General features: G+C 36.6%; 58 protein-coding genes (2 of these 58 cut by a window edge). 40 read left to right on the forward strand and 18 right to left on the reverse strand.

Annotated features, from left to right (window positions below; genetic code table 11):
* From cgtA to HX005_RS08565, 4 genes are all read left to right on the forward strand, one after another.
* Nucleotides 1–522: the end of an Obg family GTPase CgtA gene (gene cgtA / locus HX005_RS08550; protein WP_286377028.1), read on the forward strand. Its footprint begins 693 nt before the window's first position; the window shows 522 of its 1,215 coding nt (coding positions 694–1,215); its start codon lies off the left edge, out of view; the stop codon is at nt 520–522.
* 57 nt (nt 523–579) lie between these two features.
* Nucleotides 580–1,713, forward strand: coding sequence for a glutamate 5-kinase (gene proB / locus HX005_RS08555; RefSeq protein ID WP_107007309.1), 1,134 nt, complete (start codon nt 580–582; stop codon nt 1,711–1,713).
* Nucleotides 1,714–2,287: 574 nt separating this feature from the next.
* Nucleotides 2,288–3,115 (forward strand): SDR family oxidoreductase, encoded by an 828-nt coding sequence (locus HX005_RS08560; RefSeq protein ID WP_286377029.1) that lies wholly within the window; start codon nt 2,288–2,290, stop codon nt 3,113–3,115.
* A 235-nt stretch (nt 3,116–3,350) separates the two neighbouring features.
* Nucleotides 3,351–4,295, forward strand: coding sequence for a LysR family transcriptional regulator (locus HX005_RS08565; protein WP_107007307.1), 945 nt, complete (start codon nt 3,351–3,353; stop codon nt 4,293–4,295).
* Between the two features lie 4 nt (nt 4,296–4,299).
* Here the strand turns inward: HX005_RS08565 and HX005_RS08570 are convergent, their stop codons facing one another.
* Nucleotides 4,300–4,920 (reverse strand): TetR/AcrR family transcriptional regulator, encoded by a 621-nt coding sequence (locus HX005_RS08570; RefSeq protein WP_286377030.1) that lies wholly within the window; start codon nt 4,918–4,920, stop codon nt 4,300–4,302.
* Between the two features lie 350 nt (nt 4,921–5,270).
* Between HX005_RS08570 and HX005_RS08575 the strand changes: the two genes are divergently transcribed.
* The 3 genes from HX005_RS08575 (at nt 5,271) to scpC (ending at nt 10,117) form a co-directional block, all read left to right on the forward strand.
* Entirely contained in the window at nt 5,271–7,052 is a 1,782-nt protein-coding gene (locus HX005_RS08575; RefSeq protein ID WP_286377031.1) for an acyl-CoA dehydrogenase C-terminal domain-containing protein, read from the forward strand.
* Between the two features lie 273 nt (nt 7,053–7,325).
* A complete protein-coding gene (locus HX005_RS08580) occupies nt 7,326–8,501 on the forward strand; it encodes a thiolase family protein (RefSeq protein ID WP_286377165.1) in 1,176 nt (391 codons plus the stop codon).
* A 113-nt stretch (nt 8,502–8,614) separates the two neighbouring features.
* Nucleotides 8,615–10,117, forward strand: coding sequence for a succinyl-CoA:acetate CoA-transferase ScpC (gene scpC / locus HX005_RS08585; protein ID WP_286377032.1), 1,503 nt, complete (start codon nt 8,615–8,617; stop codon nt 10,115–10,117).
* Nucleotides 10,118–10,199: 82 nt separating this feature from the next.
* Here scpC and HX005_RS08590 read toward each other — a convergent pair whose 3' ends face one another.
* Entirely contained in the window at nt 10,200–11,192 is a 993-nt protein-coding gene (locus HX005_RS08590) for a glycosyl transferase family protein (protein WP_286377033.1), read from the reverse strand.
* 421 nt (nt 11,193–11,613) lie between these two features.
* Here HX005_RS08590 and HX005_RS08595 point away from each other — a divergent pair, with 421 nt between their 5' ends.
* Nucleotides 11,614–12,960 carry a dicarboxylate/amino acid:cation symporter gene (locus HX005_RS08595; RefSeq protein WP_286377034.1) on the forward strand — a complete coding sequence of 449 codons (1,347 nt, stop codon included), beginning with the start codon at nt 11,614–11,616 and terminating at the stop codon, nt 12,958–12,960.
* 489 nt (nt 12,961–13,449) lie between these two features.
* Nucleotides 13,450–14,592 carry an acyl-CoA dehydrogenase family protein gene (locus HX005_RS08600; protein WP_286377035.1) on the forward strand — a complete coding sequence of 381 codons (1,143 nt, stop codon included), beginning with the start codon at nt 13,450–13,452 and terminating at the stop codon, nt 14,590–14,592.
* Nucleotides 14,593–14,964: 372 nt separating this feature from the next.
* Here HX005_RS08600 and HX005_RS08605 read toward each other — a convergent pair whose 3' ends face one another.
* Nucleotides 14,965–15,483, reverse strand: coding sequence for a DJ-1/PfpI/YhbO family deglycase/protease (locus tag HX005_RS08605; RefSeq protein WP_286377036.1), 519 nt, complete (start codon nt 15,481–15,483; stop codon nt 14,965–14,967).
* Nucleotides 15,484–15,725: 242 nt separating this feature from the next.
* On the opposite strand from HX005_RS08605, the gene pheA reads away from it, so the two are divergent.
* The 3 genes from pheA to HX005_RS08620 all read left to right on the forward strand — a co-directional run bounded on the left by pheA (nt 15,726) and on the right by HX005_RS08620 (nt 19,644).
* Nucleotides 15,726–16,832, forward strand: a complete 1,107-nt coding sequence (gene pheA / locus HX005_RS08610; protein WP_286377037.1) for a prephenate dehydratase — start codon at nt 15,726–15,728, stop codon at nt 16,830–16,832.
* Between the two features lie 27 nt (nt 16,833–16,859).
* On the forward strand, nt 16,860–19,106 hold the full coding sequence (locus tag HX005_RS08615; RefSeq protein WP_286377038.1) for a bifunctional prephenate dehydrogenase/3-phosphoshikimate 1-carboxyvinyltransferase: 2,247 nt from the start codon (nt 16,860–16,862) through the stop codon (nt 19,104–19,106).
* Nucleotides 19,107–19,263: 157 nt separating this feature from the next.
* Nucleotides 19,264–19,644 carry a hypothetical protein gene (locus HX005_RS08620; protein WP_286377039.1) on the forward strand — a complete coding sequence of 127 codons (381 nt, stop codon included), beginning with the start codon at nt 19,264–19,266 and terminating at the stop codon, nt 19,642–19,644.
* A gap of 79 nt (nt 19,645–19,723) precedes the next feature.
* Here the strand turns inward: HX005_RS08620 and rtcA are convergent, their stop codons facing one another.
* The 9 genes from rtcA to HX005_RS08665 all read right to left on the reverse strand — a co-directional run bounded on the left by rtcA (nt 19,724) and on the right by HX005_RS08665 (nt 26,919).
* Nucleotides 19,724–20,755, reverse strand: a complete 1,032-nt coding sequence (gene rtcA, locus HX005_RS08625) for an RNA 3'-terminal phosphate cyclase (protein WP_286377040.1) — start codon at nt 20,753–20,755, stop codon at nt 19,724–19,726.
* A 226-nt stretch (nt 20,756–20,981) separates the two neighbouring features.
* Nucleotides 20,982–21,488, reverse strand: coding sequence for a DIP1984 family protein (locus HX005_RS08630; protein WP_286377041.1), 507 nt, complete (start codon nt 21,486–21,488; stop codon nt 20,982–20,984).
* A gap of 784 nt (nt 21,489–22,272) precedes the next feature.
* Nucleotides 22,273–22,734, reverse strand: a complete 462-nt coding sequence (locus HX005_RS08635; protein WP_286377042.1) for a DIP1984 family protein — start codon at nt 22,732–22,734, stop codon at nt 22,273–22,275.
* Nucleotides 22,735–22,746: 12 nt separating this feature from the next.
* Complete coding sequence (locus HX005_RS08640) at nt 22,747–23,475, reverse strand: hypothetical protein (protein ID WP_286377043.1); 729 nt, start codon at nt 23,473–23,475, stop codon at nt 22,747–22,749.
* A gap of 13 nt (nt 23,476–23,488) precedes the next feature.
* Nucleotides 23,489–23,884: a DUF7684 family protein gene (locus HX005_RS08645; protein ID WP_286377044.1), complete on the reverse strand. Its 396-nt coding sequence runs from the start codon at nt 23,882–23,884 to the stop codon at nt 23,489–23,491.
* A gap of 14 nt (nt 23,885–23,898) precedes the next feature.
* Complete coding sequence (locus tag HX005_RS08650; RefSeq protein WP_286377045.1) at nt 23,899–24,399, reverse strand: hypothetical protein; 501 nt, start codon at nt 24,397–24,399, stop codon at nt 23,899–23,901.
* A 5-nt stretch (nt 24,400–24,404) separates the two neighbouring features.
* On the reverse strand, nt 24,405–25,664 hold the full coding sequence (locus tag HX005_RS08655) for an RtcB family protein (protein WP_286377166.1): 1,260 nt from the start codon (nt 25,662–25,664) through the stop codon (nt 24,405–24,407).
* Between the two features lie 640 nt (nt 25,665–26,304).
* Nucleotides 26,305–26,565, reverse strand: coding sequence for a hypothetical protein (locus tag HX005_RS08660; RefSeq protein ID WP_286377046.1), 261 nt, complete (start codon nt 26,563–26,565; stop codon nt 26,305–26,307).
* Nucleotides 26,566–26,628: 63 nt separating this feature from the next.
* Nucleotides 26,629–26,919, reverse strand: a complete 291-nt coding sequence (locus tag HX005_RS08665; RefSeq protein ID WP_286377047.1) for a hypothetical protein — start codon at nt 26,917–26,919, stop codon at nt 26,629–26,631.
* Between the two features lie 794 nt (nt 26,920–27,713).
* Here HX005_RS08665 and HX005_RS08670 point away from each other — a divergent pair.
* Nucleotides 27,714–27,872: a hypothetical protein gene (locus tag HX005_RS08670; RefSeq protein ID WP_286377048.1), complete on the forward strand. Its 159-nt coding sequence runs from the start codon at nt 27,714–27,716 to the stop codon at nt 27,870–27,872.
* Nucleotides 27,873–27,911: 39 nt separating this feature from the next.
* Here the strand turns inward: HX005_RS08670 and HX005_RS08675 are convergent, their stop codons facing one another.
* Nucleotides 27,912–29,540: a TROVE domain-containing protein gene (locus tag HX005_RS08675; RefSeq protein ID WP_286377049.1), complete on the reverse strand. Its 1,629-nt coding sequence runs from the start codon at nt 29,538–29,540 to the stop codon at nt 27,912–27,914.
* Nucleotides 29,541–29,795: 255 nt separating this feature from the next.
* Nucleotides 29,796–30,749 carry a ribonuclease Z gene (locus tag HX005_RS08680; RefSeq protein ID WP_286377050.1) on the reverse strand — a complete coding sequence of 318 codons (954 nt, stop codon included), beginning with the start codon at nt 30,747–30,749 and terminating at the stop codon, nt 29,796–29,798.
* A 318-nt stretch (nt 30,750–31,067) separates the two neighbouring features.
* Between HX005_RS08680 and HX005_RS08685 the strand changes: the two genes are divergently transcribed.
* The 4 genes from HX005_RS08685 (at nt 31,068) to HX005_RS08700 (ending at nt 35,069) form a co-directional block, all read left to right on the forward strand.
* Nucleotides 31,068–31,454 (forward strand): hypothetical protein, encoded by a 387-nt coding sequence (locus HX005_RS08685; protein ID WP_286377051.1) that lies wholly within the window; start codon nt 31,068–31,070, stop codon nt 31,452–31,454.
* Entirely contained in the window at nt 31,385–32,605 is a 1,221-nt protein-coding gene (locus HX005_RS08690; protein WP_286377052.1) for a hypothetical protein, read from the forward strand. Before HX005_RS08685 ends, HX005_RS08690 begins: the two co-directional genes overlap by 70 nt.
* A gap of 132 nt (nt 32,606–32,737) precedes the next feature.
* Nucleotides 32,738–34,339 carry an RNA repair transcriptional activator RtcR gene (gene rtcR, locus HX005_RS08695; RefSeq protein ID WP_286377053.1) on the forward strand — a complete coding sequence of 534 codons (1,602 nt, stop codon included), beginning with the start codon at nt 32,738–32,740 and terminating at the stop codon, nt 34,337–34,339.
* Nucleotides 34,340–34,523: 184 nt separating this feature from the next.
* A complete protein-coding gene (locus HX005_RS08700; protein WP_286377054.1) occupies nt 34,524–35,069 on the forward strand; it encodes a hemerythrin domain-containing protein in 546 nt (181 codons plus the stop codon).
* A 48-nt stretch (nt 35,070–35,117) separates the two neighbouring features.
* On the opposite strand, the gene HX005_RS08705 is transcribed toward HX005_RS08700, so the two are convergent.
* Together HX005_RS08705 and HX005_RS08710 are read right to left on the reverse strand one after the other, a co-directional pair.
* Nucleotides 35,118–36,359, reverse strand: coding sequence for a TerD family protein (locus HX005_RS08705; protein WP_286377055.1), 1,242 nt, complete (start codon nt 36,357–36,359; stop codon nt 35,118–35,120).
* Between the two features lie 206 nt (nt 36,360–36,565).
* A complete protein-coding gene (locus HX005_RS08710) occupies nt 36,566–37,198 on the reverse strand; it encodes an alpha/beta hydrolase (protein WP_286377056.1) in 633 nt (210 codons plus the stop codon).
* Nucleotides 37,199–37,317: 119 nt separating this feature from the next.
* On the opposite strand from HX005_RS08710, the gene yaaA reads away from it, so the two are divergent.
* Together yaaA and HX005_RS08720 are read left to right on the forward strand one after the other, a co-directional pair.
* Nucleotides 37,318–38,097, forward strand: coding sequence for a peroxide stress protein YaaA (yaaA, locus tag HX005_RS08715; protein ID WP_286377057.1), 780 nt, complete (start codon nt 37,318–37,320; stop codon nt 38,095–38,097).
* Nucleotides 38,098–38,135: 38 nt separating this feature from the next.
* Entirely contained in the window at nt 38,136–38,768 is a 633-nt protein-coding gene (locus HX005_RS08720) for an HD domain-containing protein (RefSeq protein ID WP_286377058.1), read from the forward strand.
* Nucleotides 38,769–38,919: 151 nt separating this feature from the next.
* Here the strand turns inward: HX005_RS08720 and HX005_RS08725 are convergent, their stop codons facing one another.
* A complete protein-coding gene (locus tag HX005_RS08725) occupies nt 38,920–39,162 on the reverse strand; it encodes a hypothetical protein (protein WP_286377059.1) in 243 nt (80 codons plus the stop codon).
* 456 nt (nt 39,163–39,618) lie between these two features.
* On the opposite strand from HX005_RS08725, the gene HX005_RS08730 reads away from it, so the two are divergent.
* Nucleotides 39,619–40,074, forward strand: a complete 456-nt coding sequence (locus tag HX005_RS08730; protein WP_286377060.1) for a hypothetical protein — start codon at nt 39,619–39,621, stop codon at nt 40,072–40,074.
* A gap of 22 nt (nt 40,075–40,096) precedes the next feature.
* Here HX005_RS08730 and rlmKL read toward each other — a convergent pair whose 3' ends face one another.
* Nucleotides 40,097–42,301, reverse strand: a complete 2,205-nt coding sequence (gene rlmKL / locus HX005_RS08735; protein WP_286377061.1) for a bifunctional 23S rRNA (guanine(2069)-N(7))-methyltransferase RlmK/23S rRNA (guanine(2445)-N(2))-methyltransferase RlmL — start codon at nt 42,299–42,301, stop codon at nt 40,097–40,099.
* Nucleotides 42,302–42,903: 602 nt separating this feature from the next.
* Here rlmKL and HX005_RS08740 point away from each other — a divergent pair.
* From HX005_RS08740 to rpsA, 20 genes are all read left to right on the forward strand, one after another.
* A complete protein-coding gene (locus HX005_RS08740; protein WP_107009687.1) occupies nt 42,904–43,551 on the forward strand; it encodes a MotA/TolQ/ExbB proton channel family protein in 648 nt (215 codons plus the stop codon).
* 13 nt (nt 43,552–43,564) lie between these two features.
* Complete coding sequence (locus HX005_RS08745; RefSeq protein ID WP_107009688.1) at nt 43,565–43,987, forward strand: ExbD/TolR family protein; 423 nt, start codon at nt 43,565–43,567, stop codon at nt 43,985–43,987.
* A gap of 3 nt (nt 43,988–43,990) precedes the next feature.
* Nucleotides 43,991–45,715, forward strand: coding sequence for a lipid A export permease/ATP-binding protein MsbA (msbA, locus tag HX005_RS08750; protein ID WP_286377062.1), 1,725 nt, complete (start codon nt 43,991–43,993; stop codon nt 45,713–45,715).
* Between the two features lie 6 nt (nt 45,716–45,721).
* A complete protein-coding gene (gene lpxK, locus HX005_RS08755; protein WP_107009690.1) occupies nt 45,722–46,732 on the forward strand; it encodes a tetraacyldisaccharide 4'-kinase in 1,011 nt (336 codons plus the stop codon).
* A gap of 10 nt (nt 46,733–46,742) precedes the next feature.
* A complete protein-coding gene (gene kdsB / locus HX005_RS08760; RefSeq protein WP_286377063.1) occupies nt 46,743–47,504 on the forward strand; it encodes a 3-deoxy-manno-octulosonate cytidylyltransferase in 762 nt (253 codons plus the stop codon).
* Between the two features lie 18 nt (nt 47,505–47,522).
* Entirely contained in the window at nt 47,523–48,503 is a 981-nt protein-coding gene (locus tag HX005_RS08765; protein WP_286377167.1) for a DNA polymerase III delta subunit-related protein, read from the forward strand.
* 15 nt (nt 48,504–48,518) lie between these two features.
* Nucleotides 48,519–48,860, forward strand: coding sequence for a PilZ domain-containing protein (locus HX005_RS08770; protein WP_286377168.1), 342 nt, complete (start codon nt 48,519–48,521; stop codon nt 48,858–48,860).
* A 30-nt stretch (nt 48,861–48,890) separates the two neighbouring features.
* Nucleotides 48,891–49,670, forward strand: coding sequence for a TatD family hydrolase (locus tag HX005_RS08775; RefSeq protein ID WP_286377064.1), 780 nt, complete (start codon nt 48,891–48,893; stop codon nt 49,668–49,670).
* 42 nt (nt 49,671–49,712) lie between these two features.
* Entirely contained in the window at nt 49,713–50,327 is a 615-nt protein-coding gene (locus tag HX005_RS08780) for a TetR/AcrR family transcriptional regulator (RefSeq protein WP_286377065.1), read from the forward strand.
* Between the two features lie 5 nt (nt 50,328–50,332).
* The gene (locus HX005_RS08785) at nt 50,333–50,899 is read left to right on the forward strand and encodes a prepilin-type N-terminal cleavage/methylation domain-containing protein (RefSeq protein WP_286377066.1); all 567 of its coding nucleotides are present in this window, start codon (nt 50,333–50,335) and stop codon (nt 50,897–50,899) included.
* On the forward strand, nt 50,889–51,275 hold the full coding sequence (gspI, locus tag HX005_RS08790; RefSeq protein ID WP_286377067.1) for a type II secretion system minor pseudopilin GspI: 387 nt from the start codon (nt 50,889–50,891) through the stop codon (nt 51,273–51,275). Before HX005_RS08785 ends, gspI begins: the two co-directional genes overlap by 11 nt.
* Before the next feature lie 12 nt (nt 51,276–51,287).
* Nucleotides 51,288–51,908, forward strand: coding sequence for a type II secretion system minor pseudopilin GspJ (gene gspJ / locus HX005_RS08795; protein ID WP_286377068.1), 621 nt, complete (start codon nt 51,288–51,290; stop codon nt 51,906–51,908).
* Between the two features lie 21 nt (nt 51,909–51,929).
* Nucleotides 51,930–52,880: a type II secretion system minor pseudopilin GspK gene (gspK, locus tag HX005_RS08800; protein WP_286377069.1), complete on the forward strand. Its 951-nt coding sequence runs from the start codon at nt 51,930–51,932 to the stop codon at nt 52,878–52,880.
* A 192-nt stretch (nt 52,881–53,072) separates the two neighbouring features.
* The gene (locus HX005_RS08805; protein ID WP_107009698.1) at nt 53,073–53,669 is read left to right on the forward strand and encodes a 6-pyruvoyl trahydropterin synthase family protein; all 597 of its coding nucleotides are present in this window, start codon (nt 53,073–53,075) and stop codon (nt 53,667–53,669) included.
* 75 nt (nt 53,670–53,744) lie between these two features.
* Nucleotides 53,745–54,458: a uracil-DNA glycosylase gene (ung, locus tag HX005_RS08810; protein WP_107009699.1), complete on the forward strand. Its 714-nt coding sequence runs from the start codon at nt 53,745–53,747 to the stop codon at nt 54,456–54,458.
* On the forward strand, nt 54,455–55,579 hold the full coding sequence (locus HX005_RS08815) for an enoyl-CoA hydratase/isomerase family protein (protein ID WP_107009700.1): 1,125 nt from the start codon (nt 54,455–54,457) through the stop codon (nt 55,577–55,579). Before ung ends, HX005_RS08815 begins: the two co-directional genes overlap by 4 nt.
* Nucleotides 55,580–55,588: 9 nt before the next feature.
* Complete coding sequence (gene tadA, locus HX005_RS08820) at nt 55,589–56,107, forward strand: tRNA adenosine(34) deaminase TadA (protein ID WP_286377169.1); 519 nt, start codon at nt 55,589–55,591, stop codon at nt 56,105–56,107.
* 117 nt (nt 56,108–56,224) lie between these two features.
* Complete coding sequence (locus tag HX005_RS08825; protein ID WP_286377070.1) at nt 56,225–56,656, forward strand: SRPBCC family protein; 432 nt, start codon at nt 56,225–56,227, stop codon at nt 56,654–56,656.
* A gap of 11 nt (nt 56,657–56,667) precedes the next feature.
* A complete protein-coding gene (gene cmk, locus HX005_RS08830) occupies nt 56,668–57,360 on the forward strand; it encodes a (d)CMP kinase (protein WP_286377071.1) in 693 nt (230 codons plus the stop codon).
* Between the two features lie 105 nt (nt 57,361–57,465).
* On the forward strand, nt 57,466–57,671 hold the beginning of the coding sequence (gene rpsA / locus HX005_RS08835; protein WP_107009704.1) for a 30S ribosomal protein S1. It continues 1,471 nt past the right edge of the window; 206 of the gene's 1,677 nt are visible here — the first part of the coding sequence; it begins with the start codon at nt 57,466–57,468; its stop codon lies off the right edge, out of view.

Genomic DNA, 57,671 nt, shown 5'->3' on the forward strand with positions numbered 1-57,671 from the left:
TTAAAACATTTAGCACGTACTCGTATTCTTTTACATATTGTTGATGTACAACCAATTGATGGGTCTGATCCTGCATATAATGCTAAAGCAATTTTGGAAGAATTAAAAAAATTCTCACCAACTTTAGCAAAATTACCAATCGTGTTAGTGCTCAATAAAATTGACCAACTTGCAGAAGAAACTCGTGAAGAATGGTGTCAACATATTCTGGATGAGCTCAAGTGGGATGGTCCTGTATTTAGAACTTCGGGCTTAATGTCTGAAGGCACAAAACCTGTTGTGTATTACCTCATGGATCAGATTGAGCAACAACGTGAGCGTGAACTTGAAGATCCAGAGTACGCAGCAGAAGTTAAAGCATTCCGTGATCAGCTTGAAGCTGAAACACGTGAACAAACCATCGCAGCAAAAGAAGCTTATCGTGAAATGCGTCGTCAACAACGCCTAGCGGGTATGTTGGAAGAGGATGACGAAGAAGACGATGGTGATGATGGGGAAATGGAAGTGTACTACGTACGCTAATTTCTAAAAAAGATATTGAGGGCAATATCTGCTTAGAACATCAAGACTGAGGACAAGATGATAGAAGTGGTAGATGGGCAACGTCAGCTCAAGGCTTTAAAACGGATCGTTGTTAAAATCGGATCATCATTACTCACAGCAAATGGGCAAGGTTTAGATTTGAATGCAATTTCGCATTGGGCGAAACAAATTGCAGATCTACACAATGCTGGACACGAAATTATTTTGGTGTCATCAGGTGCTGTGGCTGAAGGTATGGTTCGCATGAAGCTAGAGAACCGACCCACCGATCTACCCAGTCTGCAAGCTTGTGCTGCCATTGGTCAAATGGGCTTGATCCAAACATGGTCAAGTGTTTTGGAAAATCATTCCATTCAAACAGCACAAGTGTTATTGACTCATGATGACTTGGCGGATCGTCGTCGTTATCTAAACTCGTGTGATGCTTTGCAAAATTTGATTGATTGGCGTGTGATTCCAGTGATTAATGAAAATGATACGGTTTCTACCGATGAAATTCGTTTTGGTGATAATGACACGCTTGCGGCAATGGTTGCAGGGCAGGTACATGCTGACTTATTGATTATTTTGACTGATCAGCAAGGTATGTTTGACTCAGACCCTCGCTCAAATCCAAATGCAAAACTGTTCGATACTGTTCGTGCAATGGATGAGTCATTATTTGATATGGCAGGTGGTGGTGGTAAGTTTGGTCGCGGTGGTATGTTGACCAAAGTGCGTGCTGCTCGCTTAGCTGCGAAATCAGGTTGCCCAACACTCATTGCAAGCGGTGAAAGTGACAATGTTTTGGCTCGTTTAATGTCAGGTGAGCTTTTAGGTACATTGTTTATTACTGATGATGATCGTGTTACTGCACATCAGCAGTGGTTGGCAGCGCATTTACAAACAGCAGGGCGTTTAGTGATTGATGATGGGGCAGTAAAAGCCATCAAAGACAACCACCGTAGTTTGTTGCCTGTGGGTGTGAAAGCAGTTGAAGGGCATTTTGATCGTGGCGATGTGGTTGAATGTGTGGATACGCAAGGACATCGAATTGCAGTTGGACGCGTCAATTTCAGTTCGCGTTCTGCCGAAATTGTCAAAGGTCTAGCCTCTGATAAAGTACATCAAGTACTAGGTGAAGCTCGTTCTTTGGAAATGATTCACCGCAACCACATGGCAATTTATTAATTATCCAAGATCCAATAGATAACTGAAAACCTCGCTTTGGCGAGGTTTTTTTAACTGTAATATTCGTTTGTTGAATTTATTATGTGAAATAATACCATTTGATTAAAGTTAGATAATATAAATTATGGGTTTGCACAGACACAACATACTTTGAAAGGTTTAAATTGCTTTGCGTAGTCAATGCCTCACTTTTCAAGGATAAAAAGTGACAAAAATCCTTTGTTGAGCACAAGCTAAGTCCCTTTACCTGTGCTCAACGGCGACATCCATGTCGCCTCACGATAACATCACCACGTTTAAATCAATTTATGCAGAAAAGAAAAAGCGACTAAGTTATATATAAAGTTAATTTAACAGATTGGAATAAAAACAATGCTTTTGAGCTTGGCTGTATGAATAGAAAAATAAAAAGACATTTTTTTGTGAATTATACAATTTATTTAACTGACTCTTGAGTTTCATTAAATTGGTCATTTTGTTAAGGAAAAAATCACTTTGGCAGATTTGATCCTATGGATGATCATTTTTATACAGTACATTCAAGAGGTAAAAAAATAATGAATTGAGGAAAATTATGTCATTACAAGGAAAAACAGTATTTATTACAGGTGCAAGTCGTGGAATTGGGCGAGAAATTGCATTACGTGTTGCACAAGATGGTGCAAATGTTGTGATTGCTGCTAAATCAACAGAAGAACATCCAAAACTTGGTGGCTCAATTTACACAGTAGCAAAAGAAGTAGAGGCGATAGGCGGAAAAGCTTTAGCGATACAAGTTGATGTACGTGATCAAAACAATGTTGCACAAGCAATGAAACAAGCTGCTGAACATTTTGGTGGTATTGACATTGTGATTAATAATGCAGGTGCGATTAAGCTATCTGGCGTAGAAATGTTAGACCCTAATCGGTTTGATTTGATGTATCAAATTAATACACGTGCAGTATTGGTTTGTAGTCAAGCTGCTTTACCTTATTTGAAGAAAAGTGAAAATCCTCATATTTTAAATTTATCACCTCCTTTAAATTTAGATGAAAAATGGTTTGCGAGTTATGCGCCTTATACCATTACCAAATACGGCATGAGTATGTTAACTGTGGGAATGAATCAAGAATTTGCTCATTATGGTATTAGTGTAAATTCTTTATGGCCAAGAACGATAATCTCAACTGCGGCAGTTGAATTTTCTTTGGGTGGAAAGGCTTTATTTAGTCGAGCGCGTAAACCAAATATTATGGCAGATGCAGCTTATCAAATTTTAATTAGTCAACAACGTAGTATTACAGGGCGTTTAATGATTGATGAAGAAATTTTACGTGAGTCAGGTGTCTGTGATTTTTCAAATTATCGTTATGCAGACTCAGAAGATGAATTAATAGTGGATTTATTTGTTGCTGAATAAGCGAACTAAATGATCGTGGATATATAAATTAGCGTACAGATGAAGGGTACAGTGCTAGATGTACCCTTTTTATTTTGAAATAAAAATGAACAAATACACGCAAAAAAATATTTTAAAAGATGAAGAATACGTTTTAGCATTGGAAAGTGACGAAAAAAAGTAGATCATAGACTTGCCCATAAATGGTCGTGGCAGGTTTTTTCTTAAGTCAAAATAAAAGGTGAGATTGAAATTCGTGTTTGAACTGGATTGTAAGTTACTCAGTATTTTTTATTATATCTATAAATTTAAAAGCGTCTCTTTGGCTGCGGATCATTTAGAAATGAGTCAGCCAACGGTGAGTAACATCCTGAATAAAATACGTTTGCATTATAACGATCCTTTATTTTTGCGTATTGGTAATGAAATGGTGCCAACGGAGTTGTCTAAACAACTTTATCCGTTGGTAAGTGAAGCTCTGAGCAAAGTTGAAATTATTAATAATTTTAGTGTTGATTTTGATCAATCTGCATCTCAACAACAATTTACGATTGCCATGACGGATGTATCGCATTTAGTCCTATTGCCTAAAATTTCACAATACTTAAAGGCACATGCACCACATGTCAAACTGAATGTTAGAGCCATTACTTCTGAAACCAGTTATCAAATGGCAAATGGTGAAATTGATTTAGCAATCGGTTTTTTGCCTCATTTAGAAAATGGTTTTTATCAACAAAAACTCTTTGAACAGTTTTATGTTGTGATTGCATCAAAAGATCATCCTCGTTTAAGTGAGCAAAAAATTACAGTTGAGCAATATTTGAGTGAATCACATATTGATATTGATGCAGGCGTTGGGCATTACCATATTGCCAATGAGCTCTTAAATTTAGATTTAAAACGTAATGTTTTAATGCGAATTCCAAGTTATTTAGGTGTGGGTTTGGTTGTGCAAGACACAGATTCTATCGCAACAGTGCCTTATTATTTGAGTCAGGTTTTATTATCACGTGGTAATTTGCAAATTTTACCTGCACCAATTTCATTTCCAACGTACTCGATTAAACAGTATTGGCATATGTCTTGCCATCATAAAACCAGTCATCAATGGTTAAGACATATGTGTTATGAAATTTTTAGTCAGGTAAATTCAATGCCATTGCCCAGTCAGTTACTAAATTCAGATCATGATGTTTGATCAATTATTCAGTCTGATGCTCTACATCTGTTAATTTATCTGGTGTCATAAGTGCTTGATTAACATATAGTTTAATTAGACGCTCACGTGAGCCAATCGACTTTTGATAATAGGTTGAATTTAACAGTAGTGAAGCACCATAGGTCACAGTCCAAATATATGATAAATAATCACGAATAGACATAGTACTGTTTAAGGCTTTGAGGTGTGCGCCAAAGAGATCTTTTAATTCTAAAATACGTTGTTCGCGAATATGATAAAGTTCTTCAAATAACTCTTTGAGTTTACGTTCATTATTGGTTAAACGTTCTTCAATCACATGCAATAAAATCGTGCGATTAGAATTGAGCATATTATAAAGCATGTACTGTGACACATAAACTTTAATATCATGATGATAAGCTTGAGAAATTTCTAATAAGCGCTTTTCATTTAAAATAATCAGCTCTAAATATAGTTGGTTTTTACTTTTAAAATGTTTATAGATGGTGCCTTTGGCAATATCAAGTTCGGCTGCCAACTCTGCAAGCGTAATATCTTGGTTATTATCGAGTAACAATGCTTCTGCCATCGTTAAAATTTTCTCTTTGCGTAAAAGAAAATTTTGTTGGCGTACTGAACTCATTTATTGGTTATCCTAAAATTTATAAACAAGAGTAGCTAAAGTATATCAGTTATTTAAAAAATTCTAGTCAACCAAAGCAGTATAAATGCATAAAAATAAATAAAATAATATTCACAAAATATTTCATGTAAAGAAAAAAGCTAAAAAGTCAAGGAAACTGAACCTTAGAGGTCAAAAAATCTGAAAAACATTTCTATTTAGAGTGAAGTATTTTATTGTTTTTATAGTTAATCAACAGCCTAAACTGATGTTATATCAGTAATCTAGTTAGACGTGATTAAAAAGATTTGTAATTTTAAAAAGCTTCAAGAACTGAATTTGTTCGAAAGTTGAAAGAAAGGATAGCCACAATGCCGATTTACAATGCACCGCTGAAAGACATGGATTTTATTTTAAATGATGTGTTTAAAGCTGAACAATTTTGGCAGGGAAATGAAAATTTAGCTCATTTAGATATGGCAACAGCCAATGCAATTTTAGAGGAAATGGCAAAATTTTCGAAAAATGTGATCCTCGATTTAAACCGTACAGCAGATGAAGAAGGTGGAGCGCAGTTTAATCAAGGTGTGGTGACAACACCAAAAGGTTTTAAAGAGGCATTTAAGCAATTTGCGGATGGTGGTTGGATTGGTTTAGGTGCCAATGAAGCATGGGGTGGTCAGGGCATGCCAAAAATGCTGACCGTCCTTGCCGATGAAATGATTTGGAGTACCAACCCATCCTTTATGTTGTATCCACTGTTGACGGTGGGTGCGGGTATGGCGATTGATCAGGCTGCATCAGAAGAACAAAAAGCCACTTATTTACCGAAATTTTATACAGGCGAATGGTCAGGTACGATGTGTCTGACTGAGCCACATTCTGGGACAGATTTAGGTATTATCAAAACCAAAGCTGAACCTAATAATGATGGTTCTTATAACATCACAGGCACCAAAATCTTTATTACCAGTGGTGAGCATGACCTGTGTGAAAACATTATTCATCTTGTATTAGCAAAAACACCGAATGCACCTGCGGGTTCGCGTGGTATCTCTTTATTTATTGTACCGAAATTCTTAGTCAATGCAGATGGTTCATTGGGTGAGCGTAATACAGTGGGTGCAGGTTCAATTGAACATAAGATGGGAATCAAAGGTTCAGCGACTTGCGTGATGAATTTTGATGCGGCAAAAGGTTTTCTTGTTGGTGAGGAAAATCAGGGCTTGGCTGCAATGTTTATCATGATGAACTATGAGCGTTTATCTATGGGGATTCAAGGCATCGGTGCTTCTGAATATGCTTACCAAAATGCAGCGCAATATGCGACAGATCGTCTACAAGGGCGTGCAGCGACAGGGATGAAATCACCTGAAAAACCTGCCGATTCTATTTTGGTACATGGGGATGTGCGCCGTATGTTGTTAAATGTACGTGCTAATAATGAAGCATCTCGTGCATTTGCTGTTTATGTGGGTCAGCAGTTGGACATTACCAAGTTTTCAACCGATGCCGAAGCGATACGTAAAGCCAATGATCGTGTTGCCTTATTAACTCCAATTGCCAAAGCTTATTTAACAGATAAAGCATTGGATTCAGTTTTGGAAGCACAAATGTGTTTCGGTGGTCATGGTTATATTCGTGAATGGGGCATGGAACAATGTATCCGTGACTTACGTATTTCACAGATTTATGAAGGTACCAATGGTGTACAGGCGATTGATTTGATTGGTCGTAAAACCATTAAATCGAAAGGTGCATTTATTGCTGAATATATTGCTGAGATTCGTGAGTTTGCAGCATCGATGGATAATAGCCTAAGCATTAAAACATCAACTTTAGATGTGTGTCAGCAAGTTGAAGCACTGACTCAGTTTATTATTGAACAAGCACAAACAAATCCTGATTTCTCTAATGCAGTTGCTGTTGATTATTTACATGCAGTTGGCTTGCTCAGTTATACCTATATGTTTGCACGTATTGCACAGGCAGCACAGGTGAAGTCTGAGTCGTTCTATCAAAATAAATTAGTATTGGCGCAGTATTATGTAGCCAAAGTCCTGCCTGATTTGGCTGCACGTGTGCAACGTATTCAGGCGGGTGCTGAGTTGGTGATGCAGTTGCCTGAAGATTATTTTACAGCGCAGGCGTGATGAATATTCTATTCTTTAAAGAATAGGTAGCTGATTAAGATTATTTTAGTTAAATGAAAATCCCTCCCGACCTCCCTTTAAAAAAGGGAGGGGCAAGATGAGCGAATGTTGGTTATGGAAAGCTCCCTCCTTTGAAAAAGGAGGGTTGGGGAGGATTAAGTCATTCTTTGACAATCATTTATTAGAATATGATGAAAGATAAATTATGGACAGCATTGAGCAAGTTCACTTGCTTAAGTGCATAACAAAATTGAAAATAGATGGAATAGGTAGATAACAATGATCGTGATTGTAGAAGCAGTACGTACCGCAATGGGCGGTTTTCAAGGTGCATTGTCCGCATGTACAGCACCTGATTTAGGTGCAGTGGCAATTAAAGAGGTTGTGGCACGTGCAGGTTTACAGCCAAATGATATTGATGAAGTGATTTTTGGTTGCGTACTACCTGCAGGTTTAAAACAAGGACCTGCACGTCAGGCGATGCGTCAGGCAGGTTTACCTGATACAACAGGTGCAACCACAATCAATAAAATCTGTGGTTCAGGTATGAAAGCAGTGATGCAAGCAGCGGATGCAATCAAAGCAGGTTCTGCAAATATCGTCGTTGCCGGTGGTATGGAGTCGATGTCCAATGCACCCTATTTACTTGATAAAGCGCGTGCAGGTTACCGCATGGGGCATGGCAAAGTGACTGATCACATGTTCCAAGAAGGTTTGGAAGATGCTGAAACAGGCTTATCCATGGGCATTCTTGCTCAGGAAATGGCTGATAAAAAAGGCTATACCCGTGAACAACAAGATGCGTATGCCATTAGTTCTTTAAATAAAGCGGTAGAAGCCGTAAATAATGGCTATTTCAAAGCTGAAATCGTGCCTGTCACCGTATCATCACGCAAAGGTGATGTTGTGGTTGATCAAGATGAACAACCTTTAAATGCCAAAGTTGATAAAATTCCAACTTTACGTCCTGCATTTAAAAAAGATGGCACCATTACCGCGGCAAATGCGAGTTCAATTTCTGATGGTGCATCTGCATTGCTTGTGACTTCTGAAGATATTGCTGCTGAACGTGGTCTAAAGCCTTTGGCAAAAGTTGTGGCTTATGCAACCAACTCGCAACATCCTTCAGAATTTACCATTGCTCCTGTCGGTGCGATTGAAAAAGTATTAAAGCAAACAGGTTGGACTGCTGAAGAGGTTGATCTTTGGGAAGTCAATGAAGCCTTTGCGATGGTAGCGATGCTTGCAATTGACGGTTTCAATTTAGACCGTGAAAAAGTCAATATCAACGGTGGTGCTTGTGCATTGGGTCATCCGTTAGGTTCGTCTGGTTCACGTATTATTGTCACATTGATTCATGCTTTAAAACGTACAGGTGGCAAGAAAGGGATTGCAGCTTTGTGTATTGGTGGTGGTGAAGCAACTGCCATTGCGGTTGAATTAATCTAATTATTTTCCTGAAAAATTTAAAGCTCAAGATTTTCCAACATCCTTGTTCGCAAGGGGGATGGGTTTTTACATGCTGTAATTTTTATTTTTTGATGTATTTTGAGATTTTTTGAATGATAAACGGTTTAGAGCGTATTCGTTGTGTAGCTTTACATGAAAAAGTCATGTCTGTAGAAAAAGCGATTACGTTAATTCAAGATGGTGCAGTGGTGGGTTTGAGTGGTTTTGGTGGTGCAGGAGAAGCAAAAACAGTGCCTTTGGCATTGGCAGATTATGCAAAAAACCATCCGTTTAAAATTACCTTGGCAACAGGAGCGAGTTTGGGCAATCGTATTGATGGGCGTTTAAATGAAGCAGGTGCTTTGGCGCGACGTTATCCTTATCAGGCAGACCCATCATTACGTAAAGCCATTAACAATGGCGAAGTGATGTATATCGATCAGCATTTATCAGAATTGGCTGATAATATTCGCCATAAAAATTTGCCAAAAATTAATGTGGCTGTGGTTGCTGCAACAGCAATCACCGAAGATGGTCAAATTATTCCCACAGGTTCATGCGGTAACTCAGCCAATTTTATCGAAATGGCGGATCATGTCATTATTGAAATTGACCATACTATCAGCCCTGTATTGGAAGGTGCGCATGATATTTATGTACCTAAAGCACGTCCACATCGTGATCCTATTCCATTGACCCAACCCAGTGATCGTATTGGTACAGTTGGAATCAATGTAGATCCGAGCAAAATCTCTGCAATCGTATTTAATGATATTCCAGATACTTCGTTCAAAATGGATGAAGCTGATGATGAAACCTTGGCGATTGCAAAACATTTGGTTCAGTTTTTTGAAGATGAAGTTGCTATTGGGCGTCTGCCTGAAAATTTAGGACCTTTACAATCAGGTGTAGGTTCGATTGCTAATGCAGTTTTTGCAGGCTTTGAACATTCAAATTTTCATGATCTGGAAATGTATTCGGAAGTTTTGCAGGATTGTACATTTCAATTGATTGATTCAGGCAAAATGAAGTTTGCTTCAGGCTGTTCAATGACCTTGTCAGATGAATGTGCCAAACATGTCATGAATAACTTTGCACAATATAAAGATAAAATTGTGTTGCGCCCTCAGGAATTATCAAACAATCCTGAAATTATTCGCCGTCTCGGTATTATTGCGATCAATACTGCACTTGAGTTTGATATTTATGGCAATGTGAATTCGACCCACGTCACTGGTACGAAAATGATGAATGGCATCGGCGGTTCTGGTGATTTTACTCGTCATGCACATCTGGCTATTTTTGTGACCAAGTCTATTGCCAAAGGTGGAGCGATTTCTTCGGTTGTACCGATGGTGAGTCATTGTGACCATGCTGAGCATGACATTGATATTTTAGTGACTGAGCAGGGCTTGGCAGATTTACGTGGGCTTGCACCACGTGAACGTGCATTGAAAATTATTGAGCATTGTGCACACCCAAGCTACAAGGCAAATTTATTGAAATACTTTAAAAAGGCGTGTGCGCTTGGTGGGCAAACACCGCATGTATTACGTGAAGCCTTGTCTTGGCATGCTCAGTTTGAAGAAACGGGTTCTATGAAACAAGCAGGATAGATCTTGTAGATGTTGAGCTAGATTTTGAAAAATTGAATGAAAAAATGCAATATTTTTTCATTCAATCTGCTGTTGATCGTGCTCAACGTGTTTCCCATAACTGTTTTGCTTGGGTCATGGCAGTTGTATAGTCAGATACAACACCCATGGTATAAAGTGCAATTCCCATGGTTTCAATGACAGCAATTTCGCCATATTCGTGGTGTTGTCGACCTTCCCAAACCGCTTTAAAAACTTCAAGGTCGAGTTGTTCTTCACTTGGGCTACGATTATCAGTCAGTTTTGGCAATTCATATTCATATAATTCGCCCTGCTGAATACCGCAAATTAAAGTTTTGGCATCAGGGTTACGTTCAAATTCGCCACCTTCTCCTTTAATCACCGCACTATTTTGGTATCCCAATTTAAATGCTGCATGTTGATGAGAGCTACGATAGGCTGGATGAAAAATCGCTTGCATGGTTGCAGGTGCATTAAATGGGTTAATTAAGCGCGCTAAAGTATGAATTGGAGAACGTAAGCCCATGACATTACGTAAATTAATCATATCACTGAGCAATGGTGAAATCACACTTAAGGGTAAAAAGGCAAAATTATGTTGTGCGACTTGGGTTGCGATTTCATCTTCATTTTGACAGATGGAATAGCCTAAGTATTCGAGAACTTGTTCCGTATAAATACGATTAACTGTATGCCCTGAAGCGCCATGCATGACAACTTTATAGCCATGACGCGCTAAAGTTAAAGCAGACAATAAAAACCATGGGAAATGTTTTCGTTTACCCGCATAAGATGACCAATCTAAATCAATTTCTAATGGTTTAAAAGTCAATTGGTCTTTGGTGGCTTGTACAAATCCTGCTAACTCATCTACAGACTCTTCTTTAACACGCAGTAACATGAGAAAAGCGCCAAGTTGTATATCTAATACTTCATTTTTTAAAATCAGAGAAAAGGCAGCATAAGCTTCTTCATAAGTTAATGAACGAGCGCCATTTTTTCCTTTACCAATAATACGAATATATTGGGCAAAAGGATGCTCAAAGTCTTGATATAAATTGCGTTTTGTATTCATAAAATAAGCGTGAAAGAACAGAAAAATAAGTAAAGATACTATGACATAAAAAAGTCAGAAACTGTAAATCTTATCAGGATAAGACTAAGGTCTAATACAAAATTGATTATTAATTAAACAAAAATTACATTTTTTGCAAGTCCGATGGATTATTTTTTATTAGAATAAAATCGTTTAAATTTTTTAATCTCCTGTTCTCATAGATTTAAAGGTTGTTCTGTTATCACTTTTAAATCTTAATTAAGATCAATAAAATTTTTAATTATATGACTTTTCTGGAAAATGCCATTTTCAGAGGGGTTTTTTATTTTTAAAAATTGATCTTTTGCTGTTTTATGAGAATAACTTGGCTGTGTTTCTGTTAAGAAATGCTACAAATAAAATATTTCTGTCATAGGAAATATCTAAAGAAGTTATCATTATGGCTAAAAAACCTTTGTATAAATCACTTTATTTTCAAGTGATTGTTGCCATTATTGCAGGTGTGCTTGTGGGGCATTATTTCCCGAGTACCACACAATTAGTTAATGGTGTTGAAAAACATATTCCGGGTATTGGTGAGCAGTTAAAACCACTTGGGGATGCATTTATTCGTCTAATTAAGATGATTATTGCACCTGTTATTTTCTGTACTGTGGTTAGTGGTATCGCAGGTATGGAAAGTATGAAATCTGTGGGTAAAACAGGTGGTATTGCTTTATTATACTTTGAGATTGTTTCTACAATCGCACTATTAATTGGTCTATTGGTCATTAATATTGCCAAGCCTGGTGTAGGCATGAATATTGATCCTGCATCTTTAGATACATCAGGTATTTCAAAATATGTTGAGTCTGGAGCATCCCAGTCAACAGTTGATTTTTTGATGAATATTATTCCAAATACGGTTGTTGGCGCTTTTGCTGAAGGTGAAATCTTACAAGTTTTACTTTTCGCAATTTTATTTGGATTTGCGCTTCATAAATTAGGTGATACTGGTAAACCAGTATTGAAATTTATTGATCAAATTGCACATGTTTTCTTTAATATTGTAAACATGATCATGAAACTTGCACCAATTGGCGCATTTGGTGCAATGGCGTTTACGATTGGTAAATATGGGATTGGTAGTCTTGCCCAACTTGCTCAGCTAATTGTCTGTTTCTATCTTACTTGCTTGTTATTTATCTTTATTGTGTTAGGTACAATCAGCCGTGTTTGTGGTTTTAGCATCTTAAAAATGATTCGTATGATTCGTGAAGAGTTGTTGATTGTACTAGGTACGTCTTCTTCTGAATCAGTATTACCTCGTATGTTGAAAAAACTTGAGATTGCAGGTTGTGAGAAGTCAGTTGTTGGTTTAGTTATTCCAACAGGGTATTCATTTAACTTGGATGGAACATCGATTTATCTCACGATGGCAGCAATTTTTATTGCTCAAGCGACAAATACTCAACTTGATCTTTCTCATCAGATTACTTTACTTGTGGTGTTATTAATTTCATCAAAAGGTGCAGCTGGGGTAACAGGCTCAGGTTTTATTGTTATGGCAGCAACATTATCTGCTGTAGGGCATATTCCTGTGGCTGGTCTTGCTTTAATTTTAGGTATTGACCGTTTTATGTCTGAAGCACGTGCTTTAACCAATCTTGTAGGGAATTCATTAGCAACAATTGTTGTTGCAAAATGGGTCGGGCATTTAGATCAAGATAAGTTGCAATATGCACTCAATAATCCTGAAGAATTAGATCGTAAAATGTTAGAAGAAAGTGCTCAAAAGCATATTTAATATTTAACTTTCTTTTTTAAAAGATATAAAGGAGGCTTCGGCTTCCTTTTTTATTTTAGTTAGAATATAAAACAGGGTGTATATTATTGGTTTTACTATTCGCTTTATGATTGGATATTTTATGCCTTGTTTCTTAATATCTGGTTTATATATTTAATATTTTGAACTTATTGTATGAGTGTTTATAGTATTATTTGATTTTTATATAAAAATTTTTATATTTTCAATATTTTCTTAACAATTTACACCTATTTTTGAATATTGGTTTTCATTATTTTTTGAGATGTATGTTGGTTTTTAAAGCATTTAATGCTTAGATGAAAAATGTCTTAATAGAGGCTATTCATTAAAATAAGGACTAAAAAATACGCGTCGCATTGACTTAATGAGTCCTGTACTTAGGTCATTTAGGATCATGACATTTCAGAAAGAACTCGTTAATATTCTGAGCGAATAATCCCCAATAATAAGCCCAAAAGGAAGAACCAAATGTTAGCGTACGATGCAGATTTAGAACTATTCAGAGATAACTTCAAACGCTTTATGACTGAACATGTTGCGCCTCATTATGAAAAGTGGGAAAAAGAAGGCTTAATGCCACGTTCAGTGTGGTCACAACTTGGCGAAAATGGTTTCCTTTGCGTAGACGTACCTGAAGAATACGGTGGTTATGGCGTACCGACAGAGTATTCTTTAATGTTGGTGGAAGAGTCTGCACGTGCAGGTTATGGTGCATTATCGACTGCGATTTCATGCCATTCAGAAATTGCCGCACCTTATATTTTAAATATTGCCAATGAAGAACAAAAACAATACTGGTTACCAAAAATGGTGGCAGGTGAAGTCGTTGGCGCGATTGGGATGACTGAGCCGGGTGCAGGTTCTGACTTGCAAGGCATGCGTTCATCTGCCATTTTAAATGGTGACCATTATCTATTAAATGGTTCTAAAACCTTTATTTCCAATGGTCAACATGCTGACTTGGTGGTATTGGCTGCGAAAACTGATCCGCAGGCACGTGCTAAAGGTGTGTCATTACTTTTGGTTGATACGCATTTGGAAGGTTTTAAGAAAGGGACTAACCTCGACAAAATTGGTTTGCATTCACAAGATACTTCAGAGCTTTTCTTTGACAATGTCAAAGTGCCAGCCAACCAATTATTGGGTAATGCAGGTCAAGGTTTTGCATATTTAATGCAAGAACTTCCACGTGAACGTACGGCAATTGCAGCGACTGCTTTGGGTGCAATTCGTGGTGCGATTGATGTAACCACCCAATATGTGCAAGAGCGTCAGGCATTTGGTCAAAAAATTGGTAGTTTCCAAAACACACGTTTTGTTTTGGCACAAGCAAAAATTGATGAGCTTGCTACAGCGGCTTTCTATAACCAAAACTTAGCATTATATAAAGAAAAGAAACTGGATGTAGAAACAGCAGCAGCCTTAAAGAGCTTCAGTTCAGACATGCAAATGAAAGTAATCGACAGTTTACTGCAACTGTTTGGTGGTTATGGTTATATGACCGAATACCCAATTTCTCGTTTCTTTGTCGATGCACGTATTCAACGTATTTACGGCGGAACCAATGAAATCATGAAAGAAATTGTGGCGCGTGGCATGATTGGTCGTTGATCATTTAGCATTTAAGTGATGATTAAAGTAAAAGACCTCTTCGGAGGTCTTTTTAACTAACGATAAAGTAACTTTAAAAATAATAATTGAGAAATTTTAACTGTGGATACCTTATATCGGATTCTTCGTTTTATTGCTTTATCAATATTTTATAAATGGATTTTATCTAGGGGTAGTGCAAAAAAGTTGCAAGGAATACTTTCGTTCATCACTTTAGGGTGGTTTACATTTGATTGGAATACCGAGCAATTACGATTTTATGCATTACTTTTATGGATCGGTACAAGTATATGGTTTGTGGTTGGACTATTTTATCCAAAGCTGAGAACTATGAATTTTAGACGCTCAATTTGGCACTAAATATATATTTATTCAAGCCCTTAACACACTTAAACATTCATGAATAAAAACAGGCAATTCCTCAGTTGAACGTGAAGAAATATAGAGATTATTGTCATTCACCACTTCTCGATCAAAAATAACTGCGCCAGCCGCTTTAAGTTCCTGAATCATTGCCTCAATCGAAGTCAGGCGACGACCGATAGCAAGCTGTGCATCAATCAACAAGTGTGGACTATAACAACATAAAAAAATAGGCTTTTGTGCATTGGCAAAGCGACGTAAGTAGTCAATAAATCGAGGATCTTGCTTAAGTAGATAAGGAGAGTTCCCACCGGGGATCATAAGCGCATCAAAGTCTTGAACTGAAATTTCATCAATACCTAAATCTATACTGACAGAAGATCTACGCTGTTGACTATAGACAATATTGCCTGCAACCTTTTCAATATTCCGTACAGAGTGACTTGCAGCGCGAAAAGCTTCGACGGGATGATGATATTCAGTATCTTCGAAATCATGGGTAATCAGAACAGCAATTTTCTTATTCATATTCTATTACTCGAGTTGCGCTTAGCTTATTTATCATAAATCTCGACGTGCAAAATTCTATAGATGCTTTGTAAATAATGTCGTGTATTTTATTTCAAACCATTTTGCGCATAACAATCTAGATCTAAAACATAGATAAAAGCGGTATTGTGCAACAAAATCAACTGAACTATTGTTATACTGTCAGCGGTTTAAAATTTAAGCCTCCTGTAATTCTAGACTTTCAAAAGGGCGATATAACAATGATCAACGATGATCAAAACACGACTTCTCTCGATCTTACACAAATCCGTGAAGATATTGATTCTGTAGATCAGCAAATTCAGCAACTGATTAACCGTCGTGCAAGACTGGCGGAAGCAGTTGCCAAAGCAAAATTTGCCGCAGAAGAGAATCCGTTGTTTTATCGTCCTGAGCGTGAAGCACAGGTGTTACGTAATGTCATGGAACGTAATGAAGGTCCATTGTCAGATACCACCATGGCTCGTTTGTTCCGTGAAATCATGTCAGCGTGTCTGGCACTTGAAGCACCGCAAAGTATTGCGTTTTTAGGTCCAGTCGGGACTTATACTCATTCGGCTGTGCTTAAGCATTTTGGTCAGGATGCCGTGGTGCGCCCATTGCCAACCATTGACGAAGTGTTCCGTGAAGTGGAAGCAGGCAGTGCGCATTATGGTTTGGTGCCTGTTGAAAACTCATCTGAAGGCGTGGTGAACCATACTTTAGACTGTTTCAAAGCTTCGCATTTAAATGTCATTGGTGAAGTTGAATTGCGTATTCATCATCAGTTCCTCATTTCTTCAAATACGCGTAAAGACAGTATTAAACAGATTTATGCGCATCAACAGACTTTGGCGCAGTGCCGTAAATGGCTCGATGTACATTATCCGGGTGTAGAGCGTGTGGCACTGAGCTCAAATGCAGAAGCAGCGCGTCGTATTCGTAATGAATGGCATTCGGCTGCGATTGCTTCTGACGTTGCAGCAAGTATTTATGAACTTGAAATTTTACATGGCAATATTGAAGATAATCCTGAAAATACCACACGTTTCTTGGTAATTGGGCGTGAAAAAGTGCCACAAAGTGGTAATGATAAAACCTCATTACTCATTTCTGCACATGACCGTGCAGGTGCATTGTTAGAAATTCTTGCGCCATTTGCAAAACATCAGATCAGCTTGACCAGTATTGAAACTCGTCCTGCGCTTCCTGAAAAATGGGCATATGTATTCTTCATCGACTTAGAAGGTCATGTGGAACAGGACAATGTCAAAGCAGCCATTGAAGATATTCGTCCATTGGTCAAAGAAGTCCGTGTTTTGGGTTCATACCCAGCAGCTGTTATTTAATGGGTTGAAGGTCTTTAAAATATCGTCATGACTCAACCTATGTTTAAAAAAGTTGCATTTATCGGACTTGGGCTGATTGGTTCAAGTCTGGCACGGGTGATGGTTGCAGAACAACTCGCAGAAAAAATTGTCGCTTCAACACGTTCTAAACAAACGCTACAAGATGCAAAAGCGCTTGGCATCATTTCTGAGGGTTTTAGCGATCCGATTGAAGCGGTCAAAGATGCAGATTTGATTGTATTGGCATTGCCTGTACGTGCAACGCAAAAGATTCTTGAAACGATCAAACCGTATGTATCTGACAATGCCATCATTACCGATGTCGGAAGTACCAAAGGCAATGTGGTTGAAGCAGCCAAAGCCGTTTATGGTGAAAGCTTACCCGTTGGTTTTGTGCCAGGGCATCCGATTGCAGGGGCTGAACATACAGGTGTACATGCAGGTAAGGTTGATTTATTTGCCAATCACAAAGTGATTTTGACGCCATTACCAAGCAGTGCGGACTGGGCTGTCGAAAAGCTGATTACACTTTGGCAGGCAGCCAAAGCTGAAGTCATTTGTATGGATGTGGATAAGCATGATGAAGTGCTTGCGCATACCAGTCATTTACCGCATCTGATGGCATTCAATCTTGTGGAACAACTTGCCAACCGTGAAGATAATCTCGATATTTTCCGCTATGCAGCGGGAGGTTTTCGTGATTTTTCCCGTATTGCGGCAAGTGATCCGCAGATGTGGCATGATATTTTCTTTGCCAATAAAAAAGCAATTCTGAACGCAGTGGATGGTTTTGAAGCACAACTGAAAACATTGCGCCAACTGATTGAAAATGAAGATTCACAAGCCTTGATGGGACTGTTGGGACATGCACAAGCTGCACGCCAGCATTTCAATCATATGCTCGCCAATAAACCTTTGATGGAGAAAAATAAGGTGACACAACAATTTACCATTTTGCCAGGTGAGAAGACATTTAAAGGTAAATTTACCGTGCCGGGTGACAAATCTGTGTCACATCGCTCCATCATGTTTGGTGCGATTGCAGAAGGCACGACGCATGTAACGGGCTTCCTTGAGGGTGAAGATGCACTTGCAACCTTGCAAGCCTTCCGAGATATGGGCGTCAGTATTGAAGGACCAAAAAATGGTGAAGTGACCATTCATGGTGTCGGAATCAATGGGCTAAAAGCACCAAAAACAGCACTGTATATGGGCAACTCAGGTACATCTATGCGCTTGCTTTCAGGCATGTTGTCTGCACAGCAATTTGACTCTGTGATGACAGGTGATGCGTCATTGTCTAAACGACCAATGGAACGTATTGCCAAGCCTTTACGTGAAATGGGTGCACAGATTCAATCTACAGGTGAACGTGGTACGCCACCGATTTCAATTACCGGTGCGCAAGCGTTAAAAGGCATTCATTATGATTTGCCAATGGCATCTGCACAGGTGAAATCAGGCATTCTTTTAGCAGGTTTGTGGGCAGAAGGCGAAACATCGGTGACTGAGCCTGAACCAACCCGTGACCATACTGAGCGTATGCTTCGTGCCTTTGGTTATGAAGTGAAAACTGAGGGCAATCGTATTTCCTTGCAAGGTGGTGGAAAGTTAGTCGGTACTGAAATTCAGGTGCCTTCTGATATTTCTTCTGCGGCATTCTTTATGGTCGGTGCGGCAATTACCGAAGGTTCGGATGTGACCCTTGAAGCGGTAGGCATTAACCCGACCCGTACTGGTGTGCTTGAAATTTTAAAACAAATGGGTGCGGACATTAGCGTTGAAAATGAACGCATTGCAGGCGGTGAGCCGATTGCAGATGTACGTATTCGTGGTACTCGTACTTTAAAAGGCATTCATATGCCTGAAGATCAGGTGCCTTTGGCAATTGATGAGTTTCCTGCACTGTTTATTGCAGCTGCATGTGCAGAAGGGCAAACCATTTTAACGGGTGCGGCTGAACTGCGTGTCAAAGAATCTGACCGTATTCAGGTAATGGCAGATGGCTTGCAAACCATGGGCATTGACTGCACACCAACCGATGATGGCATTATCATTGAAGGAAAAGGTAAATCTGGTGAGTGGGGTGCAATCTTCACAGGTGGTGAAATTGAATCGCATCATGACCATCGTATTGCGATGAGTTTCTCAATGGCAGGTTTGCGTACTTCAGGTGAAATTAAAATTGTTGGCACTGAAACTGTAGCAACCAGTTTCCCGACTTTTACCCAATTGACTACACAAGCAGGGCTTGAGATTCAAGTTACTGAATAATTTTTCTTGGCTAAGTTCGGTCAAGCGAAATTTAAATGTTAAATCAATAGTCTAAAATTTGTATATTTGTTCGACAACAGCCAAGCAAAAGCTTGGCTGTTTTGTATTTATTGCTTATGCTCAAAGCATAGAACTATAAAGCCTTTGGGATGAAGCAATGAGAACACTACAATTTACAGCGAACTGCCAAAAACACGCACAAAGCAATGCACAGGACGAGAATGCATGTGTTGTGACTCAGGAATATGTAACAGATTTATTAGCAACACAGCTTTCTCAATATGGCTTTAAAGCAGAAACAACACATTGCGAAGAAAATGTAGCAGTCAGTGTGGAAAATCACCCGATTGGTTTAGGTGTACATTGTCGTTTAAATGAAGCAGGGCTACTAACTTGTCAAATCTCAGCGCATGCAGATGAAGAGCAAGTGTGGTTTAAAAAAATAGAAACACAAAGCATGATCAAACAGTTGGCAAATGCAGTCGAAAACACTTTAAAAAAAGATGCTGCTTTTAGTGGTTTTGAGTGGAAAGCTTAGTTCTAAAATGAATCAATCATGATTTAAATTGATCGTGCTTTTAATTCATCTATTGTTTTAGCGCAGTACAAAGTGAGTATCAAACTTTCACACTCACTTTATAGATATTTCCAATATTTTCAAAACTGATTTCACAATCTAAAAACTTTTGGATCATCGCCGCTTGGGTTTTGGTGTGTTCGCTAATCACTTGTGCTGTAAATTCTCCACCTTTGCCTAAAGCTAAAGGCAAGAGCAACTGATCTGCTAGATATTCATCGGCAATGGCATCGGCATTTAAATAAGCCTTTACTTCTTTGGCTAAATCATTGGCAACTTTTTCTGCACTTTTTTTCATTTCACCTAAAGCAGAAAAAACTTGTTGATGATGCTCATAATTTAATACGACAAAAGCAGTATTTCCCTGACTAATACCTCGAAAGTTGAGTCGTTTGCGTTGCGTTAAATCTAATTTGTTATTCAAAACTTCAAGTTCACGATCTGCAATACTTGTAGGAATATTTAAGGTTGATGCATATGCAATCGTTTCTAAAAGCTTACCTTTGTCCTGAGTAGTATATTTAGTTTGTTTTGTCCACGGGTGAATAGTGGCATTGATCTGACCTGCACCAATCGGAAAAAAACCTGCGTGTTCACAGAAAAAATCCACTGTAATACCCATTTTATGAATTGTTGGTAAAAAACAATGCTCAATAAAATCCGCTGTAGGTGCCATTGGGTTATGGGTTCCGCCGTGGATGCTGATTTGACTGGTTTGATCTTGCATCATTAGGGCAGGAAGTAAGGTCTGTAAAACCAAAATAGTGCTGCCTGCTGAACCAATTTGAAAATCGTAATGTCCAGATTGGACTTGTTGTGGCTGAAAATACAAGCGCTGTGAATGTAGCTCTGCACCTTCAACAGTGGCATTGCTGATGCGCTGAGAAGCCTGTACGCAAACTAAGTGTTGGCGCATTAAGCCCGGTTTTTTACGTCCTGCTCGGATATTAACCAGTTCAAATGGAATACCCGTTAGCATAGAAAGCGAAAGGGCAGTACGCAAAATTTGTCCGCCGCCTTCACCTTGAGAACCATCAATTTGGATCGTTTGGTTTTTAATCGCTATGTTCATTTTTTCCTAAACTTTTTTTTGATTAAATATGCTGATTTAAATCGCTGTATGATTCGAGTAAGAGATAAAAAATAATGAATCTAGTACTGATTTTATTGAGCGATCAAAATAAATCGTTCAGCATATATAAAGTATAAAAGGTGATTCTAAAACATCAAATTTTAATGATCTGATGTTTAACTGTATCGTTTAATAAAGTATGTGGAAAAAAGAACAGAATAAATCATTATCCTACTTTTTCAATACAAGGTGGCACAATGGTCACAAGACTTTTTTGTGGATCATACATTTCAATTTGCCAATTTGCTTCCTGAATTTTCATATTTAATTCACGAATTTTCATACTAATTTCATCTGCTTGTTTTTGTAAACGAGCAACAGAAATAATTTTTTTCCACTTTACTTCACTGATATTGCAATGGTTAAATTGTTCACTATTTTCAATAGCTTGCATTAAAATAGTTTGTTTTTCAATTAAATCATCACGTTGATTGATTACATTAATAAATGAGCGTCCATCCGATAGTTTGGTACGAGCATAGGTCAGATAAATATTACTGATAATGCCTTGTAAGTCTTGAGAAATAGAAAATGCTTGTTTAATTAACTCATTTGGATCTTCACTTGGTTCTTCACCATCTTTGACTAAAACATTGATATTAATCCGTTGTTTTAATGAAGTGAGTTTTTTTTGATGATCACTTTTTATTAATAAAGCCTCAGCAACTTTCATATTATTTCCCCAGAACTAGCAAACTCATCAATGAGATGATTGAATTAAAATATTCCTAAATACATTATTTTTAAGTTTAAGTATTTATATTGTGTAAAAATACTTAATATTTAGGTGTTTTTGCAATACTTACTTTTTGGTATTGATTCAGCAAATTTGCATTATATTTTAATTCCAATTGAGTTGTAAGTTGTTCTATCGGATAAATAGGAGAATTGGTTCATATTTTACCAAGTAGTTAATTTTCAAATTATTTTGCTAAAAAATCATACACATTCCTCTAAGTTGATAGATTGGGTGAACATACTGTCAGTACATGGTTGTGCTAAGTCAGTTGTAACAATGCCTTGTGAGCAAAGTGTTAATGTGTGCTAAGTGATGAGCTAAAGTGTAAAAAGGTAAGCTAGCTCATTCGCTTGGCAGCCTCTACGCAACTTCTTTTCAATCCTGCGCTGAGGGAGTAAAGTTGTTATCGGATCTTGCACTCGCCCAGTATGTTCGGGTTTATTCTAAAACAATCAATTGCTTTAGAAAAAGGGTGAAATATATTGTCAGTACTTGGTGATACAAAGTCAGTTGTCACCATACTTGGTATGTATTGGGTTGACGTATGAAAAGTAATGGGTTGAAGTGTACATAAAGTTGTAAGCTAACCCGTTCGCTTTTCTGAGCCACTACACATTATTTTCAATCCTATGTTGTGAAAGTAGAGGATCTTGTACTCGCTCAATATATTTCGTTTTTTGTCATGATGAATCACAACAAAACTTTTTAAAAATGTAGTCTAAGATTCAAGTACATCTACTTGCCAGTTGGTCGCTTGAATCAATACATTTAAATCACGGAGTTTGGCACTGATATCATCTGCTTGTTTTTGCAAGGAAGATACAGGAATCACTTTATGCCATTTAATCTCACGTGTGCTGTAGCGATCAGGCTCACGATGGGTGTTGCTGATTGCAGACGTTAAAATCTTATGACGTTCCACAAGTTCATCACGCTGTGTCAATAAAGCCAATAGCGAACGACCATCAGTTAATTTTGCCAAAGCATTGGTTTGATGAATAGCTAAAACCAATTTTTGTGATTCCTGCGTTAAAGCAAATACTTGCTTTAACAATTCGTTTGGATCTTCAGATGGTTCATCACCATCTTGTACCAATACGTTTGCATTGATACATTGTTTCAGTGAAGCGAGTTTCTTTTGTTGATCGCTTCGTAAGAGTAATGCTTCTGCGAGTTTCATATTGTTTTCCTTTTAATTTGTAATCTGTAATTGATCAAATGCCGAGTCATACATATATTGATATTCTTGAGGAATATCATTACTTCCAACAACTTCAACTAAGGCATTTATTAACAATTCATTTTTTCGTAACTTTTCGAGCCATTTATTCATGATTTTAATCATTTTTTTATCAGAAAATGCTGAATCATAACCATATTCTTCAAAATCATAATGTAATGTTTGAATCAAATTCAACATGGGTGTTGGGACATTCAAATTTTCTTCCCAAATTATTAATAAAGGTCGAATATCTAAACCAGCCAAATGGAACATGAGAACGTGTTGAGTGACTGATGTAGTTTTTGTAAACTTCATTAATTGCATTTGAAAATAGCAAAGTGCGAAACGTTGCATAAATTCAATATCTGTCCAAATATCTAAATAAAAATGACATTTAGTTAACGTGTCTTCGTGACAATGATGGATATATTCATTATTTATCAACGACTCTAAAATTCGAGGCAATAAATATTTCATTTGTTGTGAGATTGCATATACATCAGTCGATTCTGCTGCAAATAAATATTGCGAAATTAAACGCTGATCAAGCTGTGCTAATGGTAAAGTAAGTAGTAATTCACAATCTTCCATTGTCATGCAATGTCCACAGCACGCTTCGATTTTTTCACCAATCGAATAAGAGGAAAATAATGAATACGCTTCCTCAACTAAGGCTTTTAATTCAGTTTCATAATTCATTAGATTTTCCTTATTATTGAATATTAATTAAAATGATTTCTAGAGTTGAGTCTTCTAAAGGAGATGCTATATAAGTTTTAGCAAACTCTATAACCTCATTCAAAGTTTGGTCTTCATGCCAAGTGGTCATGAGGTTGTAATCATCATCTTCAGGTAGATCGTAATTACAAAATTCTAAATAAGCATAATCTAGTGCATCATCCCAAATTGAACATTCATGACCCCAAGCTAAAGCCCAATAACATTGCTCTGATTTTACAATCCAATCGGAACATATACTTTGCCATTCAGGTGTTACTGATTGGCTGTAGATTGCTAAAATTGCAATATAAGGATGTTTTGGCAAATCAAAATTAATTTCTTGATTTGCTTTAAGTTCATAGGCTGTTACCTTAGTTGTTCTAACCATGTTGTAGTTCACTTTTAAGTATTTGCTTCAAAAGTTATTAACAATTGAATATCGTTACTTTGAATGAAAAGATGTTGCCAATGCTGACAATATGGATTGAATTGCCAAGGAGGACTGATATAACCCTGCTTAGCAAATTCAATTTCATCCATCAATTTTTCAATTTTGTTGAATATACTTTGATAAATTTCCGAAAATTGATCGGAGTTTAGTGTGGGAAATAAATTTTTGTAAAAAAATCCATGAATCGCATCCGTCTCATTAAGTGATTCCATTTTAAAAATCCAATCAGTATGATGTCGAAAATTTGATGGCTGTTTTATATTTAATTTTTTGCATTTTTGATAAAAAAACGCTTTGAAATTATCCTCAAACGATTTGTCTTTGGAAAAATTTAATTGTTCAATATAACAATCAAATTCAGGACCTGTATATGATGTACGTAAAGCATTTGCTGTAGTACATAAACCATTCAAGAACTCATTAAACTTTTCTATTTCAAATGCAAAATTCATAATAATTAACCTTTTACACACACAACCTGATTCAGTGTATAAACCACTTCCACCAAATCACTTTGCGCTTTCATCACATCTTCAATCGGTTTATACGCAGACGGAATTTCATCAATCACGGCTTCATCCTTACGGCATTCCACACCTTGAGTTTGCTCAATCTGATCTTGCACAGTAAACAACTTATTGGCAGCAGTACGGCTATGCACACGACCTGCACCATGCGAACAAGAACAGAAAGATTCCTGATTTCCCTTACCTTTGACAATAAAAGACTTCGCACCCATCGAACCCGGAATAATTCCATACTCACCCAAACGCGCACGAACCGCACCTTTACGCGTCACTAAAACTTCCTGTCCGAAATGCTCTTCCTTATCCACATAATTATGATGACAATTCACCGCTTCAACTTTGGCATTAAATGGTTTGTTAATAATAATACGCAAAGCCTGAACCGCAGCTTCCATCATTAACTCACGGTTTTTCATGGCAAAACGTTGCGCCCAACCGACAGCAAACCAATAATCATCAAAATGCTCAGTTCCTTCAACCAAATAAGCTAGGTCTTTATCAGGCAAATTAATGAAATGCTTCTGCATATCTTTACGCGCAAGCTCGATAAAATGGTTTCCTATCGCATTTCCAACCCCACGAGAACCTGAATGCAACATAATCCACACTTGTTGATGCTCATCTAAACAGATTTCAACAAAGTGATTTCCTGTTCCCAAAGTCCCAAGCTGAGTACGGTTATTGGTATTTTTTAAACGTGGATGTTTGGCACAAATATATTCAAAATCAGTCACCAATTCCGCCCAAACTTGATCTACACGTTCAGGTGGCGTATTCCAAGAACCTCGATCACGATGACCACGAGTTTTGGTCATTCCGTGTGGAATTAAACGCTCAAGTTCGGTACGCAAAGCATGTAAATTATCAGGCAGATCAGATGCGGTCAGTGAAGTACGCGCTGCCATCATTCCACAACCAATATCCACACCTACCGCAGCAGGGATAATTGCGCCCTTGGTTGGAATCACGCTACCAATGGTTGCTCCGATTCCGACATGCACATCAGGCATTACCGCCATCCATTTATAAATAAACGGCATTTGCGCGGTTTTTAACAATTGATCTTTAGATTTCTCATCGACAGGGACACCTTTAGTCCACATTTTAATTGGAACGCCTTTGGTATCCTGAATGATGTTATAAGCACGCTCATTTGCAGCTTGTTTTTCAATTTGTTCTATTACTGACATTGTCATGGCTTTTTCCTTTCTCTAAACCTGCCTGCCAAGCGGTTGCAGGCAGGTGAATTGTTGTTATACATCCCATGATGTATGCAATGTATATTGCGAAGAGTGTGCCAACTTTGATTTTATTTGAGATTTAATTTTCAAATAATTGATATTTAATAATTTAAAATATTTATTTTATTTTTAGAGTTTGCATTTTGCTTTTATTTTCTTTGCTAATATATAAAAATATATAGTTAAATATAAAAATAGATATTTTAAAATTATTAATTCATAAAAAATCCAGACGGTGCTCTAAATTGTATGCTGCTTATTATGATACTGAAATGAATGAAAAATATTCAAGCACAGCCCCATTTATATTACAAAGTTTGTCCTTCTTTTCGTAGGCGATGCTTTACTTTTTAAGGATAAAAAGTAACAAAAATCCTTTGTTGGACATGAGAAGCGAAGCTTCGCAAGATATCCGCCCTTGTCCAACGGCGACATCCATGTCGCCCTGCGATAGCACCTCCACGTTCAGCTTCAATTTTGGATAAGATTTACTACAACTTGGTGTGAAACTGCCCAACATACTTTTTGAAAAATCGCCAAAATCCATGCCAAATTCGACATGGATTTAAGTTATAGGACAATATTGTCGCTAAGGTTTTTGATTGATCTTGAGATAGTGCTGTTCAAGATGAATATCCAAGCGTTTTGCCAATGGATCATCCTCTAAAACCTGACGATGCCCGATCAGCAATTTCATATCGGTTGTTTTGCGCTTTTTACTTGGTGGTTTTTCATGATAGACATGGCATTTTTTATACCAATGATGCGTGGTTAAATAATAACTTTTGATGCGAAGTTGCTCTAAAGCAAGATCGAGATCGTCATCTTTAACGTGGACTTTGATGCTCATAAATCGTGTTTTACAGACTGACACCTGTCTCTTGTGATGAAACAAAAAAAGAAAAGAATAGGTTTATCGACCTACGGCAAAAGTATTGCCTGTGCGTTGATATTGTTGCTTTAAATCAATTTTATACCAAAAATTAGGATGAGTTATAGACGGTGTACATAGTGCAAAATGGCTTTGTGCCTGACTGATCAGGCGTTTCATTTTACGTTTTTTGCGCTTTAAAATGGCAGCTTGCTCATAAAAGCCTTGGCGCTTTTTATACCAACGGGTGGCTTGTAAGAAATATTGTTTTTGCTGTAATTGATGTAGCGCGAGTTCAATATTGTTATCTGTAACAATAACTTGTATAGACATGATTTGCGTTTTAAAGACTGACACCTGTCTTTGTTTTTGAGTTCAGATATTAAGTTAACAAATTGTTTATTTTTTAACAAGGTTTAATTTTTGAAATAGCTTTTATGATCATTTTATTTGATATTTTAAAATTATTATTTTTAATTGCGAAGATAAACAACAGGATATAAACAAAGTTGCGAAGACAATCGTGGCTCTACCTACTGAGCTACTGTTTCATTTATTTAAAAGTGAAACAGGGTGGAATCGAACCACCGACAAACGGATAATGTAGTCCTCAAGGCATTTTATATCCTGTTATTTTTACAACAGATCAATCATCCATCAACAAATTGAATGATAAGACATTTATCTTAGCGCTTTTGCTTTAAGCGACAGTATGTACATACCGCAGCGGAGTCTAACCGCTGATCTCTAAGTCCCTATGTAGTCCTATCGGCATTTGATGGATCAATGATCTCAGTATATTTTCATAAACTGTCTTACACATAAATCAACAAAATTTCAAAGACGTTCGCGCCTTGCCACTTGGCTACCATTACCGAAATAATGGGGTGGATTCGAACCACCGATTACGTCAATTGAAGATGTAGTCCTTGAAGCATTTGATTTACTTTTACCACATTTGCATAAACAAAATATTGAAGACGTTTCGTTGCTCTATCCAACTGAGCTACCGTATGTCTGCCATACAGGATGGACTCGAACCACCGACCTACGCATTAAAGATGTAGTCCTCAACGCATTTTATGCATTTTTACTATTTTTGATCGCCAACAAAGTATTGATAAAACATGTCATTTGGAAAGAATGTAGTTCTATCGGCATTTGGCAATCTGTTACAACGCGCACAACAAATTATTTTAGAAACATCTCATTGGAAAAATGTAGTTCCTAGCGCATTTGTGCGTTTATCTAACGCTGTCAATATGGATATCACATTTTTTAGATGAAATATCTCACAATGACGATGTCAAGTTTGCTTCACAGAATCAGCTTGCGTGAAGCTGAGACTGTGGAATTTCTATTTTTTCAATTTCGCCAACCCAATGATCTGCATGCATTTCATTGTTGGCAAAACTTTCAATCAGTTTAAATACCGTATCGGAAAATCCACCGATATTCATCACATCTTTTTGCTCAGGCATTTGCGCAGTCGCATAAGGTTGTAAATCGACACAGACAAGTTTTGCATTTGGATTTTGCTGTTTTAACTTATTCCAATAAATCATCATTCCTGTTGAGTGTTTTAGTCCTCGTATTTGATCAAGCCATGACTCATTATCCGAAAAATAAATCACCAAATCGACCTCGGCATTTTCTTTTACCAACAGTTCCAATGGTTTAGAACAAGCTGTTCCACCACCACACATATTGGCAAATTTTTTGGCTAAGGCGAAAATATCAATTTCTTCCTCTTGATCTCCTAATGCCTTTTTACGTAAATATTGCTGTACTTTGGTCAGGTTAGACAATTCACGCACTTGGGTATCAAAGGGCATTAAACGTATGTTTGGATTGACATATTTAAATGCACTTGCAAATAAAGCCGCCGCATCAACACAACGTAACTGTGAAGTTGCCCCTTTACGATAACCCGTTACAGGGCTTCCCATTGAACCTGAAACATCAATCGCAATCACCACATTTCCTGATAACTTTGGTACATGAGCAATGGCACGCTGCATGGCAAATTTTAGCGCATTGGCAATTTCATGCGGCATTCCATCGGCAAGCGCAGACCATGCCATCATGAGCTGATAAGGCAAAACCCGACTTTTGGCAATCGCCGTTTCATCCATCAATTTATCGGCAATGATTTTGGTCATGCCTTTAATCTCAAATACACCATGACGCAAAAAAGTATTCAGATTCATTCTGAGCATTTGCCAAGAACCATTTTTGGCAATTTCTGCCCATTGTGTTGCTGTTAAATTTAGATTAGTTAACAACTGCATTGGTACTTTTGGCACTTCAGTTGTCTGACCTAAACGAAATTGTTCCAATGCCTGAATCTGAGATGGCAATTGTTCAATGGCATAATCTTTTCCTAATACGTAGGCAAAGAAGGCATCATGTTGCTCAGTCTTTGGTTTTGGATGGGTCATTTTCAACACATCTGCAAGAGATGGGCTGTTTCCAATATTCGCCGCCATCAGTTGTTGATCATTTGCTGTTAAAATCCAATCATTTACCATACGTTTTGGCAATGAACCCAAAGACTTACGTCCGATTATTCCTGCACGCATAATCTGTACAAAGTTACGCAATTGTTTTCCGTTATCAATAATGATCGGGAAAAGTTGTTTAAATAAATCGGCATCGAGTTCTGAAAGCAATGCCAATAACACCACAGGCGTATCTTTCATATGTGCATGTTGACGTGCATAAATCGCTGTTTTGGCAACAAATTCAGGTTCAACTTCCAATGCCAAAGTGAGAATTTGATCCAATTGGACTTGGGCATCCTGATAAAAAGTATGGTTCAGGGTTCCTGTTGCCGCCAACTGTGCCAAAGCTGCACGTGATTTTAATGGATAAGCACGACCGCCTGCTTCATTCAGTCCTAATGGTGGTTTTGCCTTCGCAGTGCGAGAGGCAAAAATTGTCTTGTTCGCCATGACAGCATCCTCAAGTTTAATTTTTAATTTCTTGATGGATATATTGCGAAGAGCGTGCCAACTTTTATTTTCAGCATGATTTTATTTTTTAAGTATATGAAAATAAATCATTAAATATTTTAATGTGGGTCATTTTATAAAAATATGAATTAAAATTATTAGATTTTATCTATAAAAATAAATCGTAAAATATAAAAAATGATAGTTTTATTTGGGGGTAAATCGTCATCGATTAAAGATGACGATTTAAAGTGATTAAATTTTAATAAGAACATGATCTGCGTTAAATTCATAACTTGCCAAGTCTTCAGCCATAAATAATTGCCCTGAATAAAACTGTTGCGCTTCATTCTTCAACATATTTAAGCCTTCATGATCATGATAACGTGCGCTAAAGTGTGTCAAAACCAAGTTAGGTAATTGTACTTGTTCAGCAAATTCAGCCACCATTTTTGCAGAACTGTGCATCGGTGCGCTGCCGACTTTGTCCAATGTTGCTTGGGTGTAGGTACTTTCATGAATCAAGACATCGGCGTCCTGACAAGCTGAGCTGAGTAATTCAGGTTGATCATTATCACCACCAATAATGGCTTTGACGCGATGTTGTTGAATCTCAACGTATTGATTAGACTTCAATAATTTTCCATCATATTCAACATCTTTACCTTGTTGTAAATCGCCCCACAATTTACCTTTGGGGATAGACAATGCATTTAAAGCATCAACATTGAGTTTTTTCTGTTGTTGAATCACTTCAATGGCAAAGGCATAACTGTCCACCCGATGATGTAATGCAATGGCTGAAAGTTGAATTGAAGCATTGATCTGTATGGCTTGCTGAAGCGTACTGACATCTATAAATTCAAGCGGATAGGGCAGGTGTAAATCGGTCAATTGTTGGGTGGCTTCAAACCAAAGCTGAATATTTTTTGGTGCAATGATGGTCAGCTGTTCTTTACGCCCATTCATGCCTGCGCTCGCAAGCAAACCCATCAGACCATAACAATGATCACCATGCACATGGGTAATGCAAATGGCTTGTAAATGTTGCAAGGATAATTTTGCGCGTTGAATCTGATGCTGTGTACCTTCACCTGCATCAATCAAAATCCAATCTTTGGTTTTACTGTGGCGCACGGCTAAACCTGACACATTGCGGGTCAGCGAAGGAACACCTGAAGATGTGCCTAAAAATGTAAACTGTAACATGGGGAGTGAAACTCTATATGTTAATTTAAGTAATTGTTTTTTAGTTTAAAATAAACGGGATCTGGTCAAAAAATTTGAATTATACGGTGATGGTATTAAAGTAGACAAGGAAGAACCCTTTTGTTATTAACCTATAACATCAGATTATATATTATTGTTTGATTTACAGGTTAATTTTAAAGTACGAGGGTTTAAACTTAATGTAAAGAAGTATTTTAACTAAAAATATTAACATCATTTATGGATGGTGGGTTTGGTGGTTAATATTTACTATGAATATCAACGTAGTATCCGCCTAAAAAGAAAAATGAGGAACATGTGTCTCTAAAGATCAAAATGAAAATATTAGCCAAAATATTATTCTATTTTTCTATTGGATTAATGATTTTTTCGTGGTCAATACAAGCTTTAGGAATGTCTAAAGGTTATGAAGTTGTTGGCATAGCGCTGTTTGCACATTTAACTATTATTGGGATTGGGTTGGCTTTTCCTGTTTGGGCAAATATTACTTTTGTCGTAACCTGTTTATATTTTAGTGAAAATAATAACTACAGGAAAGCTACAGTCTTAAGCATCGTGACGGTTTTATTGATGATTGTCGGTTGTGTAGTTGCAGTGATAACAGATGGAATTGCATGGGGGCAGTGGTTTGGCTGTACTCAGGTGTACTTTTACTTATTTCAATTATTTATCAAAAGAATTTAATCCAGAAAACCAGTGTTGTGTTATTACTCTGTTTGATGGTTATTACAACTATTTCATTAGAATTATTTAGTCGAAATTCTAAAAAATATGTCTCTAGTGATATGTCAGAGCAAGCAGTTGGTATGTTATTTAATGGGATGAAATATCAATATAACCCAGAGAATGTTGTAATTCCACCTTTGAATGAGGTGAAACAAAATGATGATAATCGATTAAATATTGGTGATCCTCGTGAAAATAGTCACTTTGATCTGAGTATTTTACAGTCCAAATTAATTGAGATCGATACAAAATCTGTCATTTATAAGGCTGATTCTGTGGTGAAAGGCTTTTGCGAAATCGATGCTGAAAAGACTTTGCCTATTCAACTTCCTTTGATTTATTTGCAAGATCAATTTAAATGGAAGCTCTATTCTTTTGTGCATAAGAAAAATGGTCAATTTGCTGTAGGTGTGAAAAGTGAACAAAAGCCTGATTTTATTTACAAAATTGATTCTAAATCTCCGATTGAAAAAAATATTTTGATTGAAGATGTAAAAAACCAGCAGATTGTCTATCAGCAAAATATAATCCCTTTTTATGACTTTAAAAATCACCGATGCAAATATGAACCTGCGCGCTATAAAAAAGAGTTAAGTGCACAATTTTTGAAAGAAAATATTCAGTTTAATGATCGGAAAACTCATTTTAAATTTGATGATACTGTGCTTAAAAATGAAACCCTAGTACGGGGGTGTAATTGGCAAGCTTTACCGCAAAAAAATGTTTATGCTTGGGATGGGAAAAGAATTGACTTTCAACTGTTTGCCTTACATTATCCTTTAAATTTTTGTTCACCGAATTACTTAGCCGTAGCTTATATTCCTCAGGGCTTTTTTGATGATGAGCTTGCTAATGAAATTCATGTTTCTATTTTTAAGCGAGATGATTTAACACCTTTAAATCATGGGCAACTTTATTTTTTTGATCAGTCACTTTCAGAATTTGTTAAACACTATATGCAGGGAAAGCTTCCAATTCAATCAATTCAGATCGGGGTGGATCAAAAGAATCAACCATTTTATACAATGAGATTTAAAAACAGCATGGTCATTCAAGGTAAAGTGTTTAATCCTAATCAAGGTGATGAATATACAAATACAGATTATTGATGAATATGTAAGCTTTTTATCAGACGAGTAAATCTCTGGAGAGGTTATAGGGATAAAACTTAAAGCACTATCTAGTCCTTGTATAATCGTCTATATTTGGAATTAAGATTACTATAATTTTTTATAGAAAGCATGCAAAAATCTAAAAAGACAGTCGTGATTGGTTTTGTGGGTTCAACACTTGATCAGGGAAAAAAAGAAGAGCGTTGGCAACGTTGGCGTCCGACCATGAGCTTACTCATGCATGAAGACTTATTGATTGATGAATTGGTCTTATTGCATGATCGACGAAATAAAGGCTTAATTGATCATTTACAACAAGACGCACAACAAATCTCCCCAAATACCCATATTTCAGGTCATCAGGTCAATATCCGAGATCCGTGGGATTTTTCCGATATGTTTGGGGCTTTGTACGACTTTGTAAAATCTTATCCTTTTGATACTGAAAATAATCATTATCTGCTACATATCACCACAGGAACACACGTTGCCCAAATTTGTTGGTATTTATTGGTTGATGCACATTATTTACCTGCAAAATTAATTCAGAGCTCACCGACAGGGAAGCAACAACCCGAAGGTGAGTATCGCATTATTGATTTGGATTTATCCCGTTATGCAGCGCTAAACCAACGCTTTGAAAATGAAAAAACTGAAAATTGGCAACAACTTAAAGCCAATATCGCCACTAAAAACCAAGAGTTTAACCGATTGATTCAAGAAGTAGAGTTGGTGGCGACTCGTTCCAAAGCACCGATTTTAATTATGGGGGCCACAGGTGTCGGAAAATCACATTTAGCCAAACAGATTTATCAACTTAAAAAAGAAAAATTTCACTTGGATGGACGATTTATAGATGTCAACTGCGCTACCTTATGTGGTGATGGGGCAATGTCGACACTCTTTGGACATATCAAAGGCTCATTTACAGGTGCAGCCAATGCCCGCACAGGTTATTTAAAAAGTGCCGATGGTGGTATTTTATTTTTAGATGAAATTGGTGAACTTGGACTTGATGAACAAGCCATGTTGCTCAAGGCTTTGGAAGATAAATCATTTTTTCCTGTGGGAAGTGATAAGGAAGTTCAAGCAGATTTTCAACTGATTGCAGGAACAAATAAAGATTTACGTGAAGAAGTGCAGGCAGGACGTTTTCGGGAAGATTTGTGGGCGCGTTTAAATACATGGACTTTCTTTTTACCGAGCTTAAAAGATCGGGTGGAAGATATTGCACCAAATATCGAGTTTGAATTGCAACGTTTTGCCACTCAACACCAGTCACAGTTACGTTTTCATAGTGATGCTTTGGAAAAATATTTAAAATTTGCACAGTCTTATGAAGCAACATGGCAGGGAAATTTCCGTGATTTAACTGCAAGTGTAACCCGTATGGCAACATTGGCGGAAGGCTCACGCATTGGTTTAAAAGAAGTTGAAGCAGAAATTCAACGTTTACAAAAAATTTGGTCTATCAAAGAATATACAGATTCAATACAGTCCTCATCTTTGAGGGATATTTTAACGGCTGAACAGCTTGCTCAAATAGATGAGTTTGATCGGATTCAACTCGAAGGTGTAATTGAAATTTGTCGTAAATCTAAGTCGATGGCTGATGCAGGGCGACGATTATTTTCAGTGTCCCGTGAGCAAAGACAAAGTACCAATGACAGTGATCGGGTGAAAAAGTATTTAGCCAAGTTTGGCTTGAATTGGGGCGATGTAGTCAATTAATTTGTTGATTAAAATGTAGTCATATTAAAATTATTATTCACAATATTTTTAATTAATGTATATTGTTTTGCATATTTTTTAAGTACGCATTGATAATATGTGTACAAATCTTAATTAATAAATAAAGTTATATCGAGTAAGTTTGAAAATTTGTTATAACTTTTGGTGTTTATTCAGGATTAATATGTTTAAAAAAATACTCATAGTATTGCAACAATGGCTTAGTTTTTTGGGGAAACAAGATAAAAAAATATCGCTTAAAAATATTGAAAAGCAACCATTAGAACAAGCCACTCATACTTATTCTATGTCATTGATTCCACAACTTAAAAGTGAACATAAAAAACTGGTTGAAATTTATGTAGGAATTCAGAGTTTATTTGAAAGTAAGAAATATCAACAAGTTGTTGAACAATTACTGTATTTTAAAGAAGAATTTTCATTGCACTTAATAGAAGAGAATGTAAAATTTTATGCTTATTTAGAAAGTAATTTAGAGCCAGAAAGTGTGCAATTACAAACGATTAAAACTTATCGTAAAGATATGAATCAAATCGCACATGTTGTTGTAAAATTTTTAAAAAAATGGACAGCTCAATCATCATTAAACCCAGTGACTGCTGATGATTTTTTGCAAGAATATGAAAGTATTGGTGCTGCCTTAGTGCAAAGAATTACAGATGAAGAGCAGCATTTATATACTTTATATCATCCAATTTCTTCAACTTAGAGGTAAATTGCCCTTGTGAATTTAGGGCAATTTTATCATTTAACTGACTTATTTAAACATAGGTTGACCATCTACTTTAATCTCAACAGTATCGTCTTTTTTCCAAATAATTCGTGGCGTATCTTCACTAAAACGTCCGCTGGTCATACCTGAATGTTGTAAAGTGATTCCTTGTTCATCAATAATAGCAATACCGATCACATAAGTATAAACAAAATGACTTTTTGCTTTTGCTGAAACATTGGCATTAAAAACACATTCAACGAGTTGATCAGCGTATTGCATACGCATTTTGGGTTGTAATGAAGCAATAGAAACAACGCCATTACTTACAGCAGAATAAACCGAAAAAACTAAGGCAACTTTTCCACCCAGTTTTTTTGCAATATCAGGATGTACTAAAACAGTCTCTTTGCCAGGTTGGGCACTTGATGCTCCTGTAATATCACCTTGATGATGGATGTATGGATAGCTCTCGATAGCACCTTGTTGTGATGGGCACCAGACATATTCCATTTTATTATTTTGTTGTAGCATAAAGCCAACACGTAAATCTAAGTCATCATTATCACTACGACCATCACCATTATCCACCCAAATTGCTTCAATTTTCAGATATTCATGACTGTTTTTGTTGAGATTAATGCGATGTGATTGACCTGTTTTATCAAGTTGAATCTTATTCAAATTTAGAGTGCTTTTTGTATTATTGGGTGGTGTTGAGACAGGAAGCTGAGGTGTTGAAGAAGTGGGCTGAGCAACTTCATCTTTTGCAACTTCACCACCAAAGTGTTCAACTAAAGCAGCCAAGCCACCATTAAAACCTTGTGCAACAACACCTAAACGCCAAACATCTTTAAAGTAAATGTCTATTAACATAATGGCTTTTTCTTGGTTAAAGCGCTGCGGTTCAAGTACAAAGTTTGCAACAGCTTGACCTTGAGGATTTTTGATTGTAATAGTACCGCCTTGGATCTGTTGCATAGTTGCCTGTGGATCATCAATAGCAGCACAAATACTAAAACGTTGAATTTGAGTTAGATTCACTAAATTCAGTTTAAACTGAAAATTTTGTTGAGGTTGCGCTTGCCAATTTACAGCACCATCAGGTGTCGTGGGCTGATTATAAAAAACCATAAATGCTTCATCATTGAGCTTTTGGTGAGCATCTAAACCAAAACAAGAGAGATCTATTGCAAATGAAGCTTGAATTTGAATATCAATACTAAACTCTTGTTGAATGTTTAACTGTTGTAGTTGTAATTTCTGACCTTGTTGTAATTGCATCATAAAAAATATCCATTTATTTGTGTAAAAATCTGTGAGAAAAATAGATTCTATAAAGCTTAATATTTTTAAATTGATAGAGATAAATTAAATCAATGTTCAATTTTATGACTGAACAATAGAATATTTAATATGATTTTGAAAGTTGTTTTATGCTCAAATTTGTTGCTATTCAAACATAAAACAATACTAGGAATATGAATAAAAAACTATTTTATAGATAAAAACCGCTCAATCGCATGATGCAACTGTTTTAAATAGCCTGTAAAAAAATGATTTGCGCCAGGTAATACAGTGATGAGATGTTTTTGCGGTCTAGCCCAATTTAATACATCAGAAAGCTGTGTAATTTCATCATTTTCTCCATGAATAAATAATAAATCTCCTTGTAGAAAAGGTGTTTGATACTCTCGGATACCACGTACTTTTGCAGTTGGTAAACCGCATAAAATCATTTGTTTAGGTTTGTTTGTTTCATTCAGTTGGACAAAACACTTAGCTAAAACATGTGCACCAAAACTAAAACCAGCCGCATAAAAAGGGAGTTGAGGGTGTAATGTTTGCAGATGAGAAATAAGCGTTAAGACATCATCTGTTTCACCAAAACCATTATCATGTAAGCCAGCAGTTTGACCTAAACCACGAAAATAAGGACGATAAACAATACAACCATTTTGAGTGAAAATTTTTGTTAATAAGGTTGGAACTTTATGGAGGGGTGTACCCCCTTGTAGTGGATGAGGATGGCATACTACAGCAAAAGCTTTAGCTTCATTCTCTGGATAATCGACTAAAATTTCGATGTTACCTACCAGACCTTGTATGTGCATAGTGTCAGACATAAAACGTGAATATTATTTAAATGATTTATTTTAACGATTATTGTAGAGGAAAAACATGATTCGCAAAAAAGCAGTGTAACTGTTATATTGCTGTGATGAATTATGAATGCGGAATAGATATGCTTGTTTTAATTTCTCCTGCAAAAACATTGGATTATGAAACAGATTTACCCATAGATCAGTATACAATGCCAAGAGTGTTAAATCATTCAGAAGAATTGATCCAAGTTTGTCGTGAGTTATCTGCCTCTGAAGTTGCGAGCTTAATGAGTGTAAGCGAGAAAATTGCAACACTAAATGTAGAGCGTTTCCGTGATTGGACACCAGACTTTAACTTTGCAAATGCTCGACAAGCTATTTTTGCATTTAAAGGAGATGTTTATACAGGTTTAGATGCTTATAATTTATCTGTAGAAGATATTGAATATTCACAAGAAAAATTACGTATGTTGTCAGGTCTTTATGGTTTATTGCGTCCTTTAGATTTAATGATGCCTTATCGTTTAGAAATGGGAACAAAGCTAAAAAATCCAGTAGGTCAGAATTTATATACATTCTGGGGGAATAAGATTACAAGTTTAATTCAGCAAGATTTAGAGCAATCAGGCTCAAAAATTTTAGTTAATTTAGCTTCTGACGAATATTATAAATCGGTCAAAGAAAGTCAGATTAATGCAGAAGTTATTAAACCTGTTTTTCTGGATCAAAAAAATGGTCAATATAAAGTGATTAGTTTTTATGCTAAAAAAGCCCGTGGTTTAATGGCTCGATATATTATTCAAAATAAAATTGAAAAGATTGAAGATTTAAAAGGATTTAATGTAGATGGTTATTATTTTGATGCTGAAAGTAGTTTAGCAGGAGAGCTTGTCTTTAAAAGAGATGAACAGGCGGCTTAATTAATAGTCTGTCTGATGTTATAAGAGGAATGTGTCTAATGCAAAATTATTATGATAAATTTCAACAGTATTGGGCACAGTTTTCTGATTCTATAAATTTAAGATCTATGCAATCAGAATCATTATTTTCGATTCTTTTTCACTGCTATGTTGGTAATTATTATCATACGCACCAACATATTATAGAATGCTTAGAATTATTTAATGAAATCAAGCATCAACTTGAAGATCCAGTCGCAGTTGAGTTAGCAATTTGGTTTCATGATATTATTTATGATCCACAAGCATCAGATAATGAAGAACAAAGTGCTAAATTAATGCAAAAACATTGTGTGGGCATTTTAAAGAAAACTGAACTTGAAAAAGTTGCAAGGTGGATTATTGCAACCAAAAAGCATCTACCTACAAAAGAGCATGATTTAAAATATTTATTGGATATTGATTTGGCAATTTTGGGAAGTTCAACACAACGTTTTGCCGAATATGAACAACAAATCCAAAAAGAGTATGATTGGGTTGAAACACAACAATATAAAATAAAACGAAAGGAAGTATTAATGCATTTTTATCATATGACGCCCTTATATCAGACGGCATATTTTCAAGAAAAATTAGAGTTATCTGCAAAAAATAATCTGATGAATAGTATAAAAAATGATATTGGTCTATGATTTTGAAGATAGAATTGAGTTCTCATTCATAAGAATATTAAATCAACTCTAAATTCAGTTAATATTATTTTTTCCTCATTGGTATTTGTTGATTTATTATTTTTGAGTTGTGTTATGGTGAGTTGAATTATAAAGTTTGAATTTTAAGCATCTAGCTTAATTCATAAACTTTTTCTAAATAGTCAAATTGATTTAATATTTGAAGTGAAATTTTTTCTCCTGTTGCCCAAGAGGCTTTTCCTGTTTGTAAGTCAACATCAATAATATCAAGTTCTTTGCATAAAGTACGGTCAGTTGCTAATGTAATAAATTGAGGTGAGTTTTCTTTTAGACACTTTGCAATATAGTGTTGTGTATTGTGATGGCGATAAACATCAATAATTTTAAAACGCATGATTTCCCCAGATTGATTTAAAAATCAAGGACTACTTTAAAATCAAACTCAAAACTTATCAATTGTTAAATGTGTCTAAATATGAAATAAAAATGATAATTTTGTCATTATTTTTCAAGAGAAGTTTGATCTTATCCGAAATATTTCATAAACCTAGATAACAATAACCGACAAAAAAGAATGTTTATATACTTTTAATATATTGAAAATATACTTGAATATTCATTTAAAAATTAAGCTGTTAGTAAATATAAAATAATGCAGAAGGTGTACATATAGATATGGATATTTATGAATATAAGATAGTTCAGGATTTGTTTTTTTAAGTGTTTGAAATAAATATTAAAAAATAAAAAACATCTGTTGGTTGTCGGGAATTTTTGCTTTTAGGTTGTTGCTTGCAACAAAAATTGTTAACTTGAATAAGATAATAAAAATTTAGGGATAGGAATGAAAATGAATGGTCAAAGCAGGAAAAATGGTCAAAAATGTCAAAAAGCTTTTTGGATGATAGTCATTAGTTGTTTTTCTACAACAATATTTGCTATTTCCCCTATAAAAGATGATCTTTTATCTGAAAATGTAAACTATGTTGGCACAATAACACCCGTTGTAATTACTGCTGTGAAGAGGGATGTGCAAGAGTCAATTGAACAGCAAAATCAAAAAAATAATCAGTTGGCAGGAAAACAAGCTGATGAAATTAAAAAGGATCATTTAACTTATGTTGTACTCAGTGATCATGAACAACAGAAAAAAGAAACAGAGGCTTATCAACATCAGGCTGATAAACGACCATTATTGCCAAATAAGGCAAAAATGATTGAATATGGAACCAGTGCACAAAATAATTTTGTCAAAGTGACCACGCCTGACAAAATAACGATTTATGTCAGTCGTGATACGCACTAGTTTCATATTCAAATGATGTTAATTAGTTTTGTGGATGAGTGATTTTCCAAGCTTTATGGATTTTTTGGTTACGTTTAAAGTCTAGCCCAATGGTTTCATTGGTAATTTCTTGAACATCAAACATCGCTTCGATTTCTTCATCCATTTCAAAGCCACGATAGTTATTTGAGAAGTACAGTGTACCGCCTGTTTTTAAACGGTTCATTGCACGCTTGAGTAATGATACATGATCACGTTGTACGTCAAATGTGCCATAGAACTTTTTCGAGTTGGAGAAAGTTGGTGGGTCAATAAAGATCAAGTCGTATTGCTCATGACCTTCTTTTAACCATTCAAAACAATCACCTGCAAAGAATTGATGCTGTTCGTCTACATGGTCAACAGTTAAACCATTGAGTACAAAGTTTTCTTTAGACCAGTTTAAATAAGTATTGGATAAATCAACACTTGTCGTACTTGCTGCACCGCCTAAAGCTGCATGCAAACTTGCTGTAGAGGTATAACTATAGAGGTTAAGGAAATGTTTGCCTTTAGCTTCTGCTGCGATGCGTAAACGCATTTGACGATGGTCTAAAAATAGACCTGTATCGAGATAGTCTGTCAAATTCACCAAAATTTTAGCTTTACCTTCCTGCACAATGAAGCGCTTAGAAGCTGTACTTTGTTTGGTATATTGAGTTTTACCTTCTTGACGGGCACGGGTTTTAATGAAAATAGCATCACGTCCTAAACCCGTCACAGCACGAATTGCCGCTAAAGCCAAGTTAAAACGCTTTTTGGCTTTTTCAGGATCAATGGTTTTTGGTGGAGCATATTCTTGAACGTGCAAACGTTCACCGTATAAATCTACAGCAACATTAAAGTCAGGTAAGTCTGCATCATAAAGACGTAAGCAATGCACACCTTCTTTTACTGCCCATTTCTTTAAAGTTTGCATATTTTTTTGCAAACGGTTGGTAAAGTCTTCAGCACCTTCAATTTTTTCAAACTGTTGAGGCTGCCATGTTTCAAGGAATGGCTTTGTTACAGTTGCAGGTTTAATATCACCAAAACGAATGTAAATTGGCAACTTACCATTCATCAAACGTAAAATTTGCGGATTGTTAAAAGCTAAGACATCGGCTTGTTCAACCGCAGCAGCAATTACGGCAGCATATTGATTTGGGAAATTCTTTTGTAATAGTGCAGACAAACCTAAATACAATGCGCGATTTGAAGCTTTATCACCCAGACGTTCACCATAAGGTGGATTTGTTACGACAAATGACGTTTTACTTTCAGCTTGGAAATCTGGCCAATCTGCTAAGGTACGTTCTTCAATCTGAATTTGATCAAGTACAGCTTCAAAACCTGCTGCAATAATATTTTGTTTGGTGGCTTTGACTGCTTCCCAATCCGCATCATAAGCATAGAATTTTGGTAAAGGTTGTTCTAATGCAGCTTTATGACGTTCAGCAGCTTCGGCTTTGATCGACATCCACAGTTCATGATCATGACCATTCCAACCGTTAAATCCAAAACGACGAACAAGTCCTGGCGCACGATCTGTCAAAATCATGAGAGATTCAATAATAAATGTCCCTGAACCACACATTGGGTCAAGAATAATATCGGGATTGCGCTCTTTGAGTTTTGCTTTTTGTAGAATAGCTGCGGCTAAGTTTTCTTTGATTGGGGCATCGGTCATATAACGACGATAACCACGTTTATGCAAAGAGTCACCTGATAAATCTAGGCAGTAGGTATGTTCTGTTTTACCCGCAAGCGCATAAATGGTAATTTCAGGCTGTTTAATATCAATACTTGGACGTTTGCCCACAGCTTCCATAAATGAGTCAACAATACCGTCTTTTACACGTAAAGTTGCAAATTGAGAATTAACTTTAATTTCACGCTCAATGTGTAAACGTACAGCAAAAGTACTTTGTGGTGCAAAAATGAGTGACCAGTCAAAGTTAATCGCACCTTCATAGAGTTCTTCAGCAACATCACGAGCATCATGTGTAAATTCAAGCTCATGTGTATGAATAGGCGTTAAGACACGTGAAGCAAGACGTGACCACATGCAGACACGGTAAGCATCTTCAAGTTTGCCTTTAAAAACTAAACGTCCAGGAGACTTTTCAATGTTTTGAATTCCTAAACCTTGAATTTCTTCTTGCAGTAAGGTTTCTAGTCCATCCGCACAGGTGACCCAATATGTAGAAAGACGTGGTTTCGAATTCATGAAAATTTCCAGAAGCAAAAAAGCAAACGAGTATTTTAGCGTATTTTGATGACGAAAACTTGATGAAAACTCATGGAAAAGTATTTTTTTGGAAAATTACAATAAAAAAGCAATAACTGTTGTGGCTTGGCTTGAAATTTAATTGTTGAACACTACTAAAAAATCATCATGTAAAAAGAAATTTTATAACAATGCTGACTTTGATATTTTCTATGTTTATTTTTTTGCTAAAAAAGATTCTTTTGCATTTGTGAATGTATTTAAAATAAAAAGTCATCAAGCAAATTTGACTGAGATTAGATAATTACAACTCAAAGAATTTGCTCTACATTTCTCTTTACGTTAAGAAAATATTGATCTTCTTTACTTATTCATCTCTTCAATTTTTGCTCAGACAATAATATAGAAATGGTATAGAATCCACAGGTGTTTTGCTACAAGACAATGACTTTAAGAGAAGAGTAGATCAAATTTTTGGTGTACTACTAAAAAGTGTTCATCGCTTTAGTGTGAGATTTAATAGATAAATCAAAATATTATAAAGAATTTATTTGATCTCTTAAATTGACCTAAAGTATTTTTTATTGAAGTGGGGAATAAAAATGTGGGAGTTAATCAAAGCAGGTGGTTGGCTAATGCTACCACTCGTTCTGTGTTCAGTATTTACCGTTGCAATCTCAATCGAGCGCTTTATTCGTTTGCGACGTGGTTTAGTCCTTCCTAAACATTTACTGATTCAAAAAAATCAATCCATTCAAACAGTCGTCAAAAATTTAAAATCAGATTCAACGCAGAACCAAAGCGCTTTGGCTTATATTTTCAATGATGGTTTAGATGCAGCAGCAAAAGGAGAGCAATTTGCTCGTGCCCAAATGGAAGCTACAGCATCACGTGAAATTAGTTATTTAGAAAAAAATATTAATTTTTTAGGTACATTAAGTGCAGCAGCTCCTTTACTTGGATTACTTGGAACAGTTGTTGGTATTATTGAATCATTTTTGGTGGTTGACTTAGGTTCAAATGCAAATCCAACCATGATGATTCCTGGTATCTCTAAAGCATTAATTACCACAGCAGCAGGTATGGTTATTGCGATTCCTGCACTTTTTGCATATCGTTATTTTCAACGCCTCGTACAAGAATATGTGGCTGAGTTAGAACAACAAGCCACGTTATTTCATGCAGCTTTGTTTTATCAAGAAAATGACAACGAACAACATGTTGATCAAGAATTTCAAAAAGTCGGTTAATAGGTGGCTTTAAATGAAATTTAAAAGAAAAAGTGTTGAAGATATACACATCAACTTGACGCCCATGATTGATTGTTTGTTATTTATTTTGGTATTTTTATTGTTAACGACGACTTTTAATCAGCAAAGCCGCATTAACTTATCTCTGCCTGATGCACAAGGCGTACCTCCAAAAGACTATCAACATAAAATTGAAGTCGTGGTAGACTCTAGCGGTCATTATGCTGTCAATGGTCAAGCGCTTTCTTCCAAAGAAAGTGCCGATTTAAGTACAGCGATCAAACAATCTGCACAAGATCGTCGTGATCTGATGTTTGTAATCGCAGCTGATGCAAAAGCAACCCATCAGGATGTTATTCGTGTAATGGATGTTGCAGGTCAACTCGGTTTTGTTAATATCAACATCAGCACCAAAGTCCCATCCCGAGGTTATTAATTAGTGAAGCAAGATTTCAAAGTCTATTTACGACTATTAAGTTATTTGAAGCCATTTTGGGGCATAGCGATTTTAGTCGTTTTAGGTTTTGCAATTAATGCAGCAACAGAAGTATCCGTTGCTAAATTGCTAGAAAAAATTATTACAGCGATCCAAAACAAAGATCAAAGCTTTACCAGTCTATTTCCTGCACTTGTGGTTTTACTCATGTTTTTCCGTGGTGTGGGTTTATTCATGGGCGGGTATTTTACAGCCGTGATCTCACGAAATTTAATCTTTAATATTCGTCAGGAAGTTTTTGCAAAGCTACTTAGACTCCCTGCACAATATTATTTAGATAATAGCAGTGGGCATATTACCGCCAAAATTATGTATAACGTAGAGCAGTTAACGGCTGCATCTACCGAATCATTGAAAACAATAGTACAGCAAGGTTTGATTACTATTGGTTTATTGGGCTATTTGCTTTATATCAATTGGAAATTAACCTGTTGTATTTTGGTTTTTGGTCCACTCATTGGTTTGATTATTCGTAAAGCTTCAAAACGCATGCGTAAACTTTCAACTCAAGTACAAAATACGATGGGTGATGTTAACCATGTGGTACAAGAGTCGGTGAATGGTCATTTGGTGGTCAAAGGTTTTGGTGGTCAAACTGCGGAACAGGTGCGTTTTCGCAACCATTCTCTTGAAAATTTAAAACGTGGCTTGAAAATGGTGGTTGTACAGCAGTTAAATAGTCCTGTAGTACAGCTCATTATGGCGATTGCACTCAGTATTATTATGTGGATTGCTTTAAGACCTCAAATTATTGGTGATATTTCAGCAGGTGAGTTCGTTTCTTATATTACCGCAGCAGGAATGCTCAGTAAGCCGATCAAAACCTTAACCGATGTGAATGAAAAATTACAACGTGGTATGGCAGCCGCTCATTCTGTATTTGAGTTGTTAGATTTATCTGAAGAAAAAAATACAGGTACATTAACGCCAAATTTACAGGGTAATGTCGAGTTTAAACAGGTCAATCTAACTTATGCTGATGGTTATCAAGCCATTTCAGATTTTACATTGTCTATTCACTCGGGACAAACCATCGCTTTGGTTGGACGTTCAGGTGCAGGAAAATCATCTTTGGTTAATTTACTGATGCGCTTTAATGAGGTCAGTTCAGGGCAGATTGAGTTAGATGGGCATGCGATACAAGATATAGAAATTACCAGTTTGCGTACTCAAATTGCGATGGTAAATCAGCAAGTTGTTTTATTTAACCGCTCTATTCGTGACAATATTGCTTACGGTCAGCTTGAAAATGCGACAGAAGAGCAAATTGTTGCAGCAGCAAAAGCAGCTTATGCACATGATTTTATTATGAGTTTACCGCAAGGTTATGATACAGAGGTTGGCGCACAAGGCTTAACGCTTTCAGGTGGTCAACGTCAGCGTATCGCCATTGCACGTGCAATTTTGAAAAATGCACCAATTTTGATTTTAGATGAAGCAACCAGTGCTTTAGATAATGAGTCTGAACACTTTATTCAAAAAGCATTTGATCAAGCGATGCAGAACCGTACAACGATTGTTATTGCACATCGTTTATCGACTATTGAAAATGCAGATGTGATTGTGGTTATGGATAAAGGGCGTATTATTGAACAAGGTACACATGCGGCTTTATTGGCAAAACATGGTGCATATTATCAATTACATGAACGTAGCTTTGAGGAATAAATCTCTATGTCTATCGCGCAAATCATTCAAGATGCTTGGAACCGACAAGCAAAGTGGTTGATTGTTTTGCGCCCATTGTCATGGCTTTATCGTTTTGGTTTTGTGGTTAATCGACATTTGTATTTGTCAGGGCTAAAAGAACGTTATCGTGCGCCTGTTCCTGTCATGATTATTGGTAATATTACAGTAGGTGGAAGTGGTAAAACGCCTTTACTGATTCAACTGGTTAAATATCTGCAACAACATCAAGTCCGTGTCGGCGTTATTAGCCGTGGATATGGTGGGCAAGGTCCTTTTCCTGCGCAAGTGACTTTAGACTCTGAACCTGAAATGGTCGGAGATGAACCTTGTTTGATTGTGCAATCTACAGATGTGCCGATGGTGGTAGGACCCAATCGTAAAGCAAGTATTGAGTTACTTTTGAAAAATCATCAACTTGACTTAATTATTAGCGATGATGGTTTACAACATTGGGCGTTAGATCGTCAAATTGAGTGGATTGTTCTTGATTATAATCGTGGTTTAGGTAATCAAAAAATCTTACCTGAAGGTTATTTACGTGAGCCGACTTCTCGTTTAGCGCATAGTACGGTCATTGAACATGCACATCATTCACAATCAAAATTAAATATGCATTTACAAGTCGCAGAGCCATATTTGCTTAATCCAAGTTTTGATCAAGCTGAAGTGTTTGATGCAAAACTAGATTATTATGCTGTTGTTGGTATAGGCTTTCCACAACGTTTTTATAAAACACTGGAAAGTATGGGTGTTCAGCAATTTCAATGTCATGAATTTCCTGATCATTATGATTATCAAATTGAAGACTTACAGTTTGAAGATGCTAACCCAATAATTACGACTGAAAAAGACGCAGTAAAATTATTGCCATTACTCAAGCAACATCCAGATTTTCAACGTGAAATTTGGGTTGTTCCTGTCGAGGCTGTGCTTTCAAATTCATGCTACGATATTTTAAAGCAACAACTCAATGAATTAGGCATTGCACTTTCTTAAGGTTAATCAAATGAAACACATTGTTATTCCTGCGCGTTATTCGAGTTCGCGTTTACCTGCTAAACCTTTATTGCTTATTCATGGTCGTGCCATGATTTTACGTGTTGTTGATCAAGCAAAAAAAGTTTTAGATTTTGATGACTTATGTGTTGCAACAGATGATGAGCGTATTGCCGAAGTATGTCGTGCTGAAGGCATAGATGTGGTCATGACCAACCCAAACCATCCTTCAGGAACGGATCGTTTAAGTGAAGTTGCACGGATTAAAGGTTGGGCAGCAGATGATATCATTGTCAATGTTCAAGGTGATGAGCCGTTGTTACCTGCAACTTTAGTACAACAAGTCGCGGATTTACTCGTTGCTAAACCTCATTGTGCAATGTCAACTTTATGTGAACCAATTCATCAGTTAGAAGAATTTGAACGCAATAGTATTGTTAAAGTGGTGATGAGTCAGTTGAATGAAGCACTTTACTTTAGTCGCTCACCAATTCCTTATGATCGTGATGCTGCAAAACAAACTGAAAAATCTTTGCATCAACACGCTTATCGTCATTTAGGCTTATATGCTTATCGTGTGAGTTTATTACAAGAATATGTCACGTGGCAAATGGGTTCATTAGAACAACTTGAAAGTTTAGAGCAATTGCGAGTTTTGGAAAATGGGCATCGTATTGCAATTGATATTGCGCAAGTCAACTTACCACCAGGCGTAGATACACAAGCGGATTTAGATCGTTTAAATGCGATGGATATTACACATTTTGAATAGTTGGATAGTTTAATGGGTATGAATGCATCCAATGATCAAGTTTATCCATGGCAAGCACAATTGTGGAATACTCTAACAGGACGTTTTCCACAGTTGGGGCATGGTTTATTATTTTATGGTAAAAAAGGTTGTGGTAAGTACGCTTTTACACAGCATTTTTTATCTTGGGTTTTGTGTTTAAATAAACAAAGTCAAGGCGCGTGTGGAGAGTGTAGTAGCTGTCTTTGGTTAAAGTCAGACACACATCCAAACTATGTACATATCACCACAGATGCTGATAACAAAAAGCAAAATGCTAAGATTAAAATTGAAAAAATTCGTGAATTACTGCCTTTTGTACAGCAAACTGTAGATGGTTGGCGTGTTATTGTGATTGAACCTGCTGAAGCATTAAATATTGCTTCTGCCAATGCTTTATTGAAAACACTTGAAGAGCCTGGTGAGCGTGTTGTGATTATCTTATTGGTAGAGCATTATTTGAAATTACCTGCCACGATCCGTAGTCGTTTGCAGCATTTTGCTTTAGATCGTATTGCACCAGAACAAGCGCAACTTTATCTAAATGAGCATTTACCTACGGCTTCAAGTCAACAAATTCAGTTATTAATGAATCTTTCAAACCAAATGCCTTTACAGGCGATGAGTTTAGCTGAAAAAGATTGGTTAAATCGGCGTGCTGAATTTGTCCAAGACTGGAAAAAGCTCGTCATGCAAAAAAGTATGCCGATGCAATTTGCAACAAAATGGAATAAAGAACTTAACTTTCATGATTTTATTGAAATGTTTGAGTATTTATTGGCAGATGTTGTGGCATTTAAACTGGAGCAAGCGATAAAAAATACAGATTTAGAATTAAATACACTCGCAGAGCAGTATAATTTAGAGGTATTATTTTCAATCTATGAAAGTTTACAACAATCAAAAAGAAACGTTGAGCAAAATGTGCAAACAAATCTAATTATTGATCAACTTTCAATACAATTAATGAATGTTTCATAATTTGGGGAAATAATGATGCAACCACGTATGGGCGGTTTATTACAAGTTGTTATAGCAGATCGAGCAACGCTACAAGCAAGTTATATGCCTTTTGTGCAAGGTGGAGGGCTTTTTGTTCCTTCGACACAAAATGTGAAAATGGGTGAAGAGGTTTTTCTGTTAGCAACTTTACCTGAGCAATCGCAAAAAATTCCATTAACAGGAAAAGTAATTTGGATCACACAAAAGCAGTCTGGTAAAAAGCCACAAGGTTTTGCCATTCAGCTTGGTGGTGAAAAAGGCATCTATTACAAAAATGAAGCGGAAAGATTACTAGCAGGAGCAAAGTCTTCTGATCGTAATAGCTTTACAATGTAAGATGCGATGAATTGAAATGTAGGAAAAATTGTGTTTGTTGATACCCATTGTCATTTAACTTTACTTGATCTTAGCCCTTATGGGGGAGATTTAGACGCAGCGTTACAACAGGCACGTGAGCAAGGTGTGTCTAAATTCATGGCGATTTCTGTGGATTTAGACGATCATATTGCTTTGTCAGCAATAGCAGCACGTCATACCGATGTAGGTTATAGCGTTGGTGTGCATCCTTGTGAAGATGTTGCAACGATGCAGCGGGCTACAGTAGAAAAACTGGTTGAATTGGCTCAAGCTGAAAAAGTCTGGGCGCTTGGTGAAACAGGCTTGGATTATTTTCATAGTACTGAGTTTATTCCTGAGCAAAAAGAATGCTTTGCTCGTCATATTCAAGCATCAAAAATAATAAAAAAACCAGTGGTGGTGCATACTCGTTCTGCTAAGCATGACACAGTTGATATTATTCGTGCAGAACAATCGAACCATGGGATTTTGCATTGTTTTACAGAGGATTGGGCAACTGCCAAAGCTGTATTAGACTGCGGTTATTACATTTCATTTTCTGGTATTGTGTCTTTTAAAAATGCACAAGATTTGCGTGATGTGGCAAAACAGGTGCCGCTTGATCGTATTTTAATTGAAACAGATAGTCCATATTTAGCACCAATGCCCTATAGAGGCAAAACCAATGAGCCAAAATACGTTCCTTATGTAGCCAAAGCCCTAAGTCATGTATATGATAAAACGCCTGAGGAAATTGGACAAATTACTTCACAGAACTTTGAAAATTTACTCAGACAACATCAAAGTTAATGCTATAGATATAAGATTAAGAAGAGAGTTTATCGAGTGAAGATGGATCGTCAGGCTCAGTTTAGAGCAAGAGAAGCATTAATTTTTCAGGTCGCTGAGCAACTGCTTTTAGAAAACGGTGAGTCGGGTATGACGCTTGATGCGTTAGCGGCTGAATTAGATCTTGCAAAGGGAACACTTTATAAACATTTTCAAAGTAAAGATGAACTTTATATGTTGCTCATTATTCGTAATGAGCGCATGTTATTGGAAATGATTAAAGACACAGAAAAAGAGTTTCCTGAACAATTAGCATTTTTTATGTTGCATCATTTGCATCATCCTGAGCGTACAGTGTTATTTCATCAGATTGAAGAACGTTTGTCGACGACAGGGCAAGGGATACATCATTTATTTCATGAGCTTTATCAAGTTCGTAAACAGCGACTGCGTATTATTATTCGTATGACGGATCATTATTTGCTAGATATAGACAGTCAAATGTCAGGGCGAGATTATTTAGCCTCTATTTGGTCTATTACGCATGGTGGTGCAGCAATTTTAAATTCTAGCTTTTATCAGCGTTATTTAGGTTCACGGGATACTTTGCGTATTGCATTGATTGACCAAGCTTTATCGATGCCAAAGCATGCTCAATCTACTGAGTTGAAGGTTTAACGATTATGTTGAAACGACCACGATTAAAAAATCAGCATGGATTTACGCTGATTGAATTAATGGTGGTCATTGTCATCATCAGTATTATGGCATCTCTAGTGGTTTTAAATATTGGTGGTGTGGATCATCGCAAAGCTTTACAAGCACGTGAATTTTTAATTTTAGATTTAAAAAAAATTAATCGTGAAGCCAATGATCAGGCTTTAATCTATGCGTTAGAGGTTTTACCTGCAACTGATGTTGCACCTTTTCAATATAAATTAGTACGATATCAGCCTGTAATAGAAAATGCAGAGCAAAACTTACGTATTGTTGAAGAAAAACGCTGGAAAGATGTCGCTAATTTTCAAATGCGTAAATTACCTGAGCGTGTTTCATTTTCTATTCAAAATCAAGAGCATCGCTATATTAATGCAAATAATGATGACTTAATTGGAACAAATGCCCCTAAAGTTATTTGGTTTGGTAATGGTGAAGCTAAACCTGTCAAAATTCAAATGTATTATGACCAAAAAGCCATCGGTGCTTTGATTGATATTGATTATTTGGGGAAAGTGACCGATGAGGAGTAAAGGTTTTACCTTGATTGAGGTCGTTGTCGCTTTAGCCATTTTTGCAGTTGCTGCAATGGCTTTAACCAAAGTCGCAATGCAATATACACAATCTACAGCAAATTCAATTTTAAGAACCAAAGCTCAATTTGTTGCTCAAAATCAGGTGGCTTTAATGGAAATTAACCGTGAACAGCTCACAGGTACACAGTCTGAGCAAATCACCTCGCAAGGTCAAACATGGCAAGTAGATAAAAAATCAGAGTCAACCATTAGCCCGAATGTTAAAAAAATTGAAATTCAAATTAGTTTATATAATCCTGATAATAATAAAGTTGAAGCAGGCATTAGCCATACTGTTTTCTTTAATTACCCTCAACAAACGACCGAATCTTAGACTGAGTGACCCATGCGAATAAAAAAAACCAATTTGGGATTTACACTGGTTGAGCTTTTGGTGGCAATCGCAATTTTTGCGGTTCTTTCTGCATTAGGATGGAAGATTTTTGATTATCTTGTGAAGGTCAAAGATCGCAATGCAATGCATGAAGAAAATCTCGGGCAGTTACAAGAAGCGTATCAACAAGTACAAAGAGATACCTTGCAAATTATTCCTGTGACAGCGAGTTTTGGGCAACAAATACTGCCTGCAATAAGTTTGGAAAATCAAAAAATAAGCTTTAGTAAAACAGGAATGACTGATCCTCTAAAGCAAGGCATTTCTACATATGAACGTGTAGAGTACGTTTATAATGCACAAGATAAAAAACTTTATCGCTTAAAATATGCAAATCTGAATTTACCTAATTCTGCTCAGCCTGTGTCGAGTGTGTTGTTGAATGATGTTGACCAATATCAAGTGACTTTGTTAAATCCAAATGAGTTAGAGCGTTGGCCTGATGAAAATACATTTAATGAACGCCAGTTACCACGCGGCATCAAAATTAAAGTGATGATTCGTGATGTTGAATATGAATGGGTTTTTAGTCTGTTAAATACAGATTTTCTAAGGACTGAGTCAAAACAATAAGCATGATTTAAAGAGACGTTCATGATCAAGCAGCAACAAGGAATCGCATTAATTACAATTTTGGTGATGGTCGCATTAGCAACCATTATTGCTGCGACAATTGCAAAGCGCCAATACACCACCAATGAAAATACTGCTTATGTGATTCGTCAAAATCAAGCGCTAAATTATGCAAAAAGTGCTGAGGCATTTTTTTCTGAGTTATTAATTCAAGATGCGCAAAACAGCGCTAATATTGATCATTTACAAGAATTGTGGGCAAAACCCATGCCTGCATTTCCTATAGAGGGTGGTTTTATTTCTGGAAAAATCAAGGATGAATCTGGAAAGTTTAATCTAAATACTTTGCTCAAAGCAGATGGTAAGCCAAACGAAGAAAATAAGTTGTACTTTGAAAAATTATTAGTGCGTGTCGGATTGCCTGCTGAACTCAGTGCTTCTGTGATCGATTGGCAAGATGCTGATGATTTACCTTCAGGTGCTATGGGTGCAGAAAGTAATTATTATAATGGTTTGCAGCCATCATATTCAGCAGCCAATCATGCTTTTTTTAGTGTAGAAGAGTTACGGCAAGTCCGTGGCTTTGAAGGGAAAAATTACGATTTAATAAGACCTTATGTTACAGCTTTACCTGATATTTCCACTAAAATAAATATCAATACAGCACCTGCATTGTTACTTGCAACCATTGATCCTAAACTTGACCTGAATGCGATTGTGGCTTTATTAAAACAAAAGCAAGCCAAAATGGAAAATTTTAATAATGTTCAAGACCTATTAAGTTTGGATCTTTTTAAGGGAATTTCATCTGAAAACAGTCAACTGGCAAATAATCTATTCGATGTAAAATCAAATTACTTTGTAGGGGAGATCGAAGTTGCTTTAGAAAATAGAAATCGTCAAATGAGTAGTCATATGATGCGTAAAAATAATAGAGTTGTGGTATATGCTCGAAATTTAGCGCCATTTTAATCATTTATTTTTGCAAAGCTTTTCACTTTTGCCTAAATCTATATTTTCTTTGCTGAATAATAGATAAAATCATGTGGTTAATTCTTCCTCATACTTTTTGCCAATTGCAATGAACGTTAAAATTAATCCTCAGCGTCGGCGTTTTGCTTTATAATCTAATTTCTTGACTATTCTTTTTGTATAATTTGACATATGTTAATTCGTAAATTATTTAAATTTGAAAATGCGCATATCGTGCGTAACTGTACTTCGGATCGTTGTAAACGCTCGATTCATGGGCACAGTTATAAAGTCGAATTATTGCTGAAAGCCTCAAAGCTAGATCATGGTCAAATGGTCTATGATTTTGGTTTGTTAAAAGGTGTGATTAAGGACATTTTTGATAGCTTTGATCATGCGATTTGCTTTTGGCAAGATGACAATGCGGATTATATTCAAGCATGTAAAACCTTTAGTGCGCGTTGGGTTGCATTACCTGTATCGCCTTCAGCAGAACAATTTTCACGAATATTTTTCTACTTGGCGCAGCAAGTTTTACAGTCAACGATTACCCAAAATGGGGAAGGTGATGTTGAAGTTTACTCTGTAATCGTACATGAAACAGATACAGGCTATGCACAAAGTTTTCTTGAAGATATTGAGAATGAGCAAATGGGTGTGTTGAGCCTTGAGCAAATTATTTTTTCTGAGCAAGTTCAAGCCGAATGGAATGACCCTGAAATGTATGAAAAGTTAAAACAGGGCGTGAAATTTCAAAATCCAGAAGTAGATTTGCAAGTCAAACTGTAATCGATGCAGTGGTATATTTTAAATTTAACACCTTCGGGTATTGAAGATTGAGTGAAATAGTAAGGATGGAACAGGATGCAATTGACTGAACAAGAGCAAGCAAAATTAAATCAAGTTCGGTTAGATGAGAGTTGGAAAGCAGGTTTGGCAGAGTTTCTGCTCAGTGCAAAAATGGATCAATTACGTGAGTTTTTAAAATCACAAATTGCCGAAAATAAACAAATTTATCCTGCAAGCTCATTGATTTTTAATGCTTTAGATACTACACCGTTACATGCAGTAAAGGTTGTGATTCTTGGGCAAGACCCATATCATGGACCAAATCAAGCCCATGGTTTGAGCTTTTCTGTACAAAGAGGAGTTGCATTGCCTCCGTCTTTACGTAATATCTTTCATGAGCTAAATACTGACTTAGGTGTAAGTATCTCTAAACACGGGGATTTGACCAAGTGGGCAGAGCAAGGCGTGCTTCTTTTAAATAGTGTACTGACTGTAGAAGCAGGGCAGCCAACATCACACCAAAAACAAGGTTGGGAAAATTTTACAGATACTGTAATTGATGTAATTAATGAACAATGTGAGCATGTGGTTTTCATTTTATGGGGAGCCTATGCACAACGAAAAGGGCAACGTATTGACCAAACGAAACACCTTGTATTAAAAGCTGCACATCCATCTCCTTTAGCAGCAAATCGTGGTGGTTTTTTTGGTTGTAAAGTGTTCTCTAAAACCAATAATTATCTTAAACAAAATGGCATTGAGCCAATCGACTGGCAGCTGGACGCATGACAAACTCTCCTGAGATCAATAACTATCATCCTGATTTAATCATTGAAGAAGCAGTGAATGGTTGGCGAATTATTCGTTTAAATCGCCCAAAATCTTTACATGCTTTAGATGAGTCTATCGTGGCAGCTTTATTAAAGTTGTTTGAAGATTTTCATAAAGATGATCAGGTTAAAGCAATTTGGCTTGATTCAACAACACCTAAAGCTTTTTGTGCTGGTGGTGATGTTCGAAAACTGCGTCAATTGGTGATTAATAATGAAGTTGATGCAGCAAATCAGTTCTTTAAAACTGAATATGCGCTCGATTTACTTTTACATGACTATGCTAAGCCAATCGTAGTTTGGGGTGAAGGCTATGTCATGGGTGGTGGCTTAGGTCTATTTATGGCTGCACCATTTCGATTGGTAACACCATATTCACGTTTGGCGATGCCTGAAGTGAATATTGGTTTATATCCAGATGTAGGTGCAACGCGCTTCCTTGCAGATCGTGGTCCTGTCGGCTTATTTACAGGTTTGACAGGTTCAATTATGACTGCGGCAGGTGGATATGGTATCGGATGGGCAACGCATATTTGTGATGCTCAACGTGATGTTGTATTAAAAAAATTAATTGATATTGATTGGGATCATTATCCAGCAGGGGACTTTAGAGCATTAGATGATACGCTAAATAGTTTACATCGACCTGTATCTCCTGGACCGTTGCAAAATTCTCTTGATGTTATTCATAGTGTTTGTCGTGGTATTAATTTTGAACAAGACTATGAAGCCATTGTAGGATTGAGTGAGGCGCGTAGTGATTGGCTACGTCAAGCGAGTGAAAACTTACAAAAAGGTTCGCCAAGCACAGCAGCAATTACTTGGTTGTTGTGGCAATGGGGACGTCAAGTGCATCCATGGAGTGAAATTTTTGAATTAGAAGCGCAAATTTCTGATTGGAAAATTCGTCATCCAGACTTTGTTGAAGGAGTGCGTGCACGTCTTGTTGATAAAGACTTATCACCAGAATGGGAACCGACAGAAAGTATGACTTTAAAAGGCATATTGGCGAAGAACCCACCTATCACAACAGTTGAAAGTTGGAATGTTTTATTAAGACAATATGGTGTAATTGCTTAATATTCCATGATTGATGAACAAAATAAACAAGATGAAAAATGGATGCAGTTTGCTTTCGAGCAAGCTGCTATTGCGGCTTCTCAGGGGGAAATCCCTGTAGGAGCTGTTTTAGTGAGTGATGGGAAAATCATTGGACAAGGTTTTAATACACCTATTTCAACACATGACCCTACTGCACATGCTGAAATTCAAGCAATTCGTCAAGCTTGTCTAACCATTGAAAATTATCGATTGCCTGAAAACACCACGCTTTATGTCACATTGGAGCCGTGTACCATGTGTGTAGGGGCTTTGATTCATGCCCGGGTGACCCGGGTGGTCTTTGCAACCACAGAACCCAAGGCTGGTTCATTGGTCAGCAGCCGACAATTGCTGGCAGATGGCTATTACAACCATCGTTTTGAGTTTGAGGGCGGGTGTATGCAGTCACAATGTACGATGCAACTGTCTGATTTTTTTAAAATGCGCCGTGAACAAAAAAAACAATTGAAGTTACAACAAAAGTCATTAAATGATCAGATAAAATAATCTAGAATAGCGCTGAATAATATGACAATCTGTATTGTCAAAAAAATGCCATGACAGGTTCAGTTCAGAGCCTGTGATTTTAATGGTGGATCTGATCATGAAAAAGGGAACACAACAATGAATTCAATTCGAGTAAAACAAGATTTCAATGCACCAGTAGCCAAGGTATTTGACTTGCTGTCCAAGCACGCCACCTACAATATTGCATTTGCGCCAATTCAGGTGGTGCGTGTCAAAGACTCAGCAGATCCTGAACGTCCTGATGGTTTGGGTTCAATTCGTCGTATGGGTTTTGGTCCAATTAAACCTGTTCAAGAGCAAATTACATTGGTTGATGTAAATAAGCGTATTGAGTATAAATTAATTAATAATCCATTAATTAAACATCATATTGGTATTCTTGAATTTACCGAACTGGCGCAAAATAAAACTCGTGTCGATTATACGATTGAATTACAAGCACGTGCGCCATTTGTGAGTAAATTAATACTTGCACAGCTTAAACTTGCGATTACACTAGGTTTTAAGAAACTGGCAAAATCTGTTTAATTGGAAGTTCAATGACCATTCAAATTATTACGATTGATGGACCAAGTGGTTCAGGTAAAGGCACATTAGCAGCAAAACTTGCTGAGCATTATCAATTTCATTTATTGGATTCGGGCGCAATCTATCGTCTACTTGGATTTTCATTGTATAAAAAAGCTTTATTAGACGCTCTAAATGAAGAAAATACATTGCAACAATGTGAAGAAATTGCAAAAAATTTAGATATTAAATTTATGACAGAAATAAACTCAACGACGCAAATTTTTCTAGATGGCGAAAATGTGACAGAAACGATTCGTACCGAACAGGTCGGAGAGTTTGCTTCAAAAGTTGCAGCAATTCCTGTACTTAGAACTGCACTTTTTGAGCGTCAACGTGCTTTTGCGCAAGCGCCAGGTTTAGTTGCAGATGGTCGTGATATGGCAACCTCAATTTTTCCAGAAGCACAAGCGAAAATTTATTTGACTGCTTCAGCAGAATCACGAGCGACACGCCGAGTAAAACAGTTGCAGGCTATGGGTTTGGATGTTAAAATAAACGATATTTTGTCTAATATCCAAGCGCGTGATAAGCGAGATATGGAGCGTACAGTTGCTCCATTAAAGCCAGCTCAAGATGCTTACATCATTGATAGTTCTGAATTGAACATTGATGAAGTGTTCAAATTGATGACTGATTTTATCGATGCGCAATTAGCAAATTAACAAATTTAGTGGAAGCATAGCTTGATCAGTTTTATACGGACTATGTGGAGACTTAACTGAACCGGCCTTGTCTGATCCAAGACCGCTGACTTTTCTAGGTATATCATGACCGAATCTTTTGCAGCCCTCTTTGAAGAAAGCGAATTAAACCTCAACGTTGAAAAGGGTGCAGTCATCCAAGGTATCGTTGTTAGTATCGATTCTGACTGGGTAACTGTTGATACTGGCCTTAAATCTGAAGGTGTTGTATCTCGCTCTGAATTCTTAAACGAACAACGTGAACTTGAAGTTCAAGTTGGCGATACAGTAGA

Origin of the sequence: Acinetobacter sp. R933-2, from assembly GCF_030325485.1 — a bacterium.
Classification (GTDB): Bacteria; Pseudomonadota; Gammaproteobacteria; order Pseudomonadales; family Moraxellaceae; genus Acinetobacter; species Acinetobacter sichuanensis.

Bases quoted from the DNA above. Each gene is read 5' to 3' on its own strand.
- HX005_RS08645 (WP_286377044.1), bottom strand. From the start codon at position 23,884: ATGGTTAGAACAACTAAGGTAACAGCCTATGAACTTAAAGCAAATCAA.
- rtcR (WP_286377053.1), top strand. From the start codon at position 32,738: ATGCAAAAATCTAAAAAGACAGTCGTGATTGGTTTTGTGGGTTCAACA.
- HX005_RS08560 (WP_286377029.1), top strand. From the start codon at position 2,288: ATGTCATTACAAGGAAAAACAGTATTTATTACAGGTGCAAGTCGTGGA.
- HX005_RS08700 (WP_286377054.1), top strand. From the start codon at position 34,524: ATGTTTAAAAAAATACTCATAGTATTGCAACAATGGCTTAGTTTTTTG.
- HX005_RS08725 (WP_286377059.1), bottom strand. From the start codon at position 39,162: ATGCGTTTTAAAATTATTGATGTTTATCGCCATCACAATACACAACAC.
- HX005_RS08670 (WP_286377048.1), top strand. From the start codon at position 27,714: ATGTCATTTGGAAAGAATGTAGTTCTATCGGCATTTGGCAATCTGTTA.
- HX005_RS08710 (WP_286377056.1), bottom strand. From the start codon at position 37,198: ATGTCTGACACTATGCACATACAAGGTCTGGTAGGTAACATCGAAATT.
- HX005_RS08745 (WP_107009688.1), top strand. From the start codon at position 43,565: ATGAAATTTAAAAGAAAAAGTGTTGAAGATATACACATCAACTTGACG.
- HX005_RS08675 (WP_286377049.1), bottom strand. From the start codon at position 29,540: ATGGCGAACAAGACAATTTTTGCCTCTCGCACTGCGAAGGCAAAACCA.
- HX005_RS08650 (WP_286377045.1), bottom strand. From the start codon at position 24,399: ATGAATTTTGCATTTGAAATAGAAAAGTTTAATGAGTTCTTGAATGGT.
- HX005_RS08815 (WP_107009700.1), top strand. From the start codon at position 54,455: ATGACAAACTCTCCTGAGATCAATAACTATCATCCTGATTTAATCATT.
- rtcA (WP_286377040.1), bottom strand. From the start codon at position 20,755: ATGAACATAGCGATTAAAAACCAAACGATCCAAATTGATGGTTCTCAA.
- HX005_RS08730 (WP_286377060.1), top strand. From the start codon at position 39,619: ATGAATGGTCAAAGCAGGAAAAATGGTCAAAAATGTCAAAAAGCTTTT.
- yaaA (WP_286377057.1), top strand. From the start codon at position 37,318: ATGCTTGTTTTAATTTCTCCTGCAAAAACATTGGATTATGAAACAGAT.
- gspI (WP_286377067.1), top strand. From the start codon at position 50,889: ATGAGGAGTAAAGGTTTTACCTTGATTGAGGTCGTTGTCGCTTTAGCC.
- gspK (WP_286377069.1), top strand. From the start codon at position 51,930: ATGATCAAGCAGCAACAAGGAATCGCATTAATTACAATTTTGGTGATG.
- HX005_RS08805 (WP_107009698.1), top strand. From the start codon at position 53,073: ATGTTAATTCGTAAATTATTTAAATTTGAAAATGCGCATATCGTGCGT.
- scpC (WP_286377032.1), top strand. From the start codon at position 8,615: ATGATAAACGGTTTAGAGCGTATTCGTTGTGTAGCTTTACATGAAAAA.
- cmk (WP_286377071.1), top strand. From the start codon at position 56,668: ATGACCATTCAAATTATTACGATTGATGGACCAAGTGGTTCAGGTAAA.
- pheA (WP_286377037.1), top strand. From the start codon at position 15,726: ATGATCAACGATGATCAAAACACGACTTCTCTCGATCTTACACAAATC.
- HX005_RS08630 (WP_286377041.1), bottom strand. From the start codon at position 21,488: ATGAAAGTTGCTGAGGCTTTATTAATAAAAAGTGATCATCAAAAAAAA.
- HX005_RS08575 (WP_286377031.1), top strand. From the start codon at position 5,271: ATGCCGATTTACAATGCACCGCTGAAAGACATGGATTTTATTTTAAAT.
- HX005_RS08620 (WP_286377039.1), top strand. From the start codon at position 19,264: ATGAGAACACTACAATTTACAGCGAACTGCCAAAAACACGCACAAAGC.
- HX005_RS08660 (WP_286377046.1), bottom strand. From the start codon at position 26,565: ATGAGCATCAAAGTCCACGTTAAAGATGACGATCTCGATCTTGCTTTA.
- HX005_RS08720 (WP_286377058.1), top strand. From the start codon at position 38,136: ATGCAAAATTATTATGATAAATTTCAACAGTATTGGGCACAGTTTTCT.
- HX005_RS08740 (WP_107009687.1), top strand. From the start codon at position 42,904: ATGTGGGAGTTAATCAAAGCAGGTGGTTGGCTAATGCTACCACTCGTT.
- HX005_RS08590 (WP_286377033.1), bottom strand. From the start codon at position 11,192: ATGAATACAAAACGCAATTTATATCAAGACTTTGAGCATCCTTTTGCC.
- HX005_RS08705 (WP_286377055.1), bottom strand. From the start codon at position 36,359: ATGATGCAATTACAACAAGGTCAGAAATTACAACTACAACAGTTAAAC.
- kdsB (WP_286377063.1), top strand. From the start codon at position 46,743: ATGAAACACATTGTTATTCCTGCGCGTTATTCGAGTTCGCGTTTACCT.
- HX005_RS08595 (WP_286377034.1), top strand. From the start codon at position 11,614: ATGGCTAAAAAACCTTTGTATAAATCACTTTATTTTCAAGTGATTGTT.
- HX005_RS08615 (WP_286377038.1), top strand. From the start codon at position 16,860: ATGACTCAACCTATGTTTAAAAAAGTTGCATTTATCGGACTTGGGCTG.
- HX005_RS08770 (WP_286377168.1), top strand. From the start codon at position 48,519: ATGCAACCACGTATGGGCGGTTTATTACAAGTTGTTATAGCAGATCGA.
- HX005_RS08605 (WP_286377036.1), bottom strand. From the start codon at position 15,483: ATGAATAAGAAAATTGCTGTTCTGATTACCCATGATTTCGAAGATACT.
- HX005_RS08635 (WP_286377042.1), bottom strand. From the start codon at position 22,734: ATGAAACTCGCAGAAGCATTACTCTTACGAAGCGATCAACAAAAGAAA.
- HX005_RS08785 (WP_286377066.1), top strand. From the start codon at position 50,333: ATGTTGAAACGACCACGATTAAAAAATCAGCATGGATTTACGCTGATT.
- HX005_RS08765 (WP_286377167.1), top strand. From the start codon at position 47,523: ATGAATGCATCCAATGATCAAGTTTATCCATGGCAAGCACAATTGTGG.
- HX005_RS08690 (WP_286377052.1), top strand. From the start codon at position 31,385: ATGGGGGCAGTGGTTTGGCTGTACTCAGGTGTACTTTTACTTATTTCA.
- rlmKL (WP_286377061.1), bottom strand. From the start codon at position 42,301: ATGAATTCGAAACCACGTCTTTCTACATATTGGGTCACCTGTGCGGAT.
- proB (WP_107007309.1), top strand. From the start codon at position 580: ATGATAGAAGTGGTAGATGGGCAACGTCAGCTCAAGGCTTTAAAACGG.
- HX005_RS08600 (WP_286377035.1), top strand. From the start codon at position 13,450: ATGTTAGCGTACGATGCAGATTTAGAACTATTCAGAGATAACTTCAAA.
- HX005_RS08825 (WP_286377070.1), top strand. From the start codon at position 56,225: ATGAATTCAATTCGAGTAAAACAAGATTTCAATGCACCAGTAGCCAAG.
- gspJ (WP_286377068.1), top strand. From the start codon at position 51,288: ATGCGAATAAAAAAAACCAATTTGGGATTTACACTGGTTGAGCTTTTG.
- ung (WP_107009699.1), top strand. From the start codon at position 53,745: ATGCAATTGACTGAACAAGAGCAAGCAAAATTAAATCAAGTTCGGTTA.
- HX005_RS08570 (WP_286377030.1), bottom strand. From the start codon at position 4,920: ATGAGTTCAGTACGCCAACAAAATTTTCTTTTACGCAAAGAGAAAATT.
- HX005_RS08665 (WP_286377047.1), bottom strand. From the start codon at position 26,919: ATGTCTATACAAGTTATTGTTACAGATAACAATATTGAACTCGCGCTA.
- HX005_RS08640 (WP_286377043.1), bottom strand. From the start codon at position 23,475: ATGAATTATGAAACTGAATTAAAAGCCTTAGTTGAGGAAGCGTATTCA.
- HX005_RS08655 (WP_286377166.1), bottom strand. From the start codon at position 25,664: ATGTCAGTAATAGAACAAATTGAAAAACAAGCTGCAAATGAGCGTGCT.
- lpxK (WP_107009690.1), top strand. From the start codon at position 45,722: ATGTCTATCGCGCAAATCATTCAAGATGCTTGGAACCGACAAGCAAAG.
- HX005_RS08680 (WP_286377050.1), bottom strand. From the start codon at position 30,749: ATGTTACAGTTTACATTTTTAGGCACATCTTCAGGTGTTCCTTCGCTG.
- HX005_RS08780 (WP_286377065.1), top strand. From the start codon at position 49,713: ATGGATCGTCAGGCTCAGTTTAGAGCAAGAGAAGCATTAATTTTTCAG.